54 protein-coding genes and 2 pseudogenes (2 of these 56 cut by a window edge) are annotated in these 56723 nt (G+C 62.9%); 31 read left to right on the top strand and 25 right to left on the bottom strand.

From position 1 onward, the window contains the following. On the bottom strand, window positions 1-1449 hold the 5' portion of the coding sequence (locus tag C443_RS15850) for an FAD-binding and (Fe-S)-binding domain-containing protein (RefSeq protein ID WP_005537601.1). It extends 1602 nt beyond the left edge of the window; the window shows 1449 of its 3051 coding nt (coding positions 1-1449); the start codon lies at window positions 1447-1449; its stop codon lies off the left edge, out of view. A gap of 101 nt (window positions 1450-1550) precedes the next feature. Here C443_RS15850 and C443_RS15855 point away from each other — a divergent pair, with 101 nt between their 5' ends. Continuing rightward, window positions 1551-1931: a VOC family protein gene (locus C443_RS15855; RefSeq protein WP_005537603.1), complete on the top strand. Its 381-nt coding sequence runs from the start codon at window positions 1551-1553 to the stop codon at window positions 1929-1931. Between the two features lie 43 nt (window positions 1932-1974). Here C443_RS15855 and aceB read toward each other — a convergent pair whose 3' ends face one another. Further along, a complete protein-coding gene (gene aceB / locus C443_RS15860; RefSeq protein WP_005537605.1) occupies window positions 1975-3282 on the bottom strand; it encodes a malate synthase AceB in 1308 nt (435 codons plus the stop codon). 412 nt (window positions 3283-3694) lie between these two features. Here aceB and C443_RS15865 point away from each other — a divergent pair, with 412 nt between their 5' ends. Next, complete coding sequence (locus tag C443_RS15865) at window positions 3695-4459, top strand: IclR family transcriptional regulator (RefSeq protein WP_005537606.1); 765 nt, start codon at window positions 3695-3697, stop codon at window positions 4457-4459. 483 nt (window positions 4460-4942) lie between these two features. Here the strand turns inward: C443_RS15865 and C443_RS15870 are convergent, their stop codons facing one another. Continuing rightward, complete coding sequence (locus C443_RS15870) at window positions 4943-5278, bottom strand: hypothetical protein (protein WP_005537608.1); 336 nt, start codon at window positions 5276-5278, stop codon at window positions 4943-4945. Between the two features lie 97 nt (window positions 5279-5375). On the opposite strand from C443_RS15870, the gene malA reads away from it, so the two are divergent. The 4 genes from malA (at window position 5376) to C443_RS15890 (ending at window position 13490) form a co-directional block, all read left to right on the top strand. Beyond that, the gene (malA, locus tag C443_RS15875; protein WP_005537610.1) at window positions 5376-7376 is read left to right on the top strand and encodes an alpha-amylase MalA; all 2001 of its coding nucleotides are present in this window, start codon (window positions 5376-5378) and stop codon (window positions 7374-7376) included. Window positions 7377-7501: 125 nt separating this feature from the next. Beyond that, window positions 7502-12037 carry a glycoside hydrolase family 15 protein gene (locus C443_RS15880; protein WP_005537611.1) on the top strand — a complete coding sequence of 1512 codons (4536 nt, stop codon included), beginning with the start codon at window positions 7502-7504 and terminating at the stop codon, window positions 12035-12037. A gap of 50 nt (window positions 12038-12087) precedes the next feature. Continuing rightward, window positions 12088-13032, top strand: coding sequence for a sugar phosphate nucleotidyltransferase (locus tag C443_RS15885; protein WP_005537613.1), 945 nt, complete (start codon window positions 12088-12090; stop codon window positions 13030-13032). A gap of 128 nt (window positions 13033-13160) precedes the next feature. Continuing rightward, window positions 13161-13490, top strand: a complete 330-nt coding sequence (locus C443_RS15890) for a DUF7510 family protein (RefSeq protein WP_005537614.1) — start codon at window positions 13161-13163, stop codon at window positions 13488-13490. A gap of 10 nt (window positions 13491-13500) precedes the next feature. Here C443_RS15890 and C443_RS15895 read toward each other — a convergent pair whose 3' ends face one another. Further along, window positions 13501-14556 (bottom strand): glycosyltransferase family 4 protein, encoded by a 1056-nt coding sequence (locus C443_RS15895; RefSeq protein ID WP_005537616.1) that lies wholly within the window; start codon window positions 14554-14556, stop codon window positions 13501-13503. Window positions 14557-14697: 141 nt separating this feature from the next. Here C443_RS15895 and malQ point away from each other — a divergent pair, with 141 nt between their 5' ends. Continuing rightward, window positions 14698-16188 (top strand): 4-alpha-glucanotransferase, encoded by a 1491-nt coding sequence (gene malQ / locus C443_RS15900; RefSeq protein ID WP_005537618.1) that lies wholly within the window; start codon window positions 14698-14700, stop codon window positions 16186-16188. A gap of 6 nt (window positions 16189-16194) precedes the next feature. Here malQ and C443_RS15905 read toward each other — a convergent pair whose 3' ends face one another. The 5 genes from C443_RS15905 to C443_RS15925 all read right to left on the bottom strand — a co-directional run bounded on the left by C443_RS15905 (window position 16195) and on the right by C443_RS15925 (window position 20855). Continuing rightward, complete coding sequence (locus C443_RS15905; protein WP_005537620.1) at window positions 16195-17046, bottom strand: translation initiation factor eIF-2B; 852 nt, start codon at window positions 17044-17046, stop codon at window positions 16195-16197. An 88-nt stretch (window positions 17047-17134) separates the two neighbouring features. Beyond that, window positions 17135-18355, bottom strand: a complete 1221-nt coding sequence (locus C443_RS15910; RefSeq protein ID WP_005537622.1) for an FAD-dependent oxidoreductase — start codon at window positions 18353-18355, stop codon at window positions 17135-17137. Between the two features lie 248 nt (window positions 18356-18603). Next, window positions 18604-19380, bottom strand: a complete 777-nt coding sequence (locus C443_RS15915) for an SDR family oxidoreductase (protein ID WP_005537623.1) — start codon at window positions 19378-19380, stop codon at window positions 18604-18606. A 96-nt stretch (window positions 19381-19476) separates the two neighbouring features. Further along, window positions 19477-20154, bottom strand: a complete 678-nt coding sequence (locus tag C443_RS15920; RefSeq protein WP_005537625.1) for a helix-turn-helix domain-containing protein — start codon at window positions 20152-20154, stop codon at window positions 19477-19479. Window positions 20155-20240: 86 nt separating this feature from the next. Next, the gene (locus C443_RS15925; protein ID WP_005537626.1) at window positions 20241-20855 is read right to left on the bottom strand and encodes a hypothetical protein; all 615 of its coding nucleotides are present in this window, start codon (window positions 20853-20855) and stop codon (window positions 20241-20243) included. A gap of 283 nt (window positions 20856-21138) precedes the next feature. Between C443_RS15925 and C443_RS15930 the strand changes: the two are divergent. The 9 genes and pseudogenes from C443_RS15930 to C443_RS15975 form a co-directional block, all read left to right on the top strand. Next, window positions 21139-22431, top strand: a pseudogene (locus C443_RS15930) (type II secretion system protein); the annotation flags it as partial. Window positions 22432-22528: 97 nt separating this feature from the next. After that, window positions 22529-23440, top strand: a complete 912-nt coding sequence (locus C443_RS15935) for a HamA C-terminal domain-containing protein (protein WP_005537628.1) — start codon at window positions 22529-22531, stop codon at window positions 23438-23440. Beyond that, window positions 23437-26043, top strand: a complete 2607-nt coding sequence (locus C443_RS20865) for a DEAD/DEAH box helicase (RefSeq protein ID WP_080505488.1) — start codon at window positions 23437-23439, stop codon at window positions 26041-26043. The genes C443_RS15935 and C443_RS20865 overlap by 4 nt, the downstream gene beginning before the upstream one ends. A gap of 29 nt (window positions 26044-26072) precedes the next feature. Beyond that, window positions 26073-27428, top strand: a pseudogene (locus C443_RS21965) (type II secretion system F family protein); the annotation flags it as partial. Next, the gene (locus C443_RS15955; RefSeq protein WP_049944097.1) at window positions 27425-28150 is read left to right on the top strand and encodes a DUF7289 family protein; all 726 of its coding nucleotides are present in this window, start codon (window positions 27425-27427) and stop codon (window positions 28148-28150) included. The pseudogene C443_RS21965 and the gene C443_RS15955, both read left to right, overlap by 4 nt. Then, window positions 28143-28589, top strand: coding sequence for a DUF7266 family protein (locus C443_RS15960; protein WP_005537633.1), 447 nt, complete (start codon window positions 28143-28145; stop codon window positions 28587-28589). The genes C443_RS15955 and C443_RS15960 overlap by 8 nt, the downstream gene beginning before the upstream one ends. Beyond that, complete coding sequence (locus C443_RS15965; protein ID WP_005537635.1) at window positions 28586-29290, top strand: DUF7263 family protein; 705 nt, start codon at window positions 28586-28588, stop codon at window positions 29288-29290. Before C443_RS15960 ends, C443_RS15965 begins: the two co-directional genes overlap by 4 nt. Then, window positions 29283-29687, top strand: coding sequence for a DUF7262 family protein (locus tag C443_RS15970; protein WP_049944098.1), 405 nt, complete (start codon window positions 29283-29285; stop codon window positions 29685-29687). The genes C443_RS15965 and C443_RS15970 overlap by 8 nt, the downstream gene beginning before the upstream one ends. Then, the gene (locus tag C443_RS15975; RefSeq protein WP_005537637.1) at window positions 29684-30217 is read left to right on the top strand and encodes a DUF7261 family protein; all 534 of its coding nucleotides are present in this window, start codon (window positions 29684-29686) and stop codon (window positions 30215-30217) included. The genes C443_RS15970 and C443_RS15975 overlap by 4 nt, the downstream gene beginning before the upstream one ends. A 57-nt stretch (window positions 30218-30274) precedes the next feature. Here the strand turns inward: C443_RS15975 and C443_RS15980 are convergent, their stop codons facing one another. Beyond that, window positions 30275-30787, bottom strand: coding sequence for a hypothetical protein (locus C443_RS15980; RefSeq protein ID WP_049944099.1), 513 nt, complete (start codon window positions 30785-30787; stop codon window positions 30275-30277). Window positions 30788-30933: 146 nt separating this feature from the next. Between C443_RS15980 and C443_RS15985 the strand changes: the two genes are divergently transcribed. From C443_RS15985 to C443_RS15995, 3 genes are all read left to right on the top strand, one after another. Continuing rightward, window positions 30934-32538, top strand: a complete 1605-nt coding sequence (locus C443_RS15985) for an FAD-binding domain-containing protein (RefSeq protein WP_005537640.1) — start codon at window positions 30934-30936, stop codon at window positions 32536-32538. A 68-nt stretch (window positions 32539-32606) separates the two neighbouring features. Then, window positions 32607-33422, top strand: coding sequence for a helix-turn-helix transcriptional regulator (locus C443_RS15990; protein ID WP_005537642.1), 816 nt, complete (start codon window positions 32607-32609; stop codon window positions 33420-33422). A 312-nt stretch (window positions 33423-33734) separates the two neighbouring features. Further along, a complete protein-coding gene (locus C443_RS15995; protein ID WP_004591182.1) occupies window positions 33735-33968 on the top strand; it encodes an HTH domain-containing protein in 234 nt (77 codons plus the stop codon). Between the two features lie 205 nt (window positions 33969-34173). On the opposite strand, the gene C443_RS16000 is transcribed toward C443_RS15995, so the two are convergent. The 3 genes from C443_RS16000 to C443_RS16010 are packed head-to-tail and all read right to left on the bottom strand — an operon-like array spanning window position 34174 to window position 37034. Then, window positions 34174-34731, bottom strand: coding sequence for a hypothetical protein (locus C443_RS16000; protein WP_005537644.1), 558 nt, complete (start codon window positions 34729-34731; stop codon window positions 34174-34176). Continuing rightward, complete coding sequence (locus tag C443_RS16005) at window positions 34728-35495, bottom strand: nucleotide-binding protein (protein ID WP_005537646.1); 768 nt, start codon at window positions 35493-35495, stop codon at window positions 34728-34730. Before C443_RS16005 ends, C443_RS16000 begins: the two co-directional genes overlap by 4 nt. Before the next feature lie 60 nt (window positions 35496-35555). After that, window positions 35556-37034, bottom strand: a complete 1479-nt coding sequence (locus C443_RS16010; protein ID WP_005537648.1) for a cobyric acid synthase — start codon at window positions 37032-37034, stop codon at window positions 35556-35558. Between the two features lie 75 nt (window positions 37035-37109). Here C443_RS16010 and C443_RS16015 point away from each other — a divergent pair, with 75 nt between their 5' ends. Beyond that, the gene (locus tag C443_RS16015; RefSeq protein WP_049944100.1) at window positions 37110-37379 is read left to right on the top strand and encodes a hypothetical protein; all 270 of its coding nucleotides are present in this window, start codon (window positions 37110-37112) and stop codon (window positions 37377-37379) included. A gap of 25 nt (window positions 37380-37404) precedes the next feature. On the opposite strand, the gene C443_RS16020 is transcribed toward C443_RS16015, so the two are convergent. The 7 genes from C443_RS16020 to C443_RS16050 all read right to left on the bottom strand — a co-directional run bounded on the left by C443_RS16020 (window position 37405) and on the right by C443_RS16050 (window position 42837). Further along, window positions 37405-38055: a cob(I)yrinic acid a,c-diamide adenosyltransferase gene (locus tag C443_RS16020; protein WP_005537653.1), complete on the bottom strand. Its 651-nt coding sequence runs from the start codon at window positions 38053-38055 to the stop codon at window positions 37405-37407. Window positions 38056-38124: 69 nt separating this feature from the next. Then, entirely contained in the window at window positions 38125-38841 is a 717-nt protein-coding gene (locus C443_RS16025; RefSeq protein ID WP_005537655.1) for an adenosylcobinamide amidohydrolase, read from the bottom strand. Next, window positions 38834-39892: a threonine-phosphate decarboxylase gene (locus C443_RS16030; protein ID WP_005537657.1), complete on the bottom strand. Its 1059-nt coding sequence runs from the start codon at window positions 39890-39892 to the stop codon at window positions 38834-38836. The genes C443_RS16025 and C443_RS16030 overlap by 8 nt, the downstream gene beginning before the upstream one ends. Before the next feature lie 56 nt (window positions 39893-39948). Then, window positions 39949-40488: an NTP transferase domain-containing protein gene (locus C443_RS16035; protein WP_005537659.1), complete on the bottom strand. Its 540-nt coding sequence runs from the start codon at window positions 40486-40488 to the stop codon at window positions 39949-39951. After that, the gene (gene cobS, locus C443_RS16040) at window positions 40488-41291 is read right to left on the bottom strand and encodes an adenosylcobinamide-GDP ribazoletransferase (protein ID WP_005537661.1); all 804 of its coding nucleotides are present in this window, start codon (window positions 41289-41291) and stop codon (window positions 40488-40490) included. Before cobS ends, C443_RS16035 begins: the two co-directional genes overlap by 1 nt. Next, window positions 41282-42205: an adenosylcobinamide-phosphate synthase CbiB gene (cbiB, locus tag C443_RS16045; RefSeq protein WP_005537663.1), complete on the bottom strand. Its 924-nt coding sequence runs from the start codon at window positions 42203-42205 to the stop codon at window positions 41282-41284. The genes cobS and cbiB overlap by 10 nt, the downstream gene beginning before the upstream one ends. After that, on the bottom strand, window positions 42199-42837 hold the full coding sequence (locus tag C443_RS16050; RefSeq protein ID WP_005537665.1) for an HAD family hydrolase: 639 nt from the start codon (window positions 42835-42837) through the stop codon (window positions 42199-42201). The genes cbiB and C443_RS16050 overlap by 7 nt, the downstream gene beginning before the upstream one ends. A gap of 197 nt (window positions 42838-43034) precedes the next feature. Between C443_RS16050 and C443_RS16055 the strand changes: the two genes are divergently transcribed. Together C443_RS16055 and speB are read left to right on the top strand one after the other, a co-directional pair. Next, window positions 43035-43415 carry a translation initiation factor IF-5A gene (locus C443_RS16055; protein WP_004515075.1) on the top strand — a complete coding sequence of 127 codons (381 nt, stop codon included), beginning with the start codon at window positions 43035-43037 and terminating at the stop codon, window positions 43413-43415. 2 nt (window positions 43416-43417) lie between these two features. After that, window positions 43418-44221, top strand: coding sequence for an agmatinase (speB, locus tag C443_RS16060; RefSeq protein WP_005537670.1), 804 nt, complete (start codon window positions 43418-43420; stop codon window positions 44219-44221). Between the two features lie 35 nt (window positions 44222-44256). On the opposite strand, the gene C443_RS16065 is transcribed toward speB, so the two are convergent. Beyond that, window positions 44257-45282 (bottom strand): amidohydrolase family protein, encoded by a 1026-nt coding sequence (locus C443_RS16065; protein WP_005537672.1) that lies wholly within the window; start codon window positions 45280-45282, stop codon window positions 44257-44259. A 105-nt stretch (window positions 45283-45387) separates the two neighbouring features. On the opposite strand from C443_RS16065, the gene C443_RS16070 reads away from it, so the two are divergent. The 4 genes from C443_RS16070 (at window position 45388) to C443_RS16085 (ending at window position 48646) form a co-directional block, all read left to right on the top strand. Beyond that, window positions 45388-46374, top strand: coding sequence for an alpha/beta fold hydrolase (locus tag C443_RS16070; RefSeq protein ID WP_005537673.1), 987 nt, complete (start codon window positions 45388-45390; stop codon window positions 46372-46374). 117 nt (window positions 46375-46491) lie between these two features. Beyond that, on the top strand, window positions 46492-47259 hold the full coding sequence (locus C443_RS16075; RefSeq protein WP_005537675.1) for a hypothetical protein: 768 nt from the start codon (window positions 46492-46494) through the stop codon (window positions 47257-47259). A 51-nt stretch (window positions 47260-47310) separates the two neighbouring features. Beyond that, window positions 47311-48078 carry a Nif3-like dinuclear metal center hexameric protein gene (locus C443_RS16080; protein ID WP_005537676.1) on the top strand — a complete coding sequence of 256 codons (768 nt, stop codon included), beginning with the start codon at window positions 47311-47313 and terminating at the stop codon, window positions 48076-48078. A gap of 4 nt (window positions 48079-48082) precedes the next feature. Further along, window positions 48083-48646 carry a hypothetical protein gene (locus C443_RS16085; RefSeq protein ID WP_005537678.1) on the top strand — a complete coding sequence of 188 codons (564 nt, stop codon included), beginning with the start codon at window positions 48083-48085 and terminating at the stop codon, window positions 48644-48646. On the opposite strand, the gene C443_RS16090 is transcribed toward C443_RS16085, so the two are convergent. Both C443_RS16090 and C443_RS16095 read right to left on the bottom strand, forming a co-directional pair. Continuing rightward, window positions 48647-48976, bottom strand: a complete 330-nt coding sequence (locus C443_RS16090) for an AzlD domain-containing protein (protein WP_005537680.1) — start codon at window positions 48974-48976, stop codon at window positions 48647-48649. Then, entirely contained in the window at window positions 48966-49658 is a 693-nt protein-coding gene (locus C443_RS16095; protein WP_005537682.1) for an AzlC family ABC transporter permease, read from the bottom strand. Before C443_RS16095 ends, C443_RS16090 begins: the two co-directional genes overlap by 11 nt. 133 nt (window positions 49659-49791) lie before the next feature. Between C443_RS16095 and C443_RS16100 the strand changes: the two genes are divergently transcribed. From C443_RS16100 to C443_RS16110, 3 genes are all read left to right on the top strand, one after another. Then, complete coding sequence (locus C443_RS16100; RefSeq protein ID WP_005537683.1) at window positions 49792-50799, top strand: deoxyhypusine synthase; 1008 nt, start codon at window positions 49792-49794, stop codon at window positions 50797-50799. Window positions 50800-50916: 117 nt separating this feature from the next. After that, complete coding sequence (locus C443_RS16105; RefSeq protein WP_005537685.1) at window positions 50917-51918, top strand: glycerophosphodiester phosphodiesterase; 1002 nt, start codon at window positions 50917-50919, stop codon at window positions 51916-51918. Between the two features lie 16 nt (window positions 51919-51934). After that, the gene (locus C443_RS16110; RefSeq protein WP_005537687.1) at window positions 51935-52438 is read left to right on the top strand and encodes an MGMT family protein; all 504 of its coding nucleotides are present in this window, start codon (window positions 51935-51937) and stop codon (window positions 52436-52438) included. Here the strand turns inward: C443_RS16110 and C443_RS16115 are convergent. Together C443_RS16115 and lonB are read right to left on the bottom strand one after the other, a co-directional pair. Beyond that, window positions 52435-53256, bottom strand: a complete 822-nt coding sequence (locus C443_RS16115) for a CPBP family intramembrane glutamic endopeptidase (protein WP_005537690.1) — start codon at window positions 53254-53256, stop codon at window positions 52435-52437. The two genes, C443_RS16110 and C443_RS16115, sit on opposite strands and share 4 nt — an antisense overlap. Next, entirely contained in the window at window positions 53257-55383 is a 2127-nt protein-coding gene (gene lonB, locus C443_RS16120) for an ATP-dependent protease LonB (protein ID WP_005537692.1), read from the bottom strand. Between the two features lie 170 nt (window positions 55384-55553). Between lonB and C443_RS16125 the strand changes: the two genes are divergently transcribed. Both C443_RS16125 and C443_RS16130 read left to right on the top strand, forming a co-directional pair. Then, window positions 55554-56120: a nicotinamide-nucleotide adenylyltransferase gene (locus C443_RS16125; protein WP_005537695.1), complete on the top strand. Its 567-nt coding sequence runs from the start codon at window positions 55554-55556 to the stop codon at window positions 56118-56120. Next, window positions 56120-56723: the 5' portion of an SAM hydrolase/SAM-dependent halogenase family protein gene (locus tag C443_RS16130; protein WP_005537697.1), read on the top strand. 173 nt of this gene lie beyond the right edge of the window; the window shows 604 of its 777 coding nt (coding positions 1-604); the start codon lies at window positions 56120-56122; its stop codon lies off the right edge, out of view. The genes C443_RS16125 and C443_RS16130 overlap by 1 nt, the downstream gene beginning before the upstream one ends.

Here is a 56723-nt window from a genome sequence, read left to right on the forward strand (position 1 = left end):
GGAGTGCATGGCCTCGATGCCGGATTCCTCTTTCAGATTGAGAATCGGGCGGATGTGGAGCGTTCCGGAGCCGGCGTGGGCGAAGTATGCGGCGGAAGTGTCGTGGTCAGTCAGCACTTCCTCGAACTTCTCGACGTACTCGGCCAGTTCGGCGGGCGGGACCGTCGCGTCCTCGATGAACGGGTACGGCTTGGGGTCGCCGTCCATGGACATCAAGAGCGGAATCGCCGCTTTCCGGAGCTTCCAGAGGTCGGCCTGGTCCGCGTCGGTGTAGGCCTCGACCACATCGAAGGCCGCTCCGTTATCGAGGAACCGCTCGGTGGTCTGCGCGATGGCCGCCTCAAAGTCGTCATGCAGTTCCGAGTCGTACTCGAGCATCAGTGCGGCCGCCGCCCGGTCGGGAATCGGGCCGACGTACTCGGCGTAGCCGTCGGAACCGGCCGCGAGCCTGAACACCTCGTCGTCCATCAGCTCGACCGCACTGACGTCGTAGTCGAGCGCGACCGGGACGGCCCGCATCGCGTCCGCGAGCGTGTCGAAACAGTACAGCGCCAGCGCGGTCTCCTCGGGAACGGTCACCAGCGAGAGTTCGGCCTCGACGATGACCCCGAGGGTTCCCTCGCTCCCGACGAACAGTTTCGCGAGGTTCAACACCCGCTCGCCGTCGTCGTTCTCGTAGACGACGCGGTCGAGGTTGTAGCCCGACACTCGGCGCTTGAGGTCTGGGTAGCGCTCCTCGATTTCCTCGGCGTTCTCCTCGACGACTTGCCGGACCGTCCGGTAGATGTCGGCTTCCCGGTCGTCCTTGCTCACGATGTCGTCCCACTCCGGCGAGTCGATGACGACCTCGCGGGCGTGGATGAGTGAGCCGTCAGAGAGGACGGCCTTCACCGCATCCGTGTAGGCGTCGGTGATGCCGTACCTGACGGAGTGTGCGCCGGTAGAGTTGTTCCCGATGCCGCCGCCGACCGAAGCGCGGTTCGACGACGCGGGGTCCGGGGCGAACTTCAGGCCGTACTCGGCCAGCGTGTCATCTAGGTCGTCCTGCACCACACCGGGCTGGATGTGCGCTGTCTGCTCGTCCGGCCGAATATCGAGGATATCGTCCATGTGCCGGGACATATCCAGAACGACACAGCCCGGGCCGACAGTCTGCCCGGCGAGCGACGACCCGGTCCCGCGAGGGAGTATCGGAACGCCGTGGTCCGTCGCCACTTCGACGGCTGCCCGAACGTCGTCGATATCGGTCGGATACACGACTCCTGCCGGTTCGGCGCGGTAGATGCTCCCGTCCGTCGCGTACAGAATCCGGGCGTATTCGTCGAACTCAACCCCACCTGCGACCTGCGAACGGAGCGCGTCCGCCAGGTCCCGATACGCGTCGACATCCGGTCGATCCAGGTCCAGTTCCTGTGCTGACCAGGTGTCCTCGACATTTTCGATCGCCATACGGGCATTCAGGAGTAATAATCATTAAAGTCTATGGCATGCGGTCACAATTCGCTCTTGACGCCCGCCAGCTATTTGACTGCGGGCACTGGAAGCGATGTATGGCCAGTGCAAGCATACTCCACATGTGCCTGAACGTCGCCGACGCCACAGAATCGATCGCGTTCTACGAGCAGTTCGGCTTCGAGGAGTCCTGGCAGTTCACCACGCCGGACGGCGAGACGACGAACTACTACGTGGCCGACGACAGCGGCGTCGAGCTGCAACTATCGGAAACCAACGGGGAGACGAGCTTCGAGATGGGGTCCGGCTGGGACCACCTCGCACTCGGCGTGGACGACGTCGACGCGACGGTTGAGCGAATCGACCACCACGGTGTCGTCAAAGAGCCAGGTCCACAGCCGGAAGCCGGTGCGTACACGGCCTTCGTCGCTGACCCCGACGGCCACCACGTCGAACTCATCGAACCGCTAGAAGACTGAACCGCGCCCACGGCGTTTCGAGTGACGAAACGGTACGCGCCAGTCAGTTTCCGACGGCCGTGGCGCGCTCGACGATGTCAGCGCCGTACATCTCCTCCAGTTCCTCGTGCTGATCCGGCCGGTGCTCGTAGACGTCCTGGAACAGCGTGATCGGCGTCTGGGCGGCCTGGTAGGTGGCTTCGTCCCACATCCGGTCTTTGCTGATATCGACTTCGACGCCGTTGATGACCAGCGTAGCGGCCTGGGTCATCGCGATAGCTCCCTTGCCGGCCTCCTTCGCGGCCTCGAACTCCTCCATGGAGTCGACGATGTCGTTCATGCTGGGGATGTACGCGGTGCGGTCGAGCAGTTCCTCGGTGAGTTCGTCCTCGTCCAGCTCCAGTCGCTCACCGCCCGCCTGCAGGACGTAGCCGCCGTCGCCGTCAGGCTCGAGCGAGAGGTCGTCGCCGTCGTACACCTGCTTGCCGTCCTGTGCTTCGAGTTCAACCTCCTGACCGCCGGCCTCGAGGAGCCAGCTGCCGGTCTTCGGCGGGAGCGGGGCCGTGTTCGCCTCGACGACCTGGCCCGGCGTCAGCGACCAGATGCCGGTCATCCCCTTCGCGCGGTTGTCCTTCATCCGCTCGCGGTACCCCTCGACGTCGCGGATGTCGTCGTACGGGCCATCGACGGCGATGAGGCCAGCGGCGCTGGCACCGCGGGAGGTGTTGTGGCGCAGTTCCGGCCACGGCGGGAGTTCGCCGGTGGGCGTCATCGCGCGCATGTCCTTCGTGTAGTCGACCTCGCCATCGACGAGCAGGAACATACGTTCGAGGTTATTCGAGGGCTTGCCCATCTCGTCCCGCAGGTCGCCCATCGCCAGTTCGGCCTCGCCGCTCTCGACGATAACCGACATGGAGAGGCTCCCTTCTTCGAGCCCGTGTTCGTTCTCGATGATGGTGAAGAACTCGTCGGCTTTCTTCCAGTCGTCGATATCACCAACCTCCGGAATGACGAAGCCGTCGATGTGCTCGACCGCCCCGTTTTCGGGATCGGTGATTTCGAGCATCTGCTGGAAGCCCTGATAGCGGGTCGTCGGCGATTCGCGGTGCCAGACCACGCGTGGGTGGATCTCGCCAGGGAACTCGGCGCCCTGATTGGCGACGACGTCGATGATGTTCTCGACGCCCTCGTCGCGCATGTTCGGGGCCGTCGCGTCCTCGTTGTCCGGAACCCAGACGTCCGGTGCCTGCAGGCCGCGGAGCTGGCCGGCGCTTCGCAGCATCTTCGCTGAGTCGTCCTCCCCGTCGACTGCTGTCGGAGAGGTAAAGAACGTTCTAACGAACTCGCGGTCGTAGTGTCGCGTCACACTCATAACTCGTCTCAAAGAATCCAGCGAAACCGCTTAAATCTACCGTCCGCCTCCGGCCGAAACATCGACCAGCGTAGTCGTTCCACCGTCTCTCAGCAGATTCGGAAATGCGAAATATTCGTACTATATTACATTCCACTATCCGTTCAGCCGAGCGACACAACGGTCACTGGTGCACACTGATCTGTCGGCATCTCGTGGCCGTTCAGTCGCCACATCACGAACTCCCAGCGAATTCGGCCGCCGGTTTCACCCCAGCGAACTCCACTTTCTGTTTCGTCTTTTCGAATACCTGTGCCGGTCGTGGAGCCGAATGACACCTATTTCGGGTACGTCCTGTCTCGGAAGTCACCGCAGAGAGGTTGTCACAGCCGATACGGCAATTTTATTCGAGCGGCACCAGAACTGGTGTCTAATGACACGGGCAAAAACGGACTCGGTCCGGGCGACACAGACCTCGCTGTCGGTCCTCTCTGGTATCAAAGACCTCGGCGGGAGTGCCACGCTGGTCGAACTCGCCGACTCGCTGGAGCCGGCCAAGAGCACGATATACAAACACCTGGTGACGCTGGAAGACGAGGGCCTGGTCGTGGAACAGGACGGCGAGTATCGGATCGGACTCCGGTGGCTGGAGTTCGGCGGCATGGCACAGCGCTACGACGGCATCTACGAGGTCGCAAAGCCCGAGGTCAGGCGGATGGCCGTCGAGACCGGTGAGCTGGCGAACCTGATGATCGAAGAGCAGGGTTACGGTATCTACATCCACACGACCAGCGGCGATCAGGCGGTCGCGCTCGATACGCGTCTCGGGAAGCGCATCCATCTCCACAAGACCGCTATCGGCAAAGCGCTTCTGTCGAGTTTCGACGACGACCGAGTCGCGGAAATCGTTGAAACTCGCGGGCTGCCGGCCGAGACGGACAACACTATCACAGACCGCGAGACGCTGTTCGCGGAACTGGAGACGATCCGAGAACGCGGCGTCGCCGACGACACCGAGGAGCGGGTCGATGGAACCGGCTGTGTTGGGGTCCCCATCGATACCGGCGACCGCCGCGAGGCCGCCATTAGTATCACCGCCCCTATCAACCGACTGCAGTCCCCTGGCCGCAAAGCCCAACTCATCGATACGGTGAAGCAGGCCGCCAACGTCATCGAGGTCAATCTGGCCCACGAATAACCGCTCTGCCTTATTAACAGAACAGCCGCCATCCATCGTTGACAGCTGGGGTCTGGTGGAATCTAATACCAGTACAGTTGTTATTCGGAAATCGAGTGTCAGCTATCTGTGATAGACAAGGTGGACAGAGTTAGAGAGATATCCTGCAACTCTACCTCTATACCACCCCTATATTAGGCTATAGAACGTCATCTTAGATGCTTCTGACCCTAATTTGGACATGAAAGCCTAAATGCCAGATTAAGTGGTAAAAATAGATATTATATGGACTCGTTATAGGTCCGATAGGATGGGTGTAGTTACGTATCTGTACTGAGTACACAAAGGCGGATATAGAAAGTCTAGGATCGGGTTACGGTTCGGCAGCTATGCGTATGGCTATACCGCTGATACCACCTGTAACTATCCGGAATACCGGGCGCATCGCTGGAAACTCATCTGCCACTCCCATCGACCGGCGTTGTTCCTGAGGGGGGCGAACGATCACCGGTAACACAGACGCACGGCGAGAAGAGCGAAGTACGTTACGAGTCCCCAGCACGCCGCGGCGACGACGACCGGCCCTACGAGAGCGGCGAGCACCAAAGCGCAGGTCAGGAGCGCGACAGCTGAGCCTGTCCGCACGCCGCGGCGCTCCCACAGCGACGCGACGGGCGTATCGAGCATGAACAGCGCCTCGACACCCAGTGCGCCGGCCACGCCGACAGCGATAGCAGATTCGGCCCAGAGCGTGTCGAGTGCGTCCGTTTGGCGGAGATACATGACGAGTACAAGTCCACAGAGCAGCGCGAACCCGGCATCGCGTCGGTAGTCGGGCACAGGGGCGGTACACGCCATAGTCAGAAAATAATGCCGCTGGCGGCGGGACGCTCGCGGCTACCCCAAGTACAAAGACACTGACAATCGCAGTGCACCTATGCACCATCCTGGACCGCCACGGTTCGTGGCGACGGGTGACGAGATCGAGCTCGCACCCCGTGACCCGGATCCGGCAGCGACGTACAGTTGGCACGTCGCGCGCGCACCAGTACAGTCAACCGCCACACTCGGAGATGACGCGGTCGAACAGTTCGTCCCCGACACGCCGGGGAGATACGTCATCCGCCTCAGCGCACCGGACGGTAAGCACGACCTCACCGTCCGCGCGTTCCCGGGGACCCTCAAATCAGGCGGGACACACACCTCCGGACTGTCCGGTCGCTCAGGCGGGCGAAGCGGTGGCGTTTCCGGCGGGCAAAGCGGCTCCGGTCGTAGCGGGAGCGGCGAGTACACACAGACAGGGGACGGCAGCGACGGAGGGGGTGGCGGCCGGCCACGCTTGACTCTCCAGCCAGCAATCGAGGGCGACGAAGCCGTTGTTCGGGCGGACTGTAGTCCCCATCCGGAGGGGACCGAGACGGCCAGCGACCTCGCCGTCGAGTTCCTGCTGGACGACCGCGACGACATCAACGCCGACGCGGTGACCCGCGACGGGACGGACCTCCGGATTCCACTGGACGCGCTCCCGGAACGCGCTCGTATCCACGCCGTTGCCGTCGGGGACTACGGCTACAGCGTGCCCGACGCCGTTGAGTTCACTCGCGACGGGGACGGTGTTGAGACGGTGGTGAGCGGCGCAGGGGTCGCCGCCCGCCGACCGTACGACGCGCCGGCTTGGGCCGAGGACTCGGCTATCTACGAGATTTACGTCCGCACGTTCGCCGGCGATAGCGACGAACCGCCCTTCGACGCGATCATCGACCGCTTGGACTACCTCGACTCGCTCGGCGTCGACGTCATCTGGCTCACGCCGGTGTTACAGAACGACCACGCACCGCACGGCTACAACATCACCGACTTCTTCGAGATCGCGTCGGATCTGGGTACCCGCGCGGACTACGAGCGGTTCATCGAGGCGGCCCACGACCGTGGGTTCAAGGTGCTGTTCGACCTCGTCTGCAACCACTCGGCCCGGACACACCCCTACTTCGAGTCCGCCCGCGATGACCCGGACAGCGAGTACCGCGACTGGTACGAGTGGCGAAGCGACACCGAACCGGAGACGTACTTCGAGTGGGAACACATCGCTAACTTCAATTTCGATCACCTGCCGGTCCGCCGGCATCTGCTCGATGCGGTTGCCCAGTGGGCCGAACTGGTCGACGGGTTCCGCTGTGACATGGCCTGGGCCGTCCCGAACAGCTTCTGGCGCGAGATCCACGACTACTGCAAGGACCGCGACAGCGAGTTCCTGCTTCTGGACGAGACGATTCCGTACATCCCCGATTTCCAGGCCGGGCTGTTCGACATGCACTTCGACTCGACGACCTACGCCGCGCTTCGGCAGGTCGGGGGCGGCGGCGATGCCGAGGCCGTCCTCAGTGCCATCGAGGGGCGAGCGGAGATCGGCTTCCCGGAGCACGCGTCGTTCATGCTGTACGCGGAGAACCACGACGAGACGCGTTACATCGTCGACTATGGTCGCGAGGCCGCCGAGGCCGCCGCTGGCGCGCTGTTCACGCTCCCGGGCGCGCCGCTGCTGTACGCCGGCCAGGAGTTCGGCCAGCGCGGCCGGCGCGACGACCTCGCGTGGGACCACGCCGACGAGACGCTCCAGTCGTTCGTCAGCGACCTTTCGGCAACCAGACACGACCAGCCGGCGCTGTCGGCGGATGCGGACCTCGTCCGAATCCCGTACGAGGTCCGAGACGGGCCGTCCGACCGCGTCGTCGCATACGCTCGGACGACTGACGAGGACGCGGCTGTCGTAGTGCTCAACTTCAGCAGCGAGCCGACGACGGTCGAGCTACCGGTCGGGACCGACGACACCGACCTCGTTTCCGGGGAGCACCGTGGGGGTGCTGGTGACGGGGACGCGACCGTTACAGTCGATAGCGTGGGCGTGTTCCCGACTGACAAGAGCGATCTGAATCAGTAGTCCAAGCGACCGGGCCCGTTCAGCATCAGCGGCCCGCCCTCTCGGGGTACACAGTCGTGGCCCCGAAGTATCACTAATTTGTCCGAACCACAGGAGTTTATAGAGATTGGTCTGCTTTGATGTGTATGCGGCTTTCGACAGCGCTCAACGAATACAAGCGGACTCGTCACGAGCGCTTTCCAGAGGAGCGCAGGACTGTTTCAGGCTCTTTCTCCGGGCACGGTGACCGACTCGTACACGTCGGCGAAGACGGCACGCTGAAGGATTATTCCGATTCGCTCTCCGGGCTCTCCGGTATCGACCGCTCCCGACTCGGAGTTATGCTTGGAGACGAGACACGGTGGTTCAGTGACTTGGAGACGATCCGACAGCACTACTACCGCGAGACGCGGCTCGTCGAGACCGAATACGACGCGGGGTCGTTCACGGTCCACCAGTACGACCTGACGCTGGGACGGGCACACGTCACGCACGTCGCGATGCGCGGGGCGGTTCCACAGAACGCCAAACTCGTGGCGTTCGTCACGCTGGCCCCCGATAGCAGCGACAGCGGCGTCGGCTCGCTGATTCACGAGGATGCCGGGCCCGACAACTCACGGGTGCTGGAAGTGTACCACCGGCGAGAGCACGATTACCTCGCCTCGTCGACCGGGCTGGACGCCGTCGCCGGGCAGCGACCGGAACGCCTCGCCGAGATACTTGCGGACAGCCCGATCGAGTTCCCGCGGTCGGAGCCGGTCGAGCGACGCGACCAGACCCGCCTCACCGGCGATTTCCTTGTGACTGCACCGCTTGACCGATCCGGACGCAGCAAGGACACGACGCTCGTCAGTCAGCTCTCGAACCACAACGAGGTCGACCGGGAGACGGCACTGCTCGACCTCGCCGACTGCGTGACGGAGCACACGACCTCCGACGACCTCCGGCAGGCCGGACGGGAGCGAACGCGCATCGACGTGACTGAATCCATGCCACGCTCGGACTCGATACGGATGGACCTGCGGGTGCTCGACCTGCTGTCCTCGCCGACCGGCGGCCGCATCGCTGCCCCAGAGTTCGACCCGTTCTACTCGAACTCCGGCGGCTACGGGTACGTCTGGTTCCGCGATGACGCCTCGGTCTCTCGGCATCTGCTCGAAGCCGGCGACCGACTCGATATCGATACCGTAGAGATGTTGACCGAGAGCGCGGCGTTCCTCTGTGACAGCCAGCTTTCCGACGGGCGGTGGCCTCACCGCGTCTGGGCCGACACCGGGGCTATCGCGCCGGGCTGGGCCAACGCCAGAGTCGAGCACAACGCCGAATCGCCGGAGTATCAGGCCGACCAGACTGCGACCGTCACCGCCTTCCTCGCGACACTGTTGCGAACACACCGCAGCAAGATGGACGCCGAACTGACGGCGATGGTTCGGGAAACTATCCAGACAGCCGTCGACACGCTCATCGAAGACATCGCGGCCAACGACCTGCCCGAGCCGTGTCAGAACGTCTGGGAGGACTCGGTCGGCCAGTTCACGCACACTACTGCGACGTTCATCGAGGCCTTCGCCGCGGTGGGCCGTGCCCCGATGCCCGAATCGGTCTGTGAGCAGAGTCTGGCGGCAGCCGAGCGATTGCTCGACGGACTGGAGACGCTCTGGGACAGTGATCTGGGCGTGTACGTGATGGGGCTGACAAACGGGACGCCGGACCACCGCATCGACGCTGCGGGGCTCCACCTCGCGGATGCACTGCAGGAGTACGACAGCGTCGAGCGGACGACGCTCTCTGACCAGCACCTCACTCGTCTGGCCGACCACGTGAGCACGACGCTTGACACGCTGTTCCGGAACCCCACCGAGAGCCGGGTCGCAGGACTGGCCCGCTACGAGGGCGACCGTTGGCGGACCGGCCACCAGGACAGCGAGAAGATTTGGACCGTCACGACGGCGATGGGGGCACTCGCCGCCGCCCGCGTCGGCGACATGCTGAACGACCGCGGCGAGGGCGGCGACGCCTACCTTGACCGCGCGAGCGACCTGTACGAACTGCTCGAGGAGGACAGCCCACTCACGACTGACGCCGGCTACCTCGCCGAACAGGCCTTCGACGACGGCGCCCTCGACAGCGCGACGCCGCTTGGCTGGTCGCACGCGTTACGGCTTCACGCGACCGCACAGCTGGGTGAGCTAAACGCGCTCCCCACGACATCGGCCGGGACTGAGGGGCCGAGTGAGCGCCCGACCTGGACGACCGGGGAGAAGTACGGCGTCGGCACCGTCGCCGACCACGACGAGCAGGACCCCTCCCGCGTCTGGTTCACGCTCACCGAGGGCGCGCTGACGGAGGCTCGCTACCCGCAGGTGGACCTGATGAACCTGCGGACGCTGGATTTCTTGGTCCGGTGTACGGACGAGACGGATTATGCCGTCCGGACCCACCGCGAGAACCGACGGACCGACGACAGCGTCAGGCGACGCGTCGAACCCGTCGACGACGAGGCGCTGCTCTATCGCCACGTTTTCACCGAGACCGGCGACGGCCAGGGCCACGAGTGGACGCTCACCGTCGACTACGCGACCGACCCCGAACACGACGCCATCGTCGCCGACGTGTCTTTCAGCGCCGACGACGGCAAATCATACGACGTGTTCTCCGTCGCGGACATCGCACTCACGAGCACGGTCACCGAGGACCGCGCCATCAGATACGGTCAGCCCGGGAGCTACCACCTCGTCGGTCGGAACCCCCGCGCCTACACCGACCAGACGGACAACGACTTGCTCGTCGACGAGAACGGCGACGCCTACTCCATCGCCGTGGCGATGGCCGCGGCCGGGCGCTTCGACTGGGCAACCGTCGGTGCGGCCGGCAGCGACCACCTCGACGGGCTGTACTCCGACGGCGACCTCCCGGATCCGGTCGAGTCCATCGACGGGACGAACCTCGTCCTCATCGGTCGGCTGGACTCCGGGACCAGAGTCAGCGACACGGTTGCGCTCGGCTTCGCGCGACAGGCTGACACCGCCGCCGCGCTGGGCGAAGCCGACGGCGCGCTCGACCGCGGCTACGAGACGGTCAGTGCCGAGTACGCTGACAGCTGGGGCGAATTCCTTTCGGACAAGCAGCTCCCGTCCTCGGTCGCTGACGACGACGCGCTGGCGAACCAGTACCGAACCGCGCTGATGACCCTTCTGGCCGTGGAGGACAAGACCTACCACGGGGCGTCTATCGCCTCGCCGTCAGTGCCGTGGGGCGAGGCCGTCCACGCCGAGGAGCCCAAGGGTTACGGGTACAACTTCGTCTGGTCCCGGGACCTGTACCAGGTGTTCAGCGTGTTCGACGCCATCGGGTCCCTAGATATCGCGACGGACCAGCTGGAGTACATCTACGAGTACCAGCAGGACGACGCCGGCTTCATCCCACAGAACACCTACATCAACGGGACGACCCGCTGGGGCGGCGAACAGATGGACAACATCTCGTTCCCGCAGGTGATGGCCTATCGCCTGGCCGAGAGCGGCGTCGACTTCGAGGACGTCGAGTACAGCTACGAGAACGTCCGGCGGTCGGCCGAGTACGTCGTCCGCCACGGTCCCGAGACTGCACAGGAGCGCTGGGAGGAGGAGGCCGGCTTCTCGCCGTCCTCGATTGCGGCCGAAATCGCGGGGCTCGCGTGTGCGGCGAAGCTCGCCCTCGACACCGGCCACGAGGCCGACGCGCTCGTCTGGCTGTCGCTGGCTGACCAGTGGGCGAACAACGTCGAGGCCTGGACCGCGACCGAGACCGGGACCGAGCGCCACACCAACACGCCCTATTACACGCGGGTCACGCTCGATGGGAACCCCGAGATGGGGCACCTCCGGACGCTCGCCAACGACGGTCCGACGCTGGACGAACGCAACATCATCGACAGCGGCTTCCTCGAACTCGTCCGGCTGGGTATCAAGCCTGATGACGACGAAACGATCCGGAACTCGCTCGTCGAAGTCGACGACACCATCAGCGTCGACACGGAGTACGCACCCGGGTTCTACCGGTACAACGGCGACGGCTACGGCGAACGCGGCCGGGACGACCAGGGCGCGCCGTGGACGGTCGAACACAAAGGGAAGGGCCGCCTCTGGCCGCTGCTCACCGGCGAGCGCGCCGAGTACGAACTCCACCGTGACGACCCGGACATCCCGCCGGAGAACGCCCTCCAGATGATGCAGGACGTGGCGAACTCGGGCCGGATGATCGCCGAACAGATCTGGGACCGGGGCCACGCGACCGAGTACGGCTGGGAGTTCGCCGAAGGGACCGGCTCGGCGACGCCGCTGGCGTGGTCGATGGCCCAGTACGTGCGGCTGGCCCACGGAATCAGCGCCGGCGAACCGGTCGAGACGCCCGCGTTCGTCGACGACCGCTACCGCGAGCGGCGGGCGCATACACCCGACCGAAGCCCCGCGCTCCGCGTCGACACACAGTTCCGCGGGAACGAACTGGTCGTCTCCGGCGAGACGACCGGTGTCTGTGTCGTCGTCAAGACGCCAGCTGACATCACGTACATCCCCGTCGAGGATCGTGAATTCGAAGTCGCAGTCGACGTCGACCCCGGTGAGAACCAGGTGATCGTTGCCGCCGCGGATGACGAAGACCTGGTCACTGCCGGGACAACTGTCTGGCAGCTCAACCTGTAGAATGCCTCATAAGTGAGAACCACTTTATAATTCGGCTTTGACTGTGGGATATGGACGCGATAGTTTTAGCTGGCGGCTACGCGACACGGTTGTGGCCGATCACGCGACGTCGGCCGAAGATGCTACTCCCGGTCGGTGAAACGACCGTTATCGACGGCGTTCTCCAGTCACTGGAAGACGACGACCGAATCGGGACGACGTACCTCAGCACGAACGAGGCCTTCGCCGACGAGTTCGAAGCCCACATCGACGAGATGGGCTATGAAAAAGTCCAACTCTCCGTCGAGAGTACGGCTGACGAAGACGAGAAGTTCGGCGTCGTCGGCGCGCTCGCACAACTGATCGACCGCGAAGGTATCGACGACGACCTGTTCATCATCGGCGGCGACAACCTGATCGGCTTCGACCCCTCGGAGTTCCTCGACTTCTTCGAGGCGCGCGACGGGCCGGCACTGGCCGCCTACGACGTGGGCTCGCGGGAGAAAGCCAAGTCCTACGGACTGGTCGAACTCGACGGCGAGCGCGTCATCGACTTTCAGGAGAAACCTGACCATCCCAACAGCACGCTCGTCTCGATTGCCTGTTACGCCTTCCCGGCCGACTCGCTCCGCTTCGAGGAGTACCTCTCGGGCGACAACAACCCCGACGAACCGGGCTGGTACATCGACTGGCTGCAACAGCAGGAACCGGTGTCCGCGTTCACGTTCGACGATGTCTGGTTCGATATCGGGACGCCCGAGTCGTACTTCGAGACCGTCGAGTGGAAACTCGACGGCGGGTCGCTCATCCACCCCAACGCGACCGTCGAGAACTCCGAGATCGGAGACACTGTCCATGTGATGGCCGGCGCAGAAGTGACCGACAGCAGCCTCGACCGGACCATCGTCTTCCCGGACGCCGAAGTCAGCGACTGCGACCTCGACGAAACGATTCTCGGTGAAGGCGTCCACGTCGAAGGGTACAACATGTCGGGGTCGCTCATCATCAACCGCTGATGGCTCGCTCACCCGAGCGACTGCTCGGACGTGGGATTCGGGACGGTCCGCCCTCGGTCACCGGACCGCTGGCGAAGGACTAAGTGACACAGCGTCGTTGACTCGCCGTACGAGAGCTACCTGACAACATGGCACAAACAGAAACGGAGCCAGTCACGTTCGAGATGACAATCGACGACGGCCGGACCAGAATCGACGTCTCGGGCGACCGCGACACGGCTGTCGTGGTCCGCTCGAAATCGGGCGAGAAAATATACCTGCCGCCGGAGGATTTCGACCGCCCGCCGGAGGACAGGCAGACGCCGTACGACAGCCCCTACCAGTCGGCCGACGGGACCGCCGATAGCCCGTATCGGACGCAGACGGACACAACGTCCGTGACGGGGCTGGAGCCGACCGCCGACGGCTACCTGATCGTTCATCCGGAACCGGTCACGGACGTTCGCTTCCTCCGCTGATCGCGGCCGGTCAGGCCCCGTTCAGAACCTCGTGGTAGAACTCGACGTGTTCGTCAGCGACTTCGCCCCAGGTTCGAACGTCGTACTCGATGGGTGTCGACAGCGATAGCGCGTGCTCGATCCCCTCGGCGATGGAGTCCGAATCGGGTTCGACCTCGATGACGCAGTCTTCGTTGAGGAGTTCCGCGGCCCCGCTCTCGCAGGCGACGACGCGCGTCCCGACCGACAGCGCTTCAACGATGGTGATGCCGAACGGCTCCGCCAGCGACGGCGAGACGAACAGGTCGGCGCTGTTGTAGTAGTCTCCAAGCTCCGACTGGGGGAGATACCCAGGGAAGTAAACCCGGTCCTCGACGCCCAGTAGCTCCGCGAACCGTTCAAGCTGTTCGGTGAGATGGCCCGAGCCGCCGAGTACGAGGCTCACGTCGTCCCGACCGAGCTTCGAGAGCGCGTACAGCAGGTACGACAGCCCTTTCTGGTCGGTGTGTCGGCCGACAAAAAACAGCATCTTCCCGTCGATACCGAGCTCCGCCTTGATGTCTCGGCCCGTCGGCTCTACCGACGAGAACCCGTTGTAGATGACCGTCGAGTCGGCGTCGTACTGCTCGCGGATCCGCCGTTGCGTGAACTTGCTTACCGCGACGAGGTGGTCCGAGCGGTTCGCGACCCGCTGTTCCGTCTCGACTTCCCGCTGTGGCGGCGTCACGTTGCGGTCTGCCGACAGCGAGTGGAACGTCGAGATCCACTCGACGTCGTGGTCCGCTTTGGCCCGCGAGCCGGGGTTGTACCCGAACCAGTCGTTCGTGTGGATGATGTCTGCGTCGGCCGCCTTGTCGGCGAACTCCCCGGCCAGCCGCCCGATGCGGGTGATGATGTCACCGCTCCCCGTTGAGACGCCGTGAATGCCGTCGCGGTCCGGCGGCGCGTACTCCGCGGGCAATACCAGCTCAAACTCGACATCGTCTCTCGGTTCGAGCTGCTCGAACAGCTCCCCGATAGCGGTATCAAGCCCGCCGGTGATGTTGGGTGGGAACCCCCAGCCAAGCATCAGAACGTTCGGTGGCATCTCTGTTACTGGCTCACTCATCGTAGCATCAAATGGATACAATATATATGTTTGCGTGCGCCGCTCTCTGGGCCCACAAGCAGTCACGACAGCAGTCAACAACCCCGCCCATTGAAATGCCTGTCAGGGCAACAGGTGCGTATGCAATTTCAACGGCAGAGTGGCGTGTTCCTCCACCTGACGTCGCTCCCGGGACCACACGGTATCGGTGATCTCGGTGCCGGAGCGCGGGCGTTCGTCGACTTCCTCGACCGGGCGGACCAGTCGCTGTGGCAGTTTTGCCCCTTCGGACCCACGGCGAGCATCCACGGGAACTCCCCGTACCAGTCGTCGTCCGCTTTCGCCGGGAACCCGCTGCTCGTTGATCTCCGCAAGCTTGTTGACCGCGGGTATCTAGCCGAGGGCGATATCGAACCACCGGAGGACCTCTCACAAGAGCACGTCAACTACGATCGCGTGACCGAGTTCAAAGAGGCCCGGCTCCAGGACGTGTACGCCACCTTCGACGAGAGCGTAAGCGACGAAGACCAGCAGTCGTTTGTCGAGTTCTGTGAGCGCGAGGCGGGCTGGCTGGACGACTACGCGCTGTTCACGGCACTGAAAGCCGAGTTCGACGATGCCGGCTGGATGGACTGGCCGGACGACATCAGAACGCGCGAGCCAGCGGCCATGGAGCGATATCAGGAAGAACTGGCTGATGACATCCGCTATCACAAGTTCGTCCAGTGGTGTTTCGACAGCCAGTGGCAGGCACTAGCCGAATACGCGACCGAGCGGGATATCGGCCTCGTCGGCGACCTGCCAATCTACGTCGGCCTCGACTCGGCGGACGTCTGGGCGCATCCCGAGGTGTTCCGACTCGACGACGACCACTACCCGGCGGAGGTGGCCGGCGTTCCGCCAAATCCCGGCGATGACGGCCAGCGATGGGGGAATCCCGTCTATGACTGGGAGACTCTCCGTGCGAACGACTACGGCTGGTGGGTCGACCGGTTCGAGCGGCTGTTCGACCTCGTCGACATCGCCCGCATCGACCACTTCAAGGGCTTCGACGAGTTCTGGTCGATTCCCGCAGAGGCGGACGACCCGGCCGCCGGGCAGTGGCGCGACGGCCCCGGCGCGCACTTCTTCGAGACGGTCAGAGACAGGCTCGGCGACCTCCCGTTTTTCGTCGAGGACCTGGGCTTTCTCGACGAGAGCATCGTCGCGCTCCGGGACCAGTTCGGCTTCCCCGGCATGCGCGTTCCGCAGTACGCCGACTGGTGCGAAGAAGGGCACATGTACCAGCCGATGCACTACCCGGAGTCGGCCGTCGGCTACACGTCGACCCACGACACGGACACTATCGTCGGCTACTATCGCGGCCTTTCGGACCGCCAGCGTGACTGCCTCCACTACAACCTCGGCACTGACGGGGAGGAAATCAACTGGGACCTGATCGAGGCGGTGTGGAACTCGAACGCCGTCGTCGCGATGACAACCATGCAGGACCTGCTCGGCCTCGGTAGTGAGGCCCGGTTCAATGTCCCCGGCACGGCGACCGGGAACTGGCAGTGGCGGGTGACCGACGCAGCGCTCGACGCCGACATCGCCGAGCGACTTCGCCAAGTCACCGACAGGACGATCCGCTAAGACCCTTCAGAACTGCAGGATGCCGTCCTCCGTGACGACTGTATCGAGCAGGCGGGTCGGGGTCGCGTCGTAGCCCGGATTGCCGATATCGAACCCCTCCGGCGGTTCGAGCATCACATCCGATCCCTGCCGGAACGTGTTCCGGAAGGTGAAGCCGCTACCGATGAACTTCGATGAGGTTCCGACGACCGTGACGGGGACGTCCATCTCGTTAGCCGTCGCGGCCAGCGGTAGTGTTCCGATACGGTTGTACACCACGTCGTCGATGAGGCAGTTCATGCCGATGAAGACGCGGTCGGCTTCCGAAAGGTAGTGACCCGCTGCACCGTCGATAATAAGCGTCACGTCGGCCCCGTCCCGGTCGGCCAGCTGGCGGGCTGTTCGGCGGCCCAGGAAATGCGGCCGGGACTCCCTCGCGTACAGGTGAAACTCCTTGCCGTCGTCCAGCGCCGCCATGAGCGTCGCCATCACCGTCGAGGAGTTCTCGTGTGTCACCAGCACGTCGCCGTCGTCGATGAGCGTCGCCGCCCGCTCCGCCGCGCGGTTCTTGCTGGTCTCGATTTCCGTGACGACCTCGTCGATCGTGTCGAGCAATCGCTCCTTGGCCGCCGAGACGGAGTCGGGGTCGGCGTCTTTCAGATCCGTCACGATGCGTTGCTGTGTGGTGTACAGGGGTGCATGCGAGCGGTTCGCCCGCTGGAGTGCGCTGCTGTTGCGCTCGACGACGCGGAGGAAGTCCTCGACCGTGTGGCACTCGCGGTCTGCCAGTTCGCGGAGCGCCTTGGCGGCTTTCACGGCGGCAATCGAGGAACTCTGTGTCTCCATCTCCTCGATCTGCCGCACGGTCTCGTTTATCATGAGACCATCTCCGGCTGCCACCCTTATAACGGTACAGTCGGCCGCTAGTCCTCGCTCTTGGTTTGACTCGGTACCACAGTGTGCGTGATTACGCCGACCCGACCATGTCTTCGTCAGTTGGGCCCTGACCGTCGAACTCGGCCACGAGTCCGTCTAGTTGCTCCGGGTCGTCGACGCTCGGGAGCGTCTGGTCTGCAGTCCGACAGACAGCGTCGATACCGAGGTCGTCACAGACGAGGTCTGCCGTCGCCTCGGCCATCTGCCGGTAGGTAGTCAGTTTGCCGCCGACGATGCTCGCCATGTTCCCGACGCCGTCGTCGGCGTGGTTGAGCAGAAAGAAGCCCCGCGAGATGCCGCGGCCGCGCTCCGCCTCATCAGGCGCGTACAGCGGCCGGACACCCCACCAAGTTCGGACCTCGGGCGCGTCCGTGACCGGCGGCAGCATCGCCGCACATTCCTCGATACTCTCTTCGACTTCCCACTGCTCCGTCTCGTATTCATCCGGGTCACGGACGGGCACGCTCGTCGTCCCGACGACGGCCTCGTTTTCGTGTGGCACAACGATGTCGCCGTCGTCCGGGTCCCGACAGCGGTTGAGCACCGGCCCGAGGTCATCGTACTCGACCGAGACCATCACGCCCCGCGTCGGTTGCATTTCGACGTCAAGGCCGGCCATCGCGGCGAGCGCGCCCGCCCAGGCACCGGTCGCGTTGACAACGTAGTCGGCTTCGATAGTGTCCTCGACTGTCCCGCCGACTTGCACGCCAGCCACTTGCCCGTTCTCGACGAGTACGTCTTCGACGGGCGCGTGTGGGTGTATCGTTGCGCCGTGGTTGCGGGCGTCTGCGGCGTTCGCGGCGACGAGCCGCGATGGATAGATGACGGCGTCGGGGACTTCGAAGGCACGCTCGACATCTGACGCGAGGTCGGGCACTCGCTCGCGGGCCGCGTCGGCGTCCAGCGTCTCTACGGGAATATCGATCTCCACGCAGGCCGCCCGCTTGGCCTCGAAGTAGTCGGGGTCGTCCTCGGCGAGTTGGACGAACAACCCGCCGGTGTCACGGATGCATTCCCCGGCGATCTGCTTGAGTATCCGGTTTTCGGTGATGCACTCCTCGGCACCGACCTGATCCGCCTCGGCGTAGCGGGCCCCGCTGTGCAGCAGTCCGTGCGAGCGCCCGGAGGTGCCACTTGTCAGGCCGTCACGCTCGACGAGTGTCACGTCGACACCGCGGAGTGCCAGGTCACGAGCGACGCCAGCGCCGGTCGCGCCACCACCGACGACGAGGACATCCGTCTCAATTGCCATGTATATGATTAGGGTAGCTGACGTAAGGGTCCTCCGATACCGGGGGTTTCGGCAACTGTGCGACCCGTTTCAGTGACAGTTCCCCCTCTCAAACGATGGCGACGCACACGGCGTGACGGTGCTATCGTTTCCAGCAGCTAACAGCCGGTTTCAGTGGCCAGTACTGTCGGCTGCGCCCAGTAAAAACAGCAGAGACGATTTTCGGACCGACTATCGCTAAGCCACGTCCGACGAGCGCAGCGGCCGCTTCAGATATCCTGGCCGGTCGGTCTGATCAGGAGTTCGTTCACGTCCACGCGGGCGGGCTGGCTCGTCGCATACACGATGCCGCGGGCGATATCGTCGGGATGGAGCATCGGGAGGTCCATTTCTGCGAACCGCTCCAGCACCTGTTCGTCCGGGACGTGCGTCGCGAGCTCCGTATCGACAGCACCCGGTTCGATAACCGTCGTCCGGATGCCCTGTGTCGTCACTTCCTGCCGGACTGCCTCAGTGAACGCGTTCACCCCGAACTTCGTCGCGTTGTAGCCGCTCGAATCGGCCGACGCGCGGCGTCCCGCGACAGAGGAGACGTTGACAATGTGGCCACTCTCCTGCTCTTGCATGACCGGGAGTACCGCGTGGGTGAGGTTCATCAGTCCGAGCAGGTTCACCTCGACCATCTGTCGGAGGTTCGAGCGGTCTGCCCGTTCCAGCGGTTCGAGAAGCATCACGCCGGCGTTGTTGACGAGAATATCGATGCGACCGTACTCGTCTGTTGTCGCCTCGACCAGCGAGTCGATGTCGTCCTCGTCGGTGACGTCGGTCGGTACAACCAGCGCATCCCCACCGGATGACTCGATTCGGTCCGCAAGGGCCTCTAGTTCGTCAGCGCGCCGGGCTGCGAGAACGACGCTCGCGCCCGCGTCGGAAAGGGCCTCCGCAGTCGCCTCACCGATTCCCGATGACGCACCGGTGACAATCGCAACGTCGCCTGCAAGTCGCTGTGTGCTCTGGTCGTCGTCTGTCTCGGATTTATCTGCCATCGGTGTTCAGTAGCTGCGACAGCCACGAGCGTGCTTTGCTTACTGATAAGCCCATTTATAAGGTGGCAGGGAAGCCGCGGTCAAACAGGAGCGTGGCTACTGTGCGAGTGCGTTCCGGAACTGGTCGGGACCGACTGTCGAACTGATGAGTTGCTTTTCGGCTCGGCGCAGGAGGTCGGACGCCGCGGCGGCCGACACGTCGAGCTTGTCGGCGAGTTCCGCCGTCGAACACCGACGCGGGGAGTCGTAGTACCCCGCGGAGAGGGCGATGGACATCGCCCGATACTGCCTGTCCGTGAGGCCGAACTGGTCGCGTTCGCCGGGGTTCTCGGGGTCCGAGGCGATGTTCAGTAGTTCGAGCGGGATGTCGTTGACCGCACACCGGTCCTGTAGCGCCCTGAACGCGTCGTAGTCCGAGAACACCTTCTGTTCCCGTATCCCATCGGCGGTGACCGTCGCATCCATCGCAACGCCCTCGAACTCCTCCGGGTCATGTGACGCGATGAGACTCGACGCGTCGTCGACGACCACTTTGTAGAACCAGCCATCGGCCGTCTGCCCGATCTCCGCCGCGTCGGTGATCTGTGGCCGCGCGTCGAGTTCGCGCTCGAAGGCGTCGCGAGAGCCAGCGTCGACGCTAACTGTAAGCAGCAGTCTTCCGTCTTCGAGGCCGACAGCGTTCGAAATCGAGAGTTCGCCGCTCGGAATCGAGTCCGCCACGCCGACCAGCGGAAGCGTCTCGTCCGCGAGAAGGATTTCAGCAACGATGGCCATAGCGTGCCATCGGATTCGACGTATATAGTCGCCAGCATAGCGATTACAGGCACGCGCCGACAGCCCCGTTCCGCGTTCGCAGCCGCTCAGTTAGAACTGGACGCCGTCTCACCACTCAGCAATCGCTGTAGCTGTTCGATCAGGGAGCGGCTTGCGGGCTGCCCACGATACACCCGCACGGAATCGAAGCCAGCGTAGCCGTGGTCCCCGGAGTCGTCGCGCTCCCAGTACAGCCATGCTGTCTCCTCTCCACCGTCGAAGCCCATCTCGTCGACTGGGAACGTGAGAACGAGCGACGCCTGGCCGTCCGCAGCATCGTCGTCCGGTTCCTTGATCTCGCCCTCGTCGACGGGTCGAGCGCCCTCGCCGTCTTCCAGTACAAGGCGCGAGCCGAACCGATAGCGAACGGCCCGCTCCGTAGGGTCGAACGTCTCGCTGTCCCCGTCGTTGTTGACGAACTCTGACTGCTCGACTGCGACGGTGATGGTGTCGTGTTCCGACAGGTCGATGAAGTTCTCCGCGTTCTCGGGCTGGATGTCGATTGCGAGCTGAACTGGGAAATGGGCCGCCGCGACACTGCTCAGGCTCGGAACCGCTGCCGCGGTCGCTGCTGTGCCAAGTGCTCCTTTGAGGAGCCGTCGTCGTGTGGTGGTTGCCGACTTTGTGCTATCATTGCTCGTCGCTGACTGCCTTTCTTTCATCCAAATGACCGATCCGCTGGCACAGTTATGATAATTCTGGTGCATATCTCGAAACACCGAGTGATGGCAGACAACAGCGTTAAAAGCAGGTTCAGATCGCTTAATTAGCGGTTTTTTGACGTTATCAGAGGACCCTATTGTGTTCGTATGCTTCTATGCTGACAGAGCATTTTCATGGCTTGTACGGTCCCTCGTATACCCTGGACGAGACCATTATATTTTAATTAAATTTCTCAAAACAAAGTCTACAACTTTAAATACAATGGTTAATTTAAAGCTGCGTATGACTGCACAGGCTGGCAGGGAGACCGCACCGGAGGTCCCCGCACCGATGCCACCGGACGCCGCCGACGCCTGGTACGCGCCGGACGTTCGTGAGCAAGACGAGGTGTATCCGGGGGTCGTCGTGACTGTCCGACGGGGACGGAATGGGTTCCGGTACGACGTCCGCGACCCGGTGCTTTCAGCGGCAGAGGCCGACGCACTGTCGACTGTCGAGTCACACTTCGCAGGTGCGAACATCGAGCGTCCACAGACGCGTGAGGGGGCAGTGGAGCGAATGGACGGGGGGTTCGACGCCAAACACCGTCGGGTCATCGACCGATTGATCGACGCGTCGCCGGCGAGCCGTCGTCGAATTGAGTATCACGCGCTCTCGTCACTGGCGTGTTTCGACGACTTGACTCCGTATGCGTTGGATTCACGCATCGATGTCGCCGACGTGACTGACGACGGTGTCGTCGTCCATACCGATGATTACGCCCCGGCCGAAACCGACCTCGGTCCGGACCCAGCGTATCTCAACCGATTCGCGAGCGAGCGCGTCGAACGCCACACCGTCCGGTTTCAGGGCTTCGCGATTCCGGTCGTCGTCTACCGCGAGCATCTCCTCGGTGCCGATCCGTTCACGACGAAGTACGCAGTTCGAGAGCCGGACCTGCTCCCCGGCGACGAACAGCTCATCGAAGTGTGCAAGGAGCGCGTCTGGGAGACCGGCGTCAACGGCGTCGTCGAGGACCGCGTTGAGTTCGTCCGGGAGCGCGCTCGCTCACTGCTCGCCCGGCAGCTAACTGTCCGTAACACGACTGAATGGATCGACGCTGCCCGCTACCGGCTACGGTCGGCACTGGCCGAACTGGATCTGGCCGTGCCGCCGGTCGATCATCGGTTCGCTGACGACCGCCTCGATGACCTGTTGTACTACGTGCTTCGGGACCTCGTCGGCTACGGAAAACTTACCATCCCAATCCGGGACCACACGCTCGAAGATATCGAGGCGAACCGGGTCGACGAACGCGTGAAGGTCCTCCCGCGCGCCGACCTCGGCCACGACGGCCGCGTCCCGACCAATCTCGCCTTCGACTCCGAGGCGGCCTTTGTCAACGTCGTCACGCAACTGGCCGCCGACGACGGCGTTGAACTCAACGCCTCAAACCCGAGCGCGAAGGTCAACATCGACCCCGACGGCGACGGCCTCCACGACGCCGACGACACCATCCGCTGTGCCGTTGCCCTGCCGACTATCAGCGAAGGCGGGCCCCACATCTCTATCCGGAAACAGTCGGGCGATGCAATTCGAATGTATGGCCTCGAAATTAAAGCAATCTTGAGAATGAAAGCGTGTGTCCGAATTGCCCATGTTTTAATACATAAGAGCAGACATATCACTCGATATGTCTCAACTTCCTGATGACCACTGGGCCTCTAAAACAGTCATTCAGGAGTCAGAATTGCTTGAACATATATTTGAGGTTGATGAAAAAACCTCAGATAATATGAAGGTTAGCCGATATTGTGTTTCCCCCGGTGTAGATACACTAGATTATACATCGTTTATAGATTTCTTAAGAAAGAAATTCAAGTACTATGTCTTATCTGAGGAAGAAGTGAAACAAACTGAAGATGCACACTATGAAGCTCAAACAAAGTCTGCTTACAAATTAAACGCAGAGAATGAAGGAATCTATGGAGAACTGATTCTATTTGCATTTGTTGAAGCCCTTCTTGACTTGCCAATCGCAAGTCACAAAGTCGCATGGACGCAAAATGCAAACGATGAAGTGAAGGGTTCCGATGGTCTATTTTATGGGTACTTTGATGGTGAAAAATCTCTCGCAATCGGTGAGTCGAAAATCAAAGGTCAGCGATCTGAAGCCATAAAAGAATCATTGAACAGTATCAATAGATTTTACAGTCCTGAAGGAACTCAGATGCGCAAACATGAATTAACGGTTGCTTCTAATAATTTACCTCAGGATTTGAATAAAGAAGAAATAAAAGAACTAAGCAAGGTTTTAACCTCAGGACCAGGCGAACATAGGACTATTCATCCAATGTTTATTTGCTATGAATCTGCTAAATTGCAAAATGCTCAAGAATCTAACTTGACAAGATCAGACTTAAGAGATGAACTCATTGCTGAAATTAAAAAACACGACGTAGGTGAATATATTGAAGAGAAAATTGAAGAAAATTATCCCAATGTAAACAAACACTGGGCCATCATGATGTTGATGCCCGTAGATGATACAACAAACCTACAAGAGACGCTAAAACAGCAAATTTACCCTTATGCTAACCAATGAGTGAAAATAGTCCTGCAGAAGCCGAATTCTTCAATTCCACAATTGACAAACTTGTGAAAGAATTACTAAAAAATGATTTGGGAGTTCCATATTCTACTCTATATCCAGTAACTGATGAAGAATTACATAGGTCCGTTTGGTTAGCTTCCTATTTAGCAAATAGCGATGACGAGAACGATAGGAGCAAAGCGTTAGCATTAGCAACTCTTTCTTATATAAAAAACAAAAATAGCTCGGACAGAGGTGTTTATAAACAGTACTTATATATCGTCCTGTCAAGACTCGGGAACTTACCAGCATTCGATAATGTGCGTGATGAAGAAGGAATGGAAGTACAAGGACCAGATACTTATGAAGATAATGAACATACCCAAGCTAATTCGTTTGAAACGGGGATATTCAATTCATATGATCCAATTCTTAATGCTGAATTGCAGACTAGCAAACAAGAATATCAGATTGATCAGGACACTGTTCTTTCAGCCTTCCAAAATGAAATCTATGATTCGCTAAATAAGGGAAAAGATGTGGCCATTTCAGGACCGACCTCTTCTGGCAAGTCTTTTATAATTCGTGAATATATAAGTTCTAAAATAAGTGAACAAAATAAATTTGACACAATTTATGTTGTCCCGACTAAAGCACTAATCAGTGAGGTTTGTCGAAAATTATCTGAGAGGTTCCCAGATGCAAGTATCGAAACAGGTGCGCATTTTACTGAAGCTGACGAAGAAAGAAATGACGAAACTACCTTTCTTGTAGTTACGCCAGAGAGATGTCTGAATCTACTTTCGGAAGAAAACCGGTCATCAATATCTCCATCTCTTGTGTTCTTTGATGAAATCCAAAATCTTGAATCTGGAGAAAGAGGCGTTATCTTTGAGAGTATTATCGAGTCACTGACTACATACTGGCCCCACGCTCAAATAGTAGCCGCAGGACCATATTTAAAAAATTCTGGCGTCACATTATCATCACTCACCGACCGCGATGTGAAAGAAATCGAAACAAAATTCGCTCCGGTTTTACAATTAAAGGCTATACTTGAGTTCCAGAGGGGTGGTGGGAATGCACCAGGGCAAAGATTGATGAATGCTACTATTTATAGCCCTTCTGGTGAACCACTGACAACTAAAGTGCCGGAGCCTGAACAAGTTACCTTCTCAGATTTCAACGACAATAAAAAGAACTCGTTACCTCACATCTTAGATGAATTTGCAAACAACTCTAAAAATATAATTTATGCAAGTAGACGTGATTTCGCCGAAGATCGAGCTACTAAGATAGCCGAAAGCCGAAAGAGTACTGTTGACTCAGAAGATATCGCCGACCTTGTCCAATTTCTAAGAGATAGTATCCACGAGGAGTACTCGCTTGCGAACTGTGTTGAATCCGGATTAGCATATCATCATGGAATGGTCCCAAAAATTGCTCGGGAAGAAATTGAGAGAATATACAGGGAGGAAGATTCTCTTGACACGATCGTAAGTACACCAACGCTACTGCAGGGTGTTAGCTTACCTGCAGAAAAGATCTTTTTAGTGGGGGATAAAAAAGGGCAAGATGATCTCACTAGCTTTGATTTTAATAACCTAATTGGCCGCGTCGGCAGGCTAGACACCAAACTGTATGGTTCAATATACTGCATAACAACAGAGGATGATGAGTGGGCTCAAGAGCAATTTGAGAACGCCGAAGAGAAAGAAGTAGAACCAGTTACTGAAAATGCTCTAAATCGGCCAGACGAACTGATTGATACATTAACTAAAGAAAATATAATTGAAGAAGATGATGGTAGTTTGCGATACACTGGAATCTTACTCAGAAATCGGTTTTTAAGAGATCCCGATAGCGTTGATAGGTATTTAGAAGAAAATGGTGTGAATCAAAATGATAGAGAGAAAATACAGCTTATACTTGAGGAAACTCTCGAATCTATTGAAATTCCAAAAGAAATTGCAAAAAAGTCTCCAACCACCGATCCAATATTACAGAATCAGTTATATAAAAAGGTGGAAAGAAACCCTACTGATTGGATAGTTGCTACGAGGAGGAGTGGGTTTAGCTATGAGAAACTAGAGAAGATTTGCAAGGAATTGAACCGGATATTTAAATTCACATACGATCGATCTAACGGTATTGATCCTCCGGAGAATGAAGCCGAAAACCAGATTGGGCCAATAATTTTTGCGGCTAATCAGTGGTTACAAGGGAAATCATATAAGCGAATGGTTCAGAATCGAATAGACTCAGATGCTGTTGATGATAAGGGGGTTAATGACTCGATATCTAATCTTTTTGAATTAGTGGATAATGACATTCAGTTCGTCCTCGTGAAGTATTTCAGTATTTTAGTGAAGATTTTAGAGAGTTTAGATAGAGATGATACTCAGTGGATGGAAAAGTTTGATCAAATGCTTGATTTGGGGACGATGGATACTAATGAAATAGCTCTGATTACAAAGGGGGTTGATCGCTCCGTCGCAGTAGATATATATATACCATCAAATGTTGATGACGTAACCCAATATTTGAACTCTAACAAAGATAAGATACCAGATTTCTATGAAACCCACCTAAAGAAACAAGGAATACTAAAGTAGATTCGGATCAAGCGTGTTCTTTTTTCAACATCTCCTTCCGGCGTGCACTCAATCAGGGCATTCTCACCGGCAGTCTCGACACCGGTATTGAGCGGGTCGCCAGCGAGACGCCTTCGCGGGACCTGCTTGCACCGTTTCTGCTGAAGTTCCGCGAACACGCGAACCAGAGCGCCGAGGCGCTGGAGGGATACCTGGAGATGGAAGGGCGCTTGCTCTCACACGAGCAGAGCCGACAGCACGAACGGGCGACCGGCTATCTCGAACTCCTCGCGGAACTGTTCGTCGTGTTGCTGGTGTTGCCCGCGCTCGTCGTGCTCATCGTCACTGTGATGGGTATTCTCGCACCCGGCCTCTCCGAACCCGTTGCGACGCCGCTGGGCGAAACGACTGTCCGTGCCATCGTCGTCTACGGGAGTGCAGCGTTCGTGATGGCTGCCGGGTTGCTGGCGGCATTTGTCGTTGCTGCGCTTCGCCCGCGGAACACTGCCGCCCCAAGCTACAGCCTGCCGGATAGCCCCGTCGCCATACTCGCAACGATTCCTTCGAACCCTGCGAGCGCACTCCTCGCCTGCGTACCACTGGGCGCAGTAGTCGCAGCAGGCCTCTGGTCACTGGGCTACTGTCCGGTCAACGTCGCGCTCCTCTCGTACGCCACCGTCGGCGTCCCCGTCGGTGTGGTAACGGTCCGCCGGGCCAGAGCGGACGACGCAAAAGACCGAGAGATTCAGGACTTCGTTCACGCCGTCGCCGGCCACGTCGCGCTGGGCCGCCCGTTTCCAGAGGCGGTCCGACGTGTCGCCGACGACGTGGAACTCGGCGCGCTCGCTAGCGATGTCCAGTCGCTCGCATTCACGCTCTCGCTGGGCGATAGTCCCGGTGACTCTGCGGCCGACCGCCGAGCCGCGGCACTCGATCAGTTCGTCGACCGCGTCGGAACGCCGATGGCCGAACAGACCATCGGGCTTGTCGTCGGCGCGTTAGATACGGGAAGTGATGCGGAGGACGTGTTCGAGACGCTCCAGACAGAGATCGGGCAACTCTACCATCTCAGGAAATCCATCCGCTCAGCTCTGCTCGTCTACGTTGCGGTCGGCTGGACGACAGCGCTGCTCGTTATCGGGATCACCGTCGCCGTCAACGTTTACGTCCTCGATAGCTTCGCACAACTGTCGTCAGTTTCGGGCAGTGCGAACATCGCCTTCGACCCGACCGCGATCGAGCCGGCCCGGGAGCAACACCGGTTCTACGTCGTCACGCAGGCGACGATGCTTGCCTGTGGCTGGTTCGCCGGCACGGCGAGTCGCGGGACGTACGAAGCCCTGTTACACTCCTCGGGGCTAGTACTCATCGCCTACGTCGTCTTCGCGGGGGCTGGTCTGATTTGAGGCCCGACACTGACGCCCAGTCACACGTCGTCGGCGTGGTGCTGTTGCTGGGGCTGACCGTCGTCGCGCTCGGTGGACTAACGGCTGTTGTCGGGACCGTCGTCGACGGCCACACTGCGACCGCCGACGAGGCCCGCGTCGCCAACACGTTCGAGACGACGTTCCGGCCAGTGGAGCAGACGGGCCACCAGACGACCCGTGTTCGGTTTACTGAAGGACGACTGACCACGGTAAAGCGAGAGCTCCGAGTCCGCAACGACTCCGGCATCCAGCGAACGGTCCCAATCGATGCAGTGGTGTACGAGTCCGGAGACAGCTCTGTCCGATTTCTCGCTGGGAGCGTCGTCCGCGGGACATCGGGGAACGCGTGGCTCGAAACTGACCCGCCGGTGACGGCGACGCGGGACGACACGGCGGTCATCGTCGGCGCGCCGCTCGTCAACGCCAGCGGTGGCACAGTGTCCGGGACGGGTGGTGTATCTGCAGATATCCGTCAGAACGTCAGCCACGAGCGCGAACGGCTCCCGCCCGACAACTACAGCGTGGCTATCGAGACGGAGACGCCCCGGCCGTTCACCGAGTACTTCCAGCGTGTCGGTGCAACCACGCAAGTCAAGGACATTGACGGTGACGGCGTCCAGAGCGTTGTGGCGACGTTCCCGGGCCGCCGGACGCTGTATCTGGTCCGCCACGATATGCGGACGGAGGTGGGGCATGGATAACCGTGCGCTCAGCACCGTCGTCGAGAAACTGCTGAGCATGGGGCTCGTGCTGCTGTACATCGGACTAGTGACGACCACGCTGTACGGCGGCACTGTCCCAGCGTATCAATCCGCTGTCGGGGCGGAACTCGGCGACCGAACGCTCGCCGAAGCGACGGCCCGCGTCGAACAGGCTATCCCGCCGGATGCCCGGACCGTCTCGGCGACGGTTCGGGTGTCGCTACCGGAGACCATCGACGGGGCAGGATACAGCATCCGGACTGACGGAACTGCTCTGGTCCTCGACCATCCCGACCCAGAGATCGGCGGCCGTACACGGCTGGTGTTGCCCGATAGCGTCGGTACTCTCGAAGGCGAATGGCAGAGCGGCAGTCCAACTGTGGTCACGGTTTCCGGAACGCGAGGGAGCGTGACGGTGACACTGGAGGCGGAGCGATGATAACACTAAACGATCGCTCTGACGGTGTCACGCGCGCCCAGACATCGTTACCAGCGCTCGGCGTCGCGCTCGTGCTTTTGACTGTCGTCACCGGACTGGGGGTCGCCATGGCCGACACCGCAATCGCCGGTGCGGATAGGACCCCCGACGAGCGACGGGTCGCCGCCACGATTGCTGACCGGCTCGTCGCGGCGGACGGACCGCTGGCCGCCCGGAGCAACGTCCTCAACCAATCTCGGGTGGACGACTTCGATCAGTCGGCGCTGGAGCAGAATGCACCGCCGGCCAGCGAGTATGCGGTCAGCATCGAATTGGCTGACGAGGAGATAGCACGTAGCGGCACGGTACACGATGGGACACGAATCAGTCGTCTCGTCGTGGTCGAGTCCCGGGAATCACGCACACTCACACCTGACCTGGCGACGACCGACGCGGTGACGCTCCCCCGCCGGAGCGCGCGGGCGACAGTGACAATCGACCCGCCTTCCGGTACGACCGTCTGGACGGTCCGTGCTAACGACCGGGTCGTCCTGCATAACAGAAGCGGGCTGGACGGCAGCTACGAGGTATCGCTGGTGCCCTACGAGACGACGGAACTACGCTTCCAGCGGGCCGGTCGACTCGAATCCGGGAACGTGACCATCGGCTACGACGCCCCACAGTCGACGAAGGAAACCCTGGTGGTGACCGTCGATGTATAGAGCCCAACTGCCGCTGTCGCTCGTGGAAGTTGCCCTCGGGACAGTGCTGATTCTCGGCGTCGCGCTCGGGTTTGCCCTGGGGACGCCAGCGCCGGACACACAAGAGCCACAGCTCGACGCCTACGCTTCGGATACGGCGGCGCTGCTCGCTAACGACCCGCCGCGACACAGCGGGGCGACGCGGCTGCAGGAGATCGTGTCGAGTCCGACGGCCTTCGATCGTGAACGGGACGCGCTTTCGAACCGGGTCGCCCGCATCCTGCCCGACAACGTCCTCTTCCGGGTCGAAACACCGCACGGGGCAGTCGGTACACCGACGCCACAGGGCGTCAGCACTGGGACCGCAACTGTGCCGACGGGACACGGGAGTGTCCAAATCATCGTGTGGTATGCATGACCCGGCGCGGACAGCTTGTCCTCGTTGCGGCCACCGTTGTGGCTGTCGCACTTGTCCCGATTCTCTTTGCATCCCTCCAACTAGGCTATCACGACGACGTTCGGGCGGCGGCCGATTACGACGACGATTCCTCGGCTGATGCGCTTCGGGTTCTTGAGCGAGCCGTTGCAACCGAGAGCGCATCCATCCCGAGCCAGTACGCTTGGTCGGCGAATGATTCGGCAGTGACGGCCGTTCGCACTGGACTGGAACCTCGGCTCGACCGGCTCCAGACATCCCAGATCGAGGACGGTATCCACTACAATATAACCTACAACGGTACTGCGGCTCAGCAGTGGAAAGACGCGAACTGTCCCTCCGGACCGGGCCGCCAGTTTGGGGACTGCGCCGCCGACCGTGGCGTCGTCGCTCAGGACCGCGTGGGCCGCACACACGTTCTCGCCGTCGGCTTCGACGTGACGACGACGACCGAACGCGGTGAAACCACTGTCACCGTGGTTCTGGAAACCAGCGGTCGGTCCTCGCGGTGACTGTCTAAAACAAAGGCTGCCTCTCCCGGCACAAATCAGGAGACTGTCCGTAGTGTGTTACTCCGTCGCACCCGGCGTTTCGGTTCGAACCTGTGACCGAATCTGTTCGAACGTCGCTTGCGAGAGGATGCCGGTGACACTTTCGATTGAAAGGGTATCGATGAGGCCGGCCGGCGGGCCAGTGACCAACAGCGCACCCGCCTGTGAAACGGAATCGTCGACAGTGAGGCCGAGCTCAGATGTCGCACGCTCCTCGAATGAAGTGATTGCGTCTTCAGCAAGGGTCTCCTGTGCGGTGCGGTATTCCGCCTGTGCCTCGCTCTGTGTGAGGTTCCCCGCCTGGAGTTCGGACTGGATCTCCTGTTGTCGTTCCCGCAACTGGGTCTGGTCCGGTTCAACCACGACAGTCACCGTTGCAGGCTCCCCGTCCGCGCTCTGGCTTTGCGACCCTGTTCCCGTGTTCGTTCCGTCGCTGTCGCCTCCCTGAAGGGCGTTACAGCCGGCGAGCGACACTGTCGCGCTTGCTCCGGCGAGTTCCATGAATCGGCGGCGTGTGGACTCGAATTCCATTATCGACTAGCGCGGGTCCCGCGGTGTAACCCTTCTGGTAGCTGACCGCGGCTTCCCCAGTCCCTGCGGTCGCCCTCTCGAACACTGTGTCTTCGAGAGACGAAAGACAGTGGTGCCTGTGGTCCAATGCTGAATCAATAGCGCGTATGGTGGGACTGGAGCCGGGGAGCACGCTGGAGACGCCACGGCAAGACGCGATTCCGACGCTTGCCGACGACGAGGCTGGGACAGTCGTCTGGCACCGTGAACACCTTCGGATTCGTGACCAGGCTGCAGTAGCGAGGGCTGCAACCTCCGAGTACGTGCTCCCGCTGTTCGTGTTCGACCCGGCGTTCTACGGCGCGGACGGCCTCGCCTGTGACAGCCGCATCCGGTTCCTGCACGACTGTCTGGTCGATCTCTCGGACCAGTACCACACCGCCACTGGTCGCGGGCTCACCTACGCACATGGGGACCCGGTGGCCGTACTGAGGCGGTTCCGCGAGGCCGGCTGGGATATCGTGACGATGGCCGTTCCCACTGGACGCTACGGCCAAGAACGGGACCGTCGGGTGCAGGAACAGTGCGAGGTTACTTTCGTTGACAGTGACGGGCTGGTCCGCGACCGAGCGGAGACCCGCGATGGATGGCAGGACGACGTGTCGGCGTGGTTCTCCGCCGACCAGTACGACTGGAACCCGAGCACTGTCACCTCGCGGAGCTTCGACAGCGGTATCGACATCGGCGTGATCGAGGACCACTATGATGTCACGCCGTCGAAGTCCGACGTTCCCCGCGGCGGGACCGGGCCAGCACGCGAACGGCTGTCAGCGTTCGCCGAGCGGATCGACGACTACCCGAGGAACATCTCTGCGCCGACGGACGCGCGAGACGGGACCAGCGGACTCTCGCCGTATCTCGCCTTTGGCTGTCTCTCCGTGCGACAGGTCATCCAGTACATCGACGAGCACGCACCCGACGGTCGCGGAAAAGAGATGTTCGTCTCGCGGTTGTTCTGGAACAAACACTACGAGCAGAAACTCGAAGACTGGCCCGGCTGGCTCGATACGGCGGTGAATCCGGTGTTCGAGGGGTTCAATGCGGAGCAGTATGACCCCGATCTGGTGGCCGCCTGGAAGCACGGACGGACTGGGTTTCCGATGGTCGACGCATCGATGCGGTGTCTCAAAGAGACAGGCTGGCTCAACTTCCGGATGCGGGCGATGTGTGCGTCGGTGTACTATCACCTGCTCCAGCAGCCCTGGCGGATCGGCGCGGACTGGTTTTACCACCACCTCATCGACGCTTCTGCGGCGATCAACTACACGCAGTGGCAGTCCCAGTGTGGACTGATTGGCAAGCCGGCCCTTCGGCTGTATAACCCCCGCAAGCAGGTCCGCGATCAGGACCCGGACGGCGAGTTCATCCGCCGATGGGTACCCGAACTCGATTCGCTCCCCGACGAGTACCTCGACCAGCCCGAGCAGACACCGGTCCACGTGCAGGCGTCCTGTGGTGTCGACATCGGCGAGGATTATCCGCACCCGGTCGTTGACTACGACGCGGCCCGACAGGCGTTCCAAAGGCGATACGAGGCAGTGCGTGCCGACGCGGCCGACGCCCTGCGCGACTCGACGATTGCACGTCGCGCCTCGTTCTCTGGTGGCCGCGACGCCGCTGCACGTATCGCTGCGGAATACGGGACAGATGCCTCAAAGGGCGAAGAAAGCGTCGGGACCCAGACCAGTCTCGACTCGTTCGGCGACGAATAGTTTCAAAACTCGCTTGGTGTTGCCAAACGCCAAAGAGGCTAAGACGATTGCCCACACAGACGTATTCAATGGCGGAGGGTCCGGACGACACCGTTTTCGAGGACTGCCAGTTCCTTACTGGGTCACCACAGCGGTTCGCGGTGTTGGCCCAGCTCCGGGAGCGGCCGGCGCGGCCCACCGATTTGTGTGATACGGTAGATGCGACCCGAACCACAATCCAGCGGATACTCGCGGGCTGCTCTGAGCGCCAGTGGGTCGTCAAACGGGACGGTGAGTACCGGCTCACGGTGACTGGTCAGCGGGTGTTAGACCAGTACACGGCACTCATGAGCGAGGTCGAACGAGCTCGGGCGGTCGGCCCGCTGGCCGTCCATCTCGGTTCTATGGCGGCGGACCTCCCGGCGGAGCTGTTAGACCCCGGTTGTCTCACGACGAGCTCCGAACAGAATCCGCTGGCCGCGATTGATCGGTTCACGGACTGGTTGCACGAGGTCGACGGCGACGTTCGGGCCATCTCGCCCATCGTTACATCGGTGTTCAACGATGTCGCGGTGGATCTGCTCGAAACGGGGACGCATATCGAATTCATCATCGACCACGGCGTGCTCGAACGGTCCGCGTCCGATTTCTCGGACGCACTGGAGCGAGGCGTCGAACACGAGAACATCGATACGTACGTCCACGATACGCCACTCGATATCGGCCTCGCGCTGGACCGCTCACGGGTCTGTCTGGCGGCCTACGACGACCGGAACAACGTCCGTGCAATAGCCGAATCTGATGTCAAAGCGGTCTATAACTGGGCTGAGACAGTGTTCGACCGATACAGAGCGCGGTCACAGCCGCTTGAATCAGTCCTGTCGGTGCAGGAAAACAAGCAGTAATCCAGTCGCTCACGGATGGAGTCCGGTGTGGAAGGGCCGAAGGGAGCACTGGTCGGCGCGCCAGCACCCACTGGAGGGCGGGATTGCGTATCCCCGAAACATGGTATAGCCGGTGGGTGCCTATACTTATTCGCTGTAACTGTTTCGAGATATAACACATGTTACAGGGGCTGTAACAACTGCGGAAGTTCGTGCCAGTCTGATCCGACATCCGGGATCGTTTTGTGACAACAACGGACTGTGTTTCTATACTTTCACCCAGAATGAAATAATAGCCGACAGTATAAGTGTGTGGCAATCGTTGACAGAAGTATGTCTCCGCCTGGACGGGAGATCCAGTACACTGAATCGGACGTTATCGAGGTGTTCAAACACCGAAGCGATTACGCGGAGCCACTCACAGCGTCGGAGGTGGCGGACAGACTCGGCTGTTCGCGCCGGACTGCGCTGAATAAACTCCACGACCTCGAATCAGAGACGGATATCACGAGCAAGAAAGTCGGGGGCCGGTCGCGGGTGTGGTGGATCCCGGTCCGAGCAGACTGATCTCGATTGGTGTAGATTACTTGCAGCTAGTGCCGATCTCGGGATTGACATATACCGGTACATCGCTCCAACAATCCAGATGCGCCGTCATGACGACTCGTTTTCGGAGTGAAACCGGGCCGTGTCGCGATGTACACACTGAAGACCTGTCGCGAAGCAGGCCGATAGCGGCAGTAGTGTATCGAACTCTCTCTAAGCGAAGCCGTCAGAAATCCCACTCTTGTGCGCGTTCGCGGGCCTCTGAGCGTGCCTGCTGCTTGATGGCCTCGATTTTCTCGGCGTCGTCGAGGAACGCTTCGACGGCACTCTGGTCGGCGGTTCCGTCATCGGGTGCTGTCGCGTCGCCGTCGCCCATCGCTGACAGCCGCTCGTCGGGGGCCGCCCGTCGCGTACTGTCGGCCAGCGCCGGGTCGCCGCCCAGCCGTTCGGCGGGCATCCCGGGTGGGACTCGGAGGTCGGCTGCTTCGTGTGCCGATTCGAGATCGGCGGCATCAAGCGTGTACAGCGAGACGTGGTACGGCCCGGGGACGGCGAGGTCTGCAAGCGCCGGCGGACCACCGCGGTCTGTCCCGGTGTGATAGACCAGCACGGGGACGCCGTCAGTGAACGTCATGACCCCCCGCCCCTCGCCATCGAGGAGGAGCGTCTCTTGGGACTCGAAGACGGCGTAGCCGGTCAGTTCGCGGTCGAGTACGTCGGCAAGCGTGTCTCGCGGATCCGTGACGACGCGGGATTTGTCGAGTCGGCCGTGGGGCAGTTTCATAGTGACTCGGGGATGACGGCGCTCTGGAACCGATCGGCGGCGTCGGCGGCTGCCCCATCCCGCACGGTGAGCGATTCGGCGGCCGCTCGATAGGCCGTCGCCGCCTCGCATTCGGGAGCGTGGGCAAGCAGCGGTCGGCCGGCACGCCGTGCCTCACGGGCTCGTTCGCTTTCGGGGACCGCGGCCAGTGTCGGCCCGTCGAAGTACCGCTCGGTCTTCTCCGAGACCTGCTCGATGGATTCGGACTCGCGGACCTTGTTGAACAGGAGTCCGGCTACGTCTGTGTCGTAGGTCGTCGCGTACTCCTGGACCTTTAGCCCGTCCGAGATAGCAGGAATCGTCGGTTGAAGGACGACGACGATGCGGTCGGCCAGCACGATTGGGAGGACGGAAGTTCGGCTGTCGAGTGCCGGCGGCGAATCGAGGAGGATGATGTCCGTGTCTTCCGCAAGCGCCGCAACCACGTCTCGAAGCCGGTCCGGGTCGGCGTCCCTGAAGCCGTCGAGGCTCGTTCCGCAGGGAACGACGGTCAGACCGAACCGGTCATACGTAGCCGCCTCGACGGGTGCCTCGTCGGCCAGCACGTCGTGCAGCGTCGTCTCGGCGTCGGAGAGGCCGGCGTGAAAGAGGAGGTTCGCCATGCCCGTGTCGGCGTCGACGACTGTCACGTCGTAGCGGTCGGACAGCGCCATCCCGAGGGCGACGGTGCTCGTCGTCTTGCCAGTCCCGCCCTTCCCACTGGCGACCGCGAACACTTCGACCATTGGGGAATATTGCGAGCTAGCTGTATATAAATTTCCGGAAGTTGAAGTAGTATCAAACAGTCACCGCTCGGGCAATCCGAGCGGTCCCAGGTCGACGTGGTCGTCGATGAGCCCGGCCGCTCGTTCGTACGAGTCGCCGTCGGCTTGCGCGGTTGCCGCTGGTGAGTCGATTCCAGAACTTTCGAACGTGTTTCGTACGAAGGCATCTCTGGCAATGTCGTTGACGAAGAGGTCGTGGAGGTATGTCCCCAGAACGCTGCCAGTTGCCGCTCCGTCACTGTCGAAGGGGCGGGCTGCCTCGCCGGTCAGTGTCGAGTCACCCATGTGAATCTCGTAGCCCTCGACGGTCCCGTTCGCTCCGGAGAGCGGTCCGACGCCGTCGAGGGTCCGTTCGACGTGTTCGACTGTCTTCGATTCGCTGAACGCCGTCGTCACCGGGAGCAAGCCCAGCCCCTCGATGTGGTCCGCGTCATCGGTCCCTTCGACTGCAGCGTTCGTGATTTCCTCACCGAGCATCTGGTAGCCGCCACAGAGGCCGACGACGGGCCCGTCGAACGCTCGGAGGCGGTCACCGAACCCAGCGTCGGTGAGCGCCAGTAGGTCGTCGACCGTGTTCTTGCTCCCCGGCAGGACCACCGCGTCGGCGTCGTCGATGGGGGCATCGGGCGGGACGTACGCGACCCTGACGCCGGATTCGCGGGCGAGTGGCTGAAGGTCGGTGAAGTTCGAGATTCGCGGGAGCCGCGGGACCGCGACGGTGATGCTCTCATTGTCGGGTACGCCGTCATCGTCGCCGACGACGGCCCGCTCGCCGACCGGCGGCAGCGCGACGCTGTCCTCCTCGGGGAGGCCCGGGTCGTCGTAGGGAATCACGCCCAGAACTGGGACGCCAGTTCGGTCCTCGAACTCGTCGATGCCCGGCTCAAGCAACGAGCGGTCGCCGCGGAACTTCGTGATGACCGCGCCGGCCACCTGCTCGCGGATGTCGTCGGGGACCAGTTCGAGCGTGCCAACGAGCGAGGCGAACACGCCGCCGCGCTCGATATCTGCGACGAGTAAGATGTCGGCGTCGGCGAAGCGCGCCGTCTCGACGTTCGCCAGGTCGCGGTCGTGCAGATTGATTTCGGCGATGGAGCCCGCTCCCTCGGCGACGATCACATCGTGGGACTGCGCGAGTCGGTCGTGGGCCGCGCGGGCCGTGTCCAGCGCGTCACCCCAGTGCTCGTCGTAGTAGCCCCGGGCCTCGAAGTGGCCGACTGCCTCGCCGTCCAGAATGAGCTGTGACTCGCCGTTACCCCGCGGTTTCAGCAGCACTGGATTGTGGTCTGTCGACGGCGCGACGCCGGCCGCACGGGCCTGCACGTACTGTGAGACACCGACTTCGCCGCCCGGCGTCGCCCGGGCGTTGTTGCTCATGTTCTGAGCCTTGAACGGCGCGACCGAGACGCCACGGTCGGCCAGATAGCGACAGAGCCCGGCCGCGACGGTCGACTTGCCGACATGGCTGGCCGTCCCGGCGACCAGCAGCGTGTGGGCCATTACGACGGTCTGGGGCCGCCTGGAACATCAGTGGTTCGGCGAGAGTTCTTTGTCTCGGCCTGCCGAAGTCTGTCCGTGACCGACGAACGACTCCAAGCCCTCCACGAACACCTTGCGAAAACCGGGGAGCGGCCGGTCGAACGCACGGCCAGCCGCTGGCTCGGGGAGGCAGAGGCCGTCGCCGCCGACATTGCTGAGGGCGACCCCTCCGAAGACGTGCTAACCGAGCGGCTGGCGACGGTCGACCACATTCTATCACACGTCGACAGCACCGACGATGCCGTTGCCGACGACCACGTCGAAGCGGCTCGCGAGATTGTTGATGCCCTGCTGGCCGAGCGGTAAGTACCTCTCTGGGACGCCGGGACGCTCAGAACTCAGTTCCCTTCCGCGCGCCCTGACCGGCGTCGATTGGGTGTTTCTCCTTGCTGACTTCCGTGATAAGGTCTGCATGGTCGGTCAAGAACTCCGGCCGCTCGTGGCCGCCTGTGAGGACGAGTTCGAGGTCGTCGGGCTTGGCCGCAATAAGCTCAAGTACGTCCTCGGGGTCGACGAGGCCGCGGTTCGCGGCGTAGAGAACTTCGTCGAGGACGAGCATATTGACCCCCTCCTCTGGCGGACCGTCGGCGTCCTGTGGCGTCAAAAGGTCGGCGTCGGCGCTGGCCTGCACAATCTCTTGGGCGCGGTCGAGTGCCCCCTTCGCGCGGGCCTCGTGCTCGTCGTCCTCGCTTCCGTCGAGGAAGCCGTGCCAGCCGTAGTGGCCGGCGTTCTCGTAGGAAAAGCCCGGCAGCGCGGCGATGGCGTTGTACTCGCCGCGCACGTCTTCGACGGTGCTGGTCCCGCCTTTCATGAACTGCAGGAGGTGGACGCGGTAGCCGTGACCGACGGCGCGGGTCGCCATCCCCAGCGCCGCCGTCGTCTTGCCCTTGCCGTCGCCCCACCAGACCTGCACCAGCCCGAACTCCTCGGGCACACTCGGACTGATTGGCTCGGCGGTCGGTCCGGCCGTGTTGTCGCTCATGTCCGTTTGTTCGGTTGGATTCTGTTTAGCCGTTTGGACTCCGGGACCGTCGTGGGATACACTGTCCTCTCACGGCTCGAAAATCTCGGTATCCCGGTCAGTGACGACGCCGTACTCCGCACCGTCGACGGTCGGCAGGGCGTCGCCCCTGTAGCGGGCGGCCAAACTCGCCCTGATAGCATCGCGGACACAGACACGGGTAGCGGCCCCGATTTCGGTCGCACTCCCGGCGAAAGAGGCGCGCTCGGCGCTCGGGACACAGCCGACGATGGCCGCGTCCGATGTGGTTCCGGGGACGCCCGCTGCGTCCAGCAGCGTTGCAGCCTTCGCCTCGACGGCGGTAGCGAGCAGCGTTGCCAGCGCGCCCTCGTCCAGCGCCCGGTCGACACCGACGATGAGATTGACTGTCCCGGGCCGCCAGTCGGGGCTGTCCGCCGGATTCGACGCAGTCCCGTCGGAGCCGTCGGCTGTCTCCGCTGCCGACATCGGCAACGCGGCGGGGTTCGAGAGACCCGCTGTTGCCAGCACTGCTACCGGGCCACTCCGGGCACAGCGAGCGTGCTCCATGTGAACACCAGTGAGCAACGTCGGGCCGACGGCGAAGCCGGCACCAGACAGCTGCTCGGCGCGGTAGGCGTCGAGGTCGGTCCGCTCGAACCCCTCGGGGACGGTGACGTTGTAGACGGCGTCCGCGGTCCGGTAGCCGCCGTCCCACGCTGTCGAGAGCCAGCGCGCTCCCCCGTGGCGAATCTGGCAAACACCGTCTCGGACAGTCGTTTCAAACATTCAGCGCATCCAGCAGCCGGTCGTTTTCTTCGGGTGCTCTGACGGCGACGCGGATGTGCGAGTCCAGCCCGCGGAACGTCCGGGCGTCCCGGAGTGCGATACCAGCCTCGCGGGCCGAGGCAAGGATACCGTCGACAGACTCGTCGGCCTCGCTGACTGACAGCAACAGGAACGGCGCATCGGAGGGGAACACGTCGAAGCGGTCGCCGAGGCGCTCCCGCATCCGCGCTCGCTCGTCGGCGACGCGGGCCTTCGTCTCCGCGACGAACTCCGATTGCCTGTAGCAGTGTGTTCCGACCGCGGCCGCGGCGGTGCTCATCGACCAGGCGCGTCGAGCTGTGGTGAGTCGATCCCCGGCCGCGCCGGTCCCGACGGCATAGCCCATCCGGATGCCAGGCAGACCGAATAGTTTCGTCAGCGAGCGCGCGACAATGACGCCTTCACGACCAGCCAGTGACTGCTCGTCGGTAAAGCCGAGAAACGCCTCGTCGACCAGCAGCGTCGTCCCGGCGTCGAGACAGTCATCGGCGAACGCCCGGAGCGCCGCCGGGTCTGCTGTCTCGCCAGTCGGATTGTTCGGGTTGCAGACGATGGCGAGTGCGTGACTGTCCGGGTCGGCGGCCAGCAGTTCGTCGTGCGGGACGAACTCCGGCGTTCCGCCCTGAAGCCGGACTTCGCGAGCGTACTCGCCGAAGCTAGGGTACGGTACGAGGATGCTATCGCCCGCCCGAACCGTCGTCTGAATCGCCAAGCGTATCGCTTCGAGACCGCCGGCCGTGGGTATCACCTGCGCTGGATCGCAGTCGACGAAGGTCGCCGCGGCCTCGCGGAACGCGGGGTAGTCGTCCGCCGGATACGAGCGGGCGGTCTCGAACGCCGCACGATACGCTGTCTCTGTGCCCGGCGGAACCCGGGGGTTCGTGTTCGCGCTGAAATCCAGCAGGTCCGGGTCGTCGCTGCTGCCGTGTGGCACGCGCCCGTCCGGGCCGATGGCGTCTCCGGGACCGTCGCCGCCACTCGCCCGCACGCCCTCGACCGAATCAGGGTTCATTGACGGGGGCTACGGCGGGCGGTGTGGAGAAAGTTTCGCGCGGCCGGTATCTGTGGTTACAGCCACTGTTCTGCCACGTGGGCGTCAGCGAGCGTGTTGACGTTGACTGCGACGCGTCGGTCCCGCGTGAGCCAGGCGTCGTCGGAACCGTCGCCGACCACGTTAACGCCAGTCGGCGCGACTTCCCGGTCGCCGTCCTCAAACGTCGTGTCGTCGCTGACGCCAAGCTCGCGCTTCAGTGAGGCCGGGACCAGAACCGATAGCGAACCCCCGCTGTGCTCGTCCAGCACGCGGTCAACTATCTCGCCGTCGAGCAGCGGCAGGTCGGCGGCGACGGTCAGCACCGGCCGGGAGAGTCTGTCATCAGCCAGCGCTGCGTCGAGGTCCGCGACGTACCCCTCACCCGGCGTCTCGATGCAGGCAACATCCAGATGAGACTTCGTTTCAGGTGCGTTCGGCGATGTTGCGGCGATAATTCGCTTGACGCCACTATCTTCGAGTGCGCCGACGACCCGGTCGACCATTGGAACACCGCCGACGCGAAAGAGCGGTTTCTCCACCTCAGTGTCGAGCCGCGTCCCGCGCCCGCCACACATCACGAGAGCGTCCACGCGAGCACCCCCCAGTCGACGAACGGTATCGACCAGACGCTACCGAACAGCGACCACGCGGCGACGCCGGCGTGGAGCGCGACGGCGCGGGTGAGTTCGTTGGCCGCACCGAACGCGTCGCCGCTGACGCCGCCCAATCGGCGGTCGGCCCAGCCCGAGAGGCCAAGCGCCAGCAGCGGGCCGGTGAGAACTGCGACTGCGGTCGCTGGAACGGCGACCACGGCGGCCGGGAGCGCGGCGGCGAGTGCGACGATGAGGTGACGTGGGCCGTTCCCGTTGATGACCGTCGCACCGAACCCCTCGTGGCTCGGCCGACCGAGACAGGCCAGCGTCGCCATCGCGAGCTTCGCCCCCACCTCGGCAGCAAGGACCAGCGAAACGGCGGCCAGTGGCGGAAGTCCGGCAACAGCCAGCGCGGCCAACGCGAGCGCGAGGAGGACGGTCCCAAGCGCGAGGACGGCCCCAACGCCGACGGTCGTGTCCCGCATCACGTCGCGGCGCTCCGCCGGGTCGCCGTGAACGACGGCGGCGTCCCCGAGGTCCGCGAGCCCGTCGGCGTGGTTGACGCCGGTGACGAGCACGACGCTCCCGAGATACGCCGCGGCGACGACCGGAGCTGGAAGCAAGCCGGCGGCGAGAAACGGGAGCGCGACGAGGCTCCCGACGACGTAGCCAGCCAGCGGGAACGCCGCTGGCGTCCCGACGAAGGCCTCCCACGCTCGCTCACTGTGGCCGACCGGCAGCCGGGAGAGGAACCCCAGCGCCCCCCGGACCGCAGTCAGAACCACGCGAGCACCCCCAGCCCGGCCAGCAGGTACGCCAGCACCCCGGCGACGCCCACCCGCGTCACGCTACGCTGTGCCGTCGCCATGTCGGGGAGTCCGCCCGCGGGGTTCAGGACGTACACGCCCGGCTTTTCGAGTCGAACGTCGAGCGCCGCGGCGGCCGTCCCCATCGGCCACCCGGAGTTCGGCGAGGGGACGCCGTCAAGCCAGGCTCGGGCGCGGGCCACCGACCGAGGCGATCCGCAGGCGAGGGCGAGCAGGAGCGCGCTCAGTCGAGCCGGGAGCCACATCACGGCGTCGTCGAGCCGCGCCGCAGGCGTCCCGACGCGCTTCGAGCGATAGCCCAGCATCGAATCCATTGTGTTGACAGCCTTGACCCACGCCGCCGTCCCGGCAGCGACGGGCAGCGGTGGCAGACTGGCGCCTGCAGCGACGAGCCCGCCCACGACGAACGCGGCCAGCGACGCGACGAGGCCGTCGGCGAGGTTTTCGGACGTGCTTTCGACAGCGGCGCTCCGGACTTCACCCGCAGAGAGAGCGCTGGCGTCGCGACCGGCGAGTGCGAGCAGCCCGTCCCGAGCAGCCGGGAGGTCGGCGTCGCTATCGGCGATAACGCCCCGTGCGGTCGTAAGAAGACTGCGGAGGCTGGTGGTCAGGAACAGCACGAGGCCGGCGAGCACGACGGCGGCCATCGGTTCGCGAGTGGCGGCGAGTGCGACGCTGCCACCGACGACGACAGCAACTCCGAGCGGCAACAGCGCCGCGGCGAGCCCCCCGACCGCAAGCGGGTGGTCCCACTCGCGGTCGACCGTCCCGACGAGCCGTCCGAACCACGCAACCGGATGTAAGCGGGTCGGCGGCTCACCGATTGCGAGTTCCAGTCCCCCGGCGACGGCCACGGCCAGCGCGTTCAGCACAGTTCTCCCTCCCGGAGTTGTTCGGCTATCGCCGGGAGCGAACGGTCCTCCAGCAGTATCGACTGTGCGCCTACGCGACCCGCGCCGCCGTCCGTCCGGGCGTCGTCACCGACGTGGACGAGGTCAGCAAGCGCCACGTCGAGTGCGTCGGCGGTCGACTCGAAGATATTTGGATGGGGTTTCCGCCAGTCGCAGTCGACGCTGGTGACGACGGCGTCGAACGAATGGTCGCTCCGGGATTCGATAGCTGCTCGTTCCAGCGTTCGCTCGACCAGCCCCGGGACGCTGCAGTTCGAGCAGATAGCGACCGGGCCCCGCTGTGCTGCGGCGTCTACCACGTCGATGGCCCCGTCGCGGACCGTGACCGGGCTGTCGAACGCGTCGAGGACGGCCTCGGTCGCCGTCTCCTCCGTGACCTCGATTCCGCGGCTGGCAAGCGCCAGCCGAACGTGCTCGTCCAGCGGCGCTTCCCGGCCGCGGTCGTAGTCGCGATGGGCCGAGCGGTAGGCGTCCTCCCAGTCGTCCGGCACCCGAACCGACCGGGTCATAAGCGCCTCAGCAACGGCATCCCACGGCTCCGACGGCCGGTCTGCCGTGACGAGTGTCCCGAACAGGTCGAACGAGAGTGCCACACCTGTGTGGTTAGTGCAAACTCACTTGAACTGTGGGGGTAGGACGGAACGGTCGCCGGACGCGGTGTTGCTGTCGGGACGTTCTGGGCGTGCGTGTCCCACACGCTACGCGAACCCAGCTATAGAGCGGGAGTCGCGACGGGTCTAGCTTGCGGCATTCCAAACCGTTTATACCCAAACAGGGGTAATCCGGCGGTATGGCAAGAGAGCAGACCGAAGTTCGAGAGCTCGACGAAGGAAGCTATGTCATGATCGAAGACACGCCGTGTAAGATCAACTCCTATAGCACGGCCAAGCCGGGCAAGCACGGCAGTGCCAAGGCCCGAATCGACGCCAAGGGCGTCTTCGACGGGAAAAAGCGCTCGCTGTCCCAGCCTGTCGACGCGAAGGTCTGGGTCCCGATCGTCAACCGGAAGCAGGGTCAGGTCGTCTCGACTGACGGCAACGACGCCCAGGTCATGGACCTCGACACGTACGACACGTTCACGATGCGCGTCCCCGAGGACATCGACCTCCAGCCTGACGACGAGATCGAGTACCTCCAGTACGAAGAGCAGCGCAAGATCACACGCTCGTAACGATGCTGCCCGGTGCGGGGGCCGACCGCGGGGCGGCCGACTACGCGCTCGTGGGCGCGCCGCTCGACGCGTCGACGTCGTTTCGCCCCGGGGCCCGGTTCGGACCGCGCCGCGTCCGCCAGTTCGGCCAGCAGTTTGACGATTACGACCACCGCACCGACCAGCACTTCACTGACTGTTCCGTCTACGACCACGGCGACATCGGTCCAACGGCCGACGTCGCCGAGTACCTCACTTTCCTCCAGGGCACCCTCTCGGATTTCGATAGCGAGGGGGCCGTCCCGCTCCTCGTCGGCGGCGAACACACCGTCTCCGTCGCTGGTGTGCGCGCGCTCGATCCGGACGTGTTCGTCTGTTTGGACGCGCATCTGGACCTGCGCGAGTCCTACGCCGGCGACGAGTACTCCCACGCGACAGTGACCCGCCACGCGCTCTCGGTGGCCGACGAGGCAATGGTGCTGGGCGCACGCACTGGCTCGGAAACCGAATGGGACCGCGCGAACGAGGACGACGTGACCGTGGTTCCGCCGGAAGACGTAGCCGACTGGACGCCCGGGTTCGACGACCAGCAGGTGTACCTCTCCGTCGACATCGACGCTGCCGATCCCGGGTTCGCGCCGGGGACCGGGACGCCGGAGCCGTTCGGCCTCGAACCACGCGAGCTGCACGACGTAGTCCGGGCCGTCGCACCGCACGCCGTCGGCTTCGACGTTGTCGAGGTCAACGACCGCGACGACGGCCAGACGGCGACGCTGGCCGCGAAGCTCCTTCGGGCATTCGTGTTCGCCCATGCAGACCAGCGCTAAGCCGGGATCTATCCGGGTCCATTCCCGCCGTCCGTTCAGCAGATGACCCGGTCGATATCTAGCGGGGATGCCCGCCGGACAACTGCGTCAACCGGGTCTGCGACGGACGAGAGGTTGTCCGAGTCGCCATCGAGGACCAGTAGGGCGGCCCGGCGACCGGGTTCGATGACACCGCAGTCGAGACCAACTGCTTCGGCTCCGGCGGTCGTCGCCATCCGGAGCACCGTCCGCGAGGGGAGGTCGAACGTCTTCGCGGTGTACTCCATTTCACGGAACATCGATGGGGCATTCAACATCACGTTGTCCGTCCCGAGCGCTACGTCTGTGTACTCAAGCAGCGTCTCAATCGGTGGTCGGCCGACCCCGAGGACGCGATTCGCACGGGGACAGACCGCGATGGGGACGTTCTGGTCAGCTACCCGTTCGAGGTGCTCCGTCTCGGCATGGACCATGTGGACCAGCAGCTCCGGCTCCAGATCCAGTGCCGGGTGGATATCGGTGGCGTCCGGTTCGCCGGCGTGGATAGCGAACGGGACCCCACGCTCCTCAGTGGCGGTCCGCCGGGCGGTGAAATCGTCGTCGTTCGCGCCGCTGGCACCGAATCCGTCAGCTATGTCAAGCACTTCGGAGTCGTCGCTCCCGAAGATGAAATCCTCGATATCGAGTCCCTCGGCGGCCTCACGTAGCGCCCGCGCCCCGTCGACGCCGAACTCCCGGAAGTCGAGAAACGCCGCGGTGCCGGTTCGCTGCATGAATCGAAGTGTGCGGTGCATCGCGGCAATCAGCGTCTCGTCGTCGGCCGCTGCGATCTGCTGGTGTTTCAGGCTGTCAGGCGGGACCACTGCCTTCTCCAGTCCAAGACCGACGGCCGCCTCCTTCGCAACGGAGTCCCCCACGTGCGTGTGTGCGTTCACGAACGCCGGCAGGACAATGCGGTCGTGTCCACTTTTGTCGGCTGGCGCCTCCTCGATAGCCGTTATGTACCCGTCCTCGACGACAACGGTGCCGTGGACCGGTTCGAACGACCGCCCGGAAAGGATAGTGCCCTCGATTTTCTCCATGCGATAGCGAGGCGGCGGAGCTATATGTGTCTCATGGAGGCACAATCTGTTCTGCTCGCCGTGAGCCACGGTACACTGATACGGTCGGCGTCAGATAGTTCGCGTATGAGTGTTGGTCCCACAGTTCCGGAGGGCCGCGCGCTGTCGCCGGACGACTGGCCCCATCCGGCCGAGCGCCGGTACGCGGACGTCCAGGCCCGCCTCGCCGATCACTACGATCTCGCCGTCGAGTCACGAGTGACAGAGACGGACGCCGCGGGTCGTGTTCACTATCTCACCGGCGGGAACCCGGATGGGGGCCCAGTCCTTCTGCTTCACGGCGTCGGGACGCCGGCTGCAACGTGGCTCCCTCTGTTCCCGTCGCTCACCGACGAGTACCGCGTGTACGCTCCCGACCGGCCCGGGCTCGGCCTTTCGGCCGCGCCGAGCTATCGTGACCGGGACCTCCGCTCGTTTCTGGTCGCATACTTGCTGGAACTGCTCGACGACCTCGCTATCGACCGGCCCCACGTCGTCGGCAACTCCCACGGCGGCTTGCAGTCGTTCCTGCTCGCACTCGACCACGACCGCGTGGACCGACTGCAACTGGTCGGCGCACCGGGTGGCGTCTCGCGGGACCTCCCGCTCATGTTTCGCCTGCTGACAGTCCGTGGTCTCAACCGCGTGTTGCTGTGGCTGCTCAGCCGTGGTGACCCGGTCGAAAACGCGAGGCAATCGATGCAGCGAATCAACGTTGTCGACACCGCAGCGATACCGGACGTGTTCTACGAACTGCTCGCCGCCGGCCAGGACCTACCCGGGCGGCCGGAGAGCCAGCGGTCGCTGGCGACCGCACAGGGCTCGTACGGCCGCGCCCACCCCCTCTTTGATATCCGAAACGAAATTGTGCGGATCGACCGCCCGACGCAGTTCATCTGGGGGACGGAGGATGCTTTCTACCCGCCAACTGTGGGCCGTCCCGTCGCCGAAAAGATGCCCACCGCCGAGTTTCACGAACTCCCGGGAGACGGCCATACGCCGTGGCTGGAGCCCGGTGACGACGTCGCAGAACTGGTTCGGGCGTTCTTCGATGAACGTGTGTTTTCACTGTAATGCATCGTAAACGCCAGCTCAGCTCCGTTCTGTTCGGACCGCCGTGGCCGTCACCACTTGCTCGGCATCCGACACAGCAAGTAGTCTTTTAGTGAACAGACCATTTCTTTTTCGAGCATGGACCAGCTATCGTCGTGTTACTTCTGTGGCGGCGCGCTCGATGTCTCACTCTCTGAATATCCGATTATCCCGAAATCGCTGGACCCGGAAGCCGAGAAACAGGGGACCGTCGTTCTCTGCTCGACCTGTCGGGAGAAGCTCGCAACCATCGTCGAACCGGCCGTCGAGGCGGCGAAGACGGACGCCCGCGAGACGGCGGAAACGGCTGGCGATGCTGGAACCGCGGAGTCGCCGGGACTGCTGGACGAATCCGAGACACCGACGACCGGCGAGCAGACGACCGATAAGCCGACAACTACCGACAGCGTGGTCGAGCCGGCCGATGACGGCTCGCTGCTGGGTGACGATAGCGCGAGCGTAGCGGAGCAGGAACAGTCGACACGGTCACCGGAAAATGAGGACACGGCTTCGGAGCCGGATGAAGCGGATGCAGCCGTGGCGAACACCACGGACAGACAGACAGCGGAGTCGGCTGCGTCGAGTGGCTCGGCGGCCAGAACTGAGAGCGGAGACACCGAACGTGGTTCGGACAGCGACGATAACGATGGCAGCGACGACAGCCCCTCGCTGACGAAACTGGAGTACAACAAAGTGATGCGCTTGCTCCAGAACCGCGAGATGCCAGTCGACCGTGCGGAGATCCGTGAAGTCGCGGTCAACGCCTACGACATCGACGGTGAGCAGTTCGACGCCATCATCGACGCCGCGGTGGACCGGGACCTCATCGGCCAGGAAAACGGCCAGTTGGTCGAATCGAACGGGTAGCCAGACGCCGGTAGAGAAAAGCATACCACCGGCCGTCTCGAAGCCCGCGCTATGAACGCCGGAGACATTGCGGCACGTCTTGACGATAGACTCGATATCGAGGCTTACGCCGACATCGATGCTAGTCCGAACGGCCTCCAGGTCGGGCCGGCGAGCCAACCGGTCGAGCACGTCGCCTTCGCGGTTGATGCGGCCGTCGAGACTATCGACCGCGCCGACGAGGCCGGCGCAGACCTGCTCGTGACCCATCACGGCATCGTCTGGGGCGGGATGGAGCGCGTGACTGAAACCAACTACCGCCGCGTCGCGCCGCTAATCGACAATGACCTCGCGCTGTACGTCGCTCATCTCCCGCTGGACGGCCATCAGTCGCTCGGCAACGCTGCCGGCGTCGCGGACCTGCTGGGGCTCGACAACCGTGCGCCGTTCGGAGCGATGGGTGGCGAGTACATCGGCCAGCGTGGAACGCTCTCGGAGCCACAGACGGTCTCCGAACTCGCAGGCTCGCTCGAAGGCAATATAGACACTGGCGGACAGCCAGTTCAGGTTCTGGACTTCGGGCCGTCAACCGTCGAGGATGTCGCCGTCGTCACCGGCAGTGGTGTCGACTGGCTCCAGGAGGCAGTCGAGACGGACGCCGACGTACTCATCACCGGCGAGGGGAAACAGAAGGCCTTCCACGAGGCACGCGAGCAGGGAATCCACGTCATTCTCGCTGGCCACTACGCGACGGAGACGTTCGGCGTCCAGTCGCTCCAGACCGTCGCCGAGGACTGGGAACTGGAGACAACCTACATCGACTGCCCGACCGGCCTCTGAGGCGATGGCCGAGGGCGTTTCGTTCGAGGGTATTAGCTTAGATACGGACCTCATCGCCTGGTCACGGGAGTACTGCCGGCGAGTCCGCCGCGAGCAGGGCGTCTCGGTTCGGTTCGACCTCGTCGACTGGGAGGTGTCCCATCGAGCCAAGCGACGGGCCGCTGCTGTCAAGCGGCCGAAGCTGGACGACGCCGCCGTCGGCGAGCGATACGACTGGGACAGTGTCGACGGAAGTGACGGCCGCCCGCTCCTGTGTACCGTGTCGCTGACCTGGGACGCGTTTTCGGCCTTCGACAGAGACGCCTGGGAAGCGACGCTGCGCCACGAACTCATCCACGTTGAGCAGTACCAGCGCGACGGGACGACCGACCACGGCCGAGCCTTCCGGGAACGGGCCGCGCAACTCGATACTGATGTCCACTGCCCGGCCTTCACCGACCCGAAGCACCTCCTCACCTGCGCGGCGTGTGGCGACCTCGTCGCTCGCCGATATCAGGACTGTAAGCTCGTCGAGCAACACGAGCAGTACCGCTCTGACTGCTGTGGGGCCTCGCTGGAGCTGGGCTGACTACAGCAGGAACCTGATGGCCCAGAGGACGCCCATTCCAGTCACCATCGTCGCGAACACGTCCTCGGTCCGCCAGGCAACACCCGCTGCGAGCGCGCCGGCGACGAACTTGTCTGTGGCGAAACTACCGGCATCGAGGGTCACGAACGACGGGAGGACAAGTGCAGCGAGGACGGCGGCGGGGACGAACCGCAACACCCGCTCGACGACCGGCGGAATCTCGTCGAGCCGACCGAACAGCGCGATGAAGGAGAGCCGACAGGCGTACGTCAGCACGCCGATGACGGCGATGACGCCGGCGATCTCGACCGGGCCGTAGTTAGTCGCCATCGGTCCCTCCCGCGGCGGACTCAGTGAGCACGCCGGCAGTGATACCAACGCCAGCCGCGACGAGCAGTCCGAGATTGAGCGGGAAGCCAGCGCCGACCACGGCGATGGCACCGCCGACGACGGCAGCGACGGCAGTCGCCGCGTCTTCGATTGCCGGAACCAGAATCGCGAGGAAGACGAGCGGGATAGCGAATTCGAGGCCCCAGGCGTCGGGGATGCCGGTGCCGAGCAGTGCTCCCACGACAGTCGTGACCTGCCACACCGCCCAGAGCGTCACGGCGACGCCGAGGTAGTACCACTTCTGGTCCGTCTCGCTATCGGACCGGTAGCTGGCGACCGACAGCGCGTACGCTTGATCGGTCAGCACGTAGGCGAGCACGGCTTTCCACCGGCCGGTGAACTCGCGGAAGTACGGCGCAATCGATGCCGAGTACATCAGCAATCGGAGATTGATGACGACTGCCGTCGCAACGACGACCGTCAGCGGTGCGTTCTGTCCCAGCAGTTCCAGCGCCGCGAGCTGTGATGCGCCGGCGAAGACGACCACCGACAATCCGACTGCGGCTGGCAGCCCCAACCCGGCGTTAACCGTCGCGATGCCGGCAACGAGGCCAAACGGGATAATCCCCAGTAGAAGCGGCGCAACATCCCGAACGCCGCGCCGAAACGAAGCGGTATCCATAGCTCTCCATCCAACGCAGGGGCGTCTAAGCCCTCCGTTTCAGTTGCGGTATGTGATGATCAACCAATGTATCGCCCGTATCCACCGCGACGAACCACGACGTTGAAACCCGCCCGCGCTCGACTGCACAGCAATGAGCGACCACACCGACGAGCGAGAGACGTTCCATCACGACCCCATCGGGCACGCGGAGGCCCGGGCTGGAATGACGGTTGGCGAACTGGCTGACAGCTACGGCGAGGCCGGCATCGGTGCGAGCGACATCCACGAGGCCGTCGACATCTACAGCGAGATGCTCGACGACGACGTGACGACCTTTTTCGGACTCGCCGGTGCGATGGTCCCGACCGGGATGCGGGCCATCGTCAGCGAACTCATCCGCGACGGCCACATCGACGTGCTCGTCACCACGGGCGCGAACTGCACCCACGACAGCATCGAGGCCATCGGCGGCAAGCACCACCACGGCGAGGTGACGCCCGAAGGGCAGACGGAGCGCGAACACGACGAGACGCTTCGTGACGAGGGCGTCGACCGCATCTACAACGTCTACCTCCCGCAGGAGCATTTCGCCCTGTTCGAGAACCACCTCCGGGACGAAGTGTTCTCCACGCTGGAAGACGAGGGAGCCGTCTCGATCCAGCGCATGACGGAAGAACTGGGCCGGGCCAACAGCGAAGTCAACGAGCGCGAGGACGTGCCCGAGGACGCCGGCGTGCTGGCGGCGGCTTACGAGAACGACGTGCCGGTGTACTGCCCGGCCTTCCAGGACTCCGTGCTGGGCCTGCAGGCGTGGATGTACTCACAGACCAGCGAGTTCACGGTCGATGCGCTGGCGGACATGACCGATATCACGGACATCGCGTACGAAGCCGACAGCGCTGGCGCGATGGTCGTCGGCGGCGGCGTCCCGAAGAACTACGTCCTCCAGACGATGCTGGTCTCGCCCGATGCCTACGACTACGCCGTCCAGTTGACGATGGACCCTTCGAACACTGGCGGTCTCTCCGGCGCGACGCTCGATGAGGCCCGCTCGTGGGGGAAACTTGAAAAGGACGCCCGGAATGTCTCGGTGTATGCCGACGCGACGATTACACTCCCTCTGGTCGTGGCCGCGGCCCGTGAGCGGCACAGTTCGTAAGCCTGTGGACTCGGCCGCATACGGCTACACGCCTGACCGCTGGGACACATTTCTACTGAGAGGCATATACTCCTCATATAAACGGTCTTTCACGACCGCTCGGCAGCCGTACCTAGTATGTCGCAGTACATCGGTCGGCGGACGTTCGTCGAAGGGACGGCGGCGACGCTGGCGAGTTCCGGGATTGCAGGGAGCACGGCGGTACAGGAATCGGCTGCCGGTGAGACCGACACCGATGACAGCACTGACACCGGGGGCGAAGAGATGACCGACGACACAACCCTCATCGCTCACCGCGGGTTCGCCGGCGTCTACCCGGAGAACACGGAACTGGCCGTCGAGGCGGCTTCGTTCGGCGGCCCGGGAACGCGGACGGCCCACCGGCGCGCCGACATGGTCGAGGTCGATGTCGTACCAACGGCCGACGGCACGCTGGTCACCTTCCACGACAACGGGCTGGCCGAACGCGACGACGGCGAGCGCGGCCTGACCAACGCCGAGGGACTTGTCTTCGAGACCGACACCGATACCGTGACCAGCGCAACCGTCCTCGGCACTGGGGAGACGGTTCCGACGCTTGAAACGGTCATGGATGCGATTCCACCGAGCGTCGCTGTCAATCTGGAGTTCAAGAATCCCGGGAGCGAAGACCTCGCATTCGCCGAGTCGCTGTCTGACCAGTCGCTGTCGACACAGCGAGAGCTGTGGCGGCCCTACACCGAGCGCACGCTCGACCTCGTCAGCGAGTACGACAACGATATTCTCGTCTCGTCGTTCTACGAAGCTGCACTCGCAACTGTCCGCGAGTACGACGACTCAGTCCCCGTTGCCTTCCTCTTCTGGGACAGCATCGAGGAGGGGCTGGAGGTCACCCGCCGCTACGACTGCGACGCGATGCACGTCCCCCGCAACATGGTTCAGGGAACGTCCTTCTTCAACGACGGCGAGTACACCGAGTCCGACCTGCGCGACATCGACCTCGTTGACATCGCCGACGACGAAGACCGAGACCTGAACGTCTGGACAGTCAGCACGTGGTATCAGGCCCGGGAACTGGTCCGGGCCGGCGTCGACGGGCTCATCTCCGACTACCCCAGCGTACTCTCATTTCAGGACTGACGAACACCGATGCCGAATGTTGAAGGGGCGACCGGCCGACGACGCTAGTATGGAAGCACCGACCGGGGACGCAGGAATCTATGCCCGCGAGTCGTCGTATCTCGACCGGTACGTCCAGCTCGGAGAGGCCGGTGACCGGATTATATCGCTGTCGTTTCCGTCCCAGCCTGAGGACGACGCCGGGGACGACCACACCCTGCTCGACCGCATCGACGAGTACCTTCAGGGGGTCGAAGACGACTTCACCGACGTCACCGTCGGCCTCACCGTCCCGACCGACCAGCGCACAGTACTGGAAGCCGTCCGGGAGATTCCGTACGGCGAGGACGCCTCCGTCGCACAGGTCGCGCGCATGACGCCGGATCTGGACGATGACAACGAGGACGACCTCGCACAGGTCCGGGAGGCACTGGCCGCGAACCCCGTGCCGCTGTTGATTCCGGACCATCGGGTTCGGGACGGGCCGAGTGCTGCGCCGCCGCCCGTCGAGCAGAAGCTCCGCGCTATCGAGGGCCTCTAAACCCAGAGCCGGTCGACGCCCAGTCCCTCGTGGACAATCAGTTCGAGAGCGTTGACGAGGTAGTGGGCAACGACGACGGCGAGCAGGCTGTTTGTCGCAATGAATAGGCCGGCCAGCCCCAGCCCCAGCGTTCCGGTGACGACGATGCCCACCCGGCCCTGTGCGCCGTGGCCCAGCGCGAAGGCGACAGAGGCGACGATAGCCATCGCCCACGCCGGCGCGTTGAGGCCGGCCACGGGGACGCCGATAGCCGCCGCCCGGAAGAGCAGTTCCTCGACGATAGCGATAACCGGCAGGACCCCGCCCAGCAGGATGACCCAACCGCCGGCCGAGTCCGGGGCGAGCAGTTCCCGCAGCGACTCGTCGAAGGCGACGCCGAAGCCGTCGGCAAGTGCAGCGGCGAGTTCGTTGCCCAGCCAGAACCCGACCCCTGCGCCGATACCGATAGCTAGCGCTGGGAGTCCCGTCGAGAGGGAGTCCACGGCGATGCCGAACGCGCTTGCCGGGATTTCGAAGTAGAACGCGCCGGCGACCAGCAGGACGCCGAACAGCCCCTGCGTGAACGCGACGTTGGCAAGTAAGGCCCCTGTCGAGAGGTCACTCGGCGCAAGCGTATCCTCCATTTGCCGCCGCTGGGCCGCTGCCCGTTGTGTCTCGAAACGCGGGATGGCCGGGTCTCCGTCGGGCATCGAGACGCCGTCAGCTGTGGAGGAAACGCCGCCGTCGGGCCGTACGGCTCCCTGCGAGAGCCGTGCGAGACCGAGAAGTGCGGTTAAAAGAAACCCCGTCAGGCCGACGAACGCGGCCCACTCGGGCATTTATTGGGGACTTGGACTGCCGCTCTGTCGGCCGACCTCGTGGTCGAGTGCCTTGCCCGTGATGGACTTGAGGCGGTCGACCAGCGAGTCCTTCTCGGCTTCGCCGGCGAGTGCGACCTCGAGGACCTCTGAAATGTGCGAGACCGGAATGATCTCGATCATGTCCTCGTACTCGTCCTCGATCATCACGTCCTGGGTGTTCGCCTCAGGGATGATGACCGTATCGAGGCCGGACTTGGCGGCCGCCTCGATCTTGTGCGTGACGCCGCCGACCGGGAGCACGTCGCCCCGGACCGACAGTGAGCCGGTCATGGCGAGGTTCTGCTTGATCGGGACGTTTTCTATCGCGGAGATAACCGCGGTGGCGACTGTGATAGAGGCGGAGTCGCCGTCGACGCCGCCTTCACCGGCCTGGACGAACTGGATGTGAACGTCCTTCTCGGAGATGTCCTCGTCGGAGAACTTCTTGATGATCGCCGAGACGTTCTGGACGGCTTCCTCGGCCATCTCCTTGAGCTGTCCGGTGGCGATGACCTGCCCGGGGCCCTGTGACGGGCTGACCTCGGCCATGACGGGCAGGACGATACCGCTGTCCTCGCCCATGACGGCGAGCCCGTTGACGCGGCCGACTACGTCGCCCTGGTTGACGGTGAGCTCGTAGTCCTTGCGGCGCTCGATGTAGTTGTCCGCGAGCTGTTGCTCGATGGACCGGGAGCGCCGTTTGGCCTGCAGCACGTCCGCTCGCTCGGTGCGGTCGCGGTCCTCGGCGCGGGCGATGTCGCCAGCGACGCGGACCAGTCCGCCAAGGTCACGGAACTTCAGGCTGAGGTGGCCTTTGCGGCCGGCGCGACGCCGGGCCTCCAAGATGAGCTCCTGAACGGCCTCCTCGGTGAAGTGCGGGAGCCGCCCGTCGTTTTCGACCTCCTGGGCGATGAACCGGGCGTACTTCCGTCGCATCTCGGGGTCGTCCTCGATGGTATCGTCCATGTACACCTCGTACCCGTACCCCTTGATACGGGAGCGCAGCGCGGGGTGCATGTTCTCCATCGCATCGAGGTTCCCCGCAGCGATCATGATGAAGTCACAGGGGACAGGCTCGGTCTGGACCATCGCACCCGAGGAGCGCTCGGACTGGCCCGTAATGGAGAACTCGCCCTCCTGAATGGCCGTCATCAGCTTCTGCTGGCTGCGGATATCGAGCGTGTTGATCTCGTCGACGAACAGCACGCCCTTGTTGGCCTGGTGGATCGCGCCGGGTTCGACGCGGTCGTGGCTCGGCGTCTCCATCCCACCGGACTGGAAGGGGTCGTGACGAACGTCGCCCAGCAGCGCGCCGGCGTGGGCACCCGTGGCGTCCTCGAACGGCGCGGTCTTCTGGTTGGCGTTGTTGACCAGCAGGTTCGGAATCATCGCGTCGCTGCCGCGCGAACCGTAGCGGAATGCGAGATAGATGACACCGGCCGCGAGAATCCCCAGCAGGACTTGCTGGACGAGGATCAGGGCGTAGCCGATGACGATGGCGATGATGATCCACATGAGGAAGGTCCGCATCTGGTTGCGCTTGCGGGCCTCTTCCTTGTGGGCTTCGACGATCTGTTCCCCTTTGCCGCCGGGGACGGTGCGAACTTTCGGCTCGTTGCCGTCGTCGGGATTGTGGTAGACAAGAACGTCCTGCAGTTCCTCCCGCGGAAGCAACTGTGACATCGCCTTCGCCAGCATCGACTTCCCCGTCCCGGGGGAGCCGATCATCATCACGTGGCGGCGCTGTTTGGCCGCCTTCTTGATCACGTCACGGGCATGGTCCTGCCCGATGACCTGGTCGACGAGTCGGTCTGGCACTTCGATGTCGGCGGTCGAATCGATTTCGAGACCGCCGAGGAGATTCTCCTCGTCTCCGTCCAGTTCGGACTCGCCGTCAACTTGGACATCGCTTCCGAGTGTCGTTTCGGACGTTTCTCCCTCGCCCCATCGGTCCTCTGAGGGGTCGGATGGCTCGTCGGCTGAGGGATCAGAGGCAGGCTCGTCGGGGTTCTGTTTGGCCCCGTTGGTCGACGCCTCTTCCTCCCCAGCGTCGGATGCTTCCCGGTCAGGGTCGGGAGTCGCGTCGGTGTCGGTGTTGTCGCTCATACAAACGTTGCTAACATACTCACGGAAGGCCTGTCGACTGATATACTTTCTCCCCGTGTCGGTTGTTGCAACACCCCTGAAACCGCAGTACAGCGCCCGAATTGGGTGGGTCTGTATTTCCGCAGTACTGCGTCGTCGGGTTTATCAAACCACCACACCCACTGGGGAATATGCGTGGGTTCTACATCGGTCGCTTCCAGCCCTACCACAACGGCCACCATTCGATGGTCGAGCGGATCTCGGAGGAGGTCGACGAGCTCGTTCTGGGTATCGGAAGCGCCGACGATTCACACACCACACACGACCCCTTTACGGCCGGTGAGCGGATCATGATGATCACGAAGGCCGTCGCGGAGTACGACCTGACGACCTACGTCGTGCCCCTGGAGGACATCAATCGCAACGCTGTCTGGGTGAGCCACGTCGAAAGCATGTGTCCGGACTTCGACGTGGCGTACTCGAACAATCCGTTGGTGGTCCGCCTGTTCGAGGAGGCCGGCATCGAGGTCCGTCAGTCGCCGATGTTCGACCGCGACCGGCTGGAGGGCAGCGAGATCCGCCAGCGGATGATCGACGACGAGTCCTGGCGCGACCGGGTCCCGTCGTCAGTCGTGGAGGTCATCGAGGAGATCCACGGCATCAAGCGACTCCAGCACGTCTCCGACAGCGACTCGCTCGAACGGTACGCCGCCACGGGCGAATCAGTCCCCGAATCACTCGACGACCTCGACGACTGATGATTACGCTGAGTTCAGACTTCGGGTCGCCCTACCCGGCGGCGATGAAAGGCGTCATCTGTCAGGCGACCGACGCGCGTATCGAGGATATCGCCCACGATTTTCCACGGCAGGATATCAGAGCAGCGGCCTTCTGGCTCACGCAGACGCTCCCGTACTTCCCGCCGGCAGTTCACTGTGTCGTCGTCGACCCGGGCGTCGGGACCGATAGGGACGCCATCATCGTCCGCACGGGCGACCACGCGCTCGTGGGGCCTGACAACGGCGTCCTCCTGCCGGTCGCCCGTGAACTGGCTGCAAACGAGACCGACGCCCCGGACGCGTTCGAGGTGTTCACCTGGGCCTACGACGACCCGGCGAGTACGACGTTCCACGGGCGGGACGTGTTCGCGCCCGCCGCAGCGGCCGTCCACGACACTGGCGTCGACAACCTCGAAACCCGGCCCGAAACCACCCCCACCGACGACTATGTCGACCTCCAGTTCCCGGCGGCCACAGTCGAGGGTGACGGAGCGACCGGCGAGGTCCTCGTCGTCGATGACTTCGGGAACGCCGTGACGAACGTTCCCGGCGAGTTCCTCGCGAATCAGTTCGGCGGGACGG

The organism is Haloarcula argentinensis DSM 12282, from assembly GCA_000336895.1.
Lineage (GTDB): Archaea > Halobacteriota > Halobacteria > Halobacteriales > Haloarculaceae > Haloarcula > Haloarcula argentinensis.

What these genes read in the sequence shown, in the direction of transcription:
- C443_RS15855 (WP_005537603.1), top strand. Translation starts at nt 1,551, where the DNA reads ATGGCCAGTGCAAGCATACTCCACATGTGCCTGAACGTCGCCGACGCC.
- aceB (WP_005537605.1), bottom strand. Translation starts at nt 3,282, where the DNA reads ATGAGTGTGACGCGACACTACGACCGCGAGTTCGTTAGAACGTTCTTT.
- C443_RS15865 (WP_005537606.1), top strand. Translation starts at nt 3,695, where the DNA reads ATGACACGGGCAAAAACGGACTCGGTCCGGGCGACACAGACCTCGCTG.
- malA (WP_005537610.1), top strand. Translation starts at nt 5,376, where the DNA reads ATGCACCATCCTGGACCGCCACGGTTCGTGGCGACGGGTGACGAGATC.
- C443_RS15880 (WP_005537611.1), top strand. Translation starts at nt 7,502, where the DNA reads ATGCGGCTTTCGACAGCGCTCAACGAATACAAGCGGACTCGTCACGAG.
- C443_RS15885 (WP_005537613.1), top strand. Translation starts at nt 12,088, where the DNA reads ATGGACGCGATAGTTTTAGCTGGCGGCTACGCGACACGGTTGTGGCCG.
- C443_RS15890 (WP_005537614.1), top strand. Translation starts at nt 13,161, where the DNA reads ATGGCACAAACAGAAACGGAGCCAGTCACGTTCGAGATGACAATCGAC.
- C443_RS15895 (WP_005537616.1), bottom strand. Translation starts at nt 14,556, where the DNA reads ATGCCACCGAACGTTCTGATGCTTGGCTGGGGGTTCCCACCCAACATC.
- malQ (WP_005537618.1), top strand. Translation starts at nt 14,698, where the DNA reads ATGCAATTTCAACGGCAGAGTGGCGTGTTCCTCCACCTGACGTCGCTC.
- C443_RS15905 (WP_005537620.1), bottom strand. Translation starts at nt 17,046, where the DNA reads ATGATAAACGAGACCGTGCGGCAGATCGAGGAGATGGAGACACAGAGT.
- C443_RS15910 (WP_005537622.1), bottom strand. Translation starts at nt 18,355, where the DNA reads ATGGCAATTGAGACGGATGTCCTCGTCGTCGGTGGTGGCGCGACCGGC.
- C443_RS15915 (WP_005537623.1), bottom strand. Translation starts at nt 19,380, where the DNA reads ATGGCAGATAAATCCGAGACAGACGACGACCAGAGCACACAGCGACTT.
- C443_RS15920 (WP_005537625.1), bottom strand. Translation starts at nt 20,154, where the DNA reads ATGGCCATCGTTGCTGAAATCCTTCTCGCGGACGAGACGCTTCCGCTG.
- C443_RS15925 (WP_005537626.1), bottom strand. Translation starts at nt 20,855, where the DNA reads ATGAAAGAAAGGCAGTCAGCGACGAGCAATGATAGCACAAAGTCGGCA.
- C443_RS15935 (WP_005537628.1), top strand. Translation starts at nt 22,529, where the DNA reads ATGTCTCAACTTCCTGATGACCACTGGGCCTCTAAAACAGTCATTCAG.
- C443_RS20865 (WP_080505488.1), top strand. Translation starts at nt 23,437, where the DNA reads ATGAGTGAAAATAGTCCTGCAGAAGCCGAATTCTTCAATTCCACAATT.
- C443_RS15960 (WP_005537633.1), top strand. Translation starts at nt 28,143, where the DNA reads ATGGATAACCGTGCGCTCAGCACCGTCGTCGAGAAACTGCTGAGCATG.
- C443_RS15965 (WP_005537635.1), top strand. Translation starts at nt 28,586, where the DNA reads ATGATAACACTAAACGATCGCTCTGACGGTGTCACGCGCGCCCAGACA.
- C443_RS15970 (WP_049944098.1), top strand. Translation starts at nt 29,283, where the DNA reads ATGTATAGAGCCCAACTGCCGCTGTCGCTCGTGGAAGTTGCCCTCGGG.
- C443_RS15975 (WP_005537637.1), top strand. Translation starts at nt 29,684, where the DNA reads ATGACCCGGCGCGGACAGCTTGTCCTCGTTGCGGCCACCGTTGTGGCT.
- C443_RS15980 (WP_049944099.1), bottom strand. Translation starts at nt 30,787, where the DNA reads ATGGAATTCGAGTCCACACGCCGCCGATTCATGGAACTCGCCGGAGCA.
- C443_RS15985 (WP_005537640.1), top strand. Translation starts at nt 30,934, where the DNA reads ATGGTGGGACTGGAGCCGGGGAGCACGCTGGAGACGCCACGGCAAGAC.
- C443_RS15990 (WP_005537642.1), top strand. Translation starts at nt 32,607, where the DNA reads ATGGCGGAGGGTCCGGACGACACCGTTTTCGAGGACTGCCAGTTCCTT.
- C443_RS15995 (WP_004591182.1), top strand. Translation starts at nt 33,735, where the DNA reads ATGTCTCCGCCTGGACGGGAGATCCAGTACACTGAATCGGACGTTATC.
- C443_RS16000 (WP_005537644.1), bottom strand. Translation starts at nt 34,731, where the DNA reads ATGAAACTGCCCCACGGCCGACTCGACAAATCCCGCGTCGTCACGGAT.
- C443_RS16005 (WP_005537646.1), bottom strand. Translation starts at nt 35,495, where the DNA reads ATGGTCGAAGTGTTCGCGGTCGCCAGTGGGAAGGGCGGGACTGGCAAG.
- C443_RS16010 (WP_005537648.1), bottom strand. Translation starts at nt 37,034, where the DNA reads ATGGCCCACACGCTGCTGGTCGCCGGGACGGCCAGCCATGTCGGCAAG.
- C443_RS16020 (WP_005537653.1), bottom strand. Translation starts at nt 38,055, where the DNA reads ATGAGCGACAACACGGCCGGACCGACCGCCGAGCCAATCAGTCCGAGT.
- C443_RS16025 (WP_005537655.1), bottom strand. Translation starts at nt 38,841, where the DNA reads ATGTTTGAAACGACTGTCCGAGACGGTGTTTGCCAGATTCGCCACGGG.
- C443_RS16030 (WP_005537657.1), bottom strand. Translation starts at nt 39,892, where the DNA reads ATGAACCCTGATTCGGTCGAGGGCGTGCGGGCGAGTGGCGGCGACGGT.
- C443_RS16035 (WP_005537659.1), bottom strand. Translation starts at nt 40,488, where the DNA reads ATGTGTGGCGGGCGCGGGACGCGGCTCGACACTGAGGTGGAGAAACCG.
- C443_RS16055 (WP_004515075.1), top strand. Translation starts at nt 43,035, where the DNA reads ATGGCAAGAGAGCAGACCGAAGTTCGAGAGCTCGACGAAGGAAGCTAT.
- speB (WP_005537670.1), top strand. Translation starts at nt 43,418, where the DNA reads ATGCTGCCCGGTGCGGGGGCCGACCGCGGGGCGGCCGACTACGCGCTC.
- C443_RS16065 (WP_005537672.1), bottom strand. Translation starts at nt 45,282, where the DNA reads ATGGAGAAAATCGAGGGCACTATCCTTTCCGGGCGGTCGTTCGAACCG.
- C443_RS16070 (WP_005537673.1), top strand. Translation starts at nt 45,388, where the DNA reads ATGAGTGTTGGTCCCACAGTTCCGGAGGGCCGCGCGCTGTCGCCGGAC.
- C443_RS16075 (WP_005537675.1), top strand. Translation starts at nt 46,492, where the DNA reads ATGGACCAGCTATCGTCGTGTTACTTCTGTGGCGGCGCGCTCGATGTC.
- C443_RS16080 (WP_005537676.1), top strand. Translation starts at nt 47,311, where the DNA reads ATGAACGCCGGAGACATTGCGGCACGTCTTGACGATAGACTCGATATC.
- C443_RS16085 (WP_005537678.1), top strand. Translation starts at nt 48,083, where the DNA reads ATGGCCGAGGGCGTTTCGTTCGAGGGTATTAGCTTAGATACGGACCTC.
- C443_RS16090 (WP_005537680.1), bottom strand. Translation starts at nt 48,976, where the DNA reads ATGGCGACTAACTACGGCCCGGTCGAGATCGCCGGCGTCATCGCCGTC.
- C443_RS16095 (WP_005537682.1), bottom strand. Translation starts at nt 49,658, where the DNA reads ATGGATACCGCTTCGTTTCGGCGCGGCGTTCGGGATGTTGCGCCGCTT.
- C443_RS16100 (WP_005537683.1), top strand. Translation starts at nt 49,792, where the DNA reads ATGAGCGACCACACCGACGAGCGAGAGACGTTCCATCACGACCCCATC.
- C443_RS16105 (WP_005537685.1), top strand. Translation starts at nt 50,917, where the DNA reads ATGTCGCAGTACATCGGTCGGCGGACGTTCGTCGAAGGGACGGCGGCG.
- C443_RS16110 (WP_005537687.1), top strand. Translation starts at nt 51,935, where the DNA reads ATGTTGAAGGGGCGACCGGCCGACGACGCTAGTATGGAAGCACCGACC.
- C443_RS16115 (WP_005537690.1), bottom strand. Translation starts at nt 53,256, where the DNA reads ATGCCCGAGTGGGCCGCGTTCGTCGGCCTGACGGGGTTTCTTTTAACC.
- lonB (WP_005537692.1), bottom strand. Translation starts at nt 55,383, where the DNA reads ATGAGCGACAACACCGACACCGACGCGACTCCCGACCCTGACCGGGAA.
- C443_RS16125 (WP_005537695.1), top strand. Translation starts at nt 55,554, where the DNA reads ATGCGTGGGTTCTACATCGGTCGCTTCCAGCCCTACCACAACGGCCAC.